The organism is Vibrio sp. SCSIO 43140, from assembly GCF_023716585.1.
Classification (GTDB): domain Bacteria; phylum Pseudomonadota; class Gammaproteobacteria; order Enterobacterales; family Vibrionaceae; genus Vibrio; species Vibrio maritimus_B.
The window spans coordinates 1495608-1553278 of sequence record NZ_CP071850.1 but is presented as its reverse complement, the minus strand read 5'-3'; the positions used below and the strand labels follow the sequence as shown (position 1 = coordinate 1553278).

Sequence of the window (57671 nt, the reverse complement as noted above, 5' to 3'; positions counted from 1 at the left end):
TTACCCAAAACGTGCCCAAGATCTCTCACCCCTTTATCTCATCCTAAATGATTTCATTTAAGGATGATTTATAAGCAGTCATTCCGTTAAATAATCCAAGATGCTCTACTTATAATCATAAAAAGGACATCTTGTGACATTCGTTAAATCCCTTATTTCTATTTCTGTCGGAGCCGCGATGCTGTGGGGCTGCTCTGGCGAATCAACACCGCCTGCTGACCAAGGTGGTACAACAAGTTATGCGTGCAGTGCTGACGTTGCAACAGCCTCTGATGACCTTCGCATCTATCAAGTGATGGTTGAAAGTTTTGTCGATGGTGACCCTGCTGTAGGGCATGGCACAGGCTATGGACCGAGTGATCATAAAGGTGATATCCAAGGCATTATTAACTCTTTGGAATATATTCATGGCCTCGGTATGAACGCCATCTGGCTGACTCCAATCTTTGATTCAGTGCCAATTGATGGCCAAAATGAGTGGGCTGATCGTCTCGATGCAACGGGTTACTTTGCGACCAACTATTTCGCCATAGACCCACGATTTGGAACCATGGACGACGCTAAAAGGCTAGTCGAGAAAGCTCATGAGCTTGGACTATATGTTTTCTTTGACGGCGTATTCGGACATCACAAGGACAACGTAGTCGCCTCCCCTTCTGGTAATCTACCAGTAGGCAGTAGTAACCCAGTCAGTTATCCAGAGAGCCTTCCTTTCTATAAAGAAGTGGCTGAATACTGGATTAAAGAACTCAAAATTGACGGCTGGCGCTTAGACCAGGCGTATCAAGTTCCTACCGATGCATGGGCCGAAATCCGTAAAGCGGTGGATGAAACCTCTAAAACCGTCACCTATACAAATTCTGACGGCGATTTAGTTAACCCGCTTGGCTACATGGTTGCCGAAATTTGGGATGGTGAAAGCAATATCGCCAAAAACGGTTACGGCTCAGCGGAGAGTCCGGCCCTTTGCTCTGCGTTTGATTTCCCGATGCGCTATCGCTTGGTGCAAACCTTCGCAGTTGAGGAATCTGGTTATGGTTCAAACCAAGGCGGTATTAAGCTCGCTGAGGGCATGCAAACCCATAGCGCGTACCCGTCACATGCTAAACCTAACCTAATGCTAGGTAACCACGACTTAGTACGCTTCGGGGATCTTATCCAACGCGGAAACCTCGCAGAGCCAACTGATGCTGGCTACTGGCAACGACACAAAGCCGCCATTTCGTTTTTAGCTGCCTATACGGGTCCAATTACGCTTTATTATGGTGAGGAGATCGGTGATGAACTACCGGGCTTTGCGGATAGAGTAACGACGGATTGCGCGATTAACGGCGTTTGTGATGATCACGTAGCTCGTATGAACGGAATCATCGAGGGTGTAACTGGCGACAATATTCTCACCGCTAACCAAACGGATCTCAAAGACTATGTGAAAACGCTAATGACACTAAGATCTCAGCACTCATCGCTTTCACAAGGTGAACGTACTAACGTTGTCGCAACCACATCGGCTTACGCCGATCTTAAAACAAGTTCGGATGAATCTGTACTCTATGTGGTCAACACCACTGATAGCAATCAGACGATTGCGGTTCCAGAGAGCAGTATTAGCTTTAGCGGCGAACTAAAAGACTTACAGTCCAATGAGGCCGTGGCGTTAACGTCTGGTCACTTTAATATTGACCTAGCGCCTTTTGAAGCTCGCTTCTTACTGCTAAGCCAATAATCACTGGTATACGCCCATTAAAAAAGCCGCCTTCGAAATACAAGGCGGCTTTTCAATTTGTTTAACTGGTATTAAGCAAGTGCTGGGTAAGTCTTATACTTCACACCCATCATCTGCTCCATACAGTGCACAACTTGGCAGCTGTAACCAAACTCGTTGTCGTACCATATATAAAGTACACAGCGGTTATCTTGAGCAATCGTTGCTTCACCATCGACGATTCCTGGGTGGCGAGCGCCAACCAAATCAGTCGAGACAATCTCAGTGGAATCTGTGTAGTCGATTTGAGCTGACAATGATGACGTCAATGAAACCTCACGAAGATAAGCATTTAACTCTTCTTTTGTCGTGTTGTTTTCAAGGTTCAGATTCGCAACCGCCATAGATACGTTTGGCGTTGGAACACGAATCGCGTTACCACTTAGTTTGCCAGCAAGTTCTGGAAGCGCTTTAGCCACCGCTTTTGCCGCGCCTGTTGACGTCAGTACCATATTCAACGATGCTGAACGACCACGACGGTCACCTTTGTGGTAGTTGTCGATTAAGTTTTGGTCGTTGGTGTAAGAGTGAACGGTCTCAATATGACCAGAGATGATGCCATACTTATCGTTCACTGCTTTTAGTGTTGGCGTAATAGCATTCGTTGTACAGCTGGCTGCTGAAACAATAGTGTCGTCTGCCAAAATCGTATCGTGGTTAACACCAAACACGATGTTCTTGATATCGCCTTTACCCGGTGCAGTAAGCAGTACTTTTGAAGCGCCGTTACATGCTACATGCTGACCTAGACCTTCAGCATCACGCCACACACCCGTGTTATCAACAACAAGCGCGTTGTTAATGCCGTACTGAGTGTAATCGACATCTTGTGGGCTGTTCGCATAGATGATTTGGATGTAGTTGCCGTTAACGATCAGCGCTTTATGATCTTCATCAACAAGAATGCTGCCATTAAACTGACCGTGTACCGAGTCACGGCGCAGTAAGCTCGCACGTTTTTGAAGATCGCCGTCACGACCTCCACGAACAACAATTGCGCGTAGTCGTAGCGGGTAACCAGGACCACTCTTTTCTACCAAGATACGCGTCAACAAACGGCCGATTCGACCAAAGCCGTAAAGCACAACATCACGGGCTTCCACAGACTCTGAGCTATCGATGCTCTCAGTAAGCGCCGTCATCAAAAAATCACCAATGTTATGGTGAGTTTCATTCGTTGCCCAATATTGGCTCGCAAGTTGGCCAACATCGATACAGCATGGCGACAGCTCTAGCTCGATCAGTTTCTCGATGATTGGGGCAGTTTGAGTGATGTTGACAGTGGTTGTGCCGTGGTGACGTGATAGTCGGTGAGTTTTGATGATGTCGATTGTGGTAGCGTTGACGAGCGTCTTACCAAACAGAAGAACTTCGACGCCCTTCTCTCTGTACAATCGGCCAAGAAGCGGCATGATTGACTCAGCGAGTGTTTGATTTAATTGCCATTGATTTTGATGGATTTCAGTTTGCGAGATGTTGCTATTACTCATAGTAACCTGGGGGCCTCTCTAGATTAAAGGCTCGCTATTTCTCGTATGTAGGGTACAAGATATATTGAGCAGAACGGGGATGTAATCGTGTTGTTATTTTTTATGCGACGCAGTGTAACAAACAGGCACTTAATCTGCTAGTAAAAATAAATCAGAGGAAATGAATAAAAAAGTGTGACTTGGATAGAATATTTAGCGGCGAGAGACTCGACCTTAGTCGTAAAAAATAGTGACCAAGGCCGAGGTTATTTTATGAAACCAATCAAGAAACAGCAGCAGTTAATTGGCAAACAATATTCATTAATAATGGTTAAGCGGATTCAAACTCGTCATTATCTTGTTTCTTGATGGCTTTATGACCATCTTCAGATACCCCACGTTTCCAGTAGCTGCTGATGTAGATATCTTGCCGCGGGATCTCTTTTTCATTTCTGAAATATTGACGTAATGCGCGCATCTCGTCGAACTCGCTGGCACACCAAACAAAAGGTTCGCCCTCAAGCCAAGATAGAGTTTTGGCTTTATCCGACAGCGACCCTGTTGTCCAAATGACATCGATTCCCTTTGGCACCTCGATATCCTGCTTGTCCGCCATATCTTCAAGCTGAACGACCGCATAACCTTTCGCACTGGACGGTAACAGAGAGAGTTTTACTGTTAAGGCTGGCAAAGCCGTCATATCGGCATTAAAGAAGAACCAATCTTTTTTAGTATCGACTTCTTGCAATGTACCCGGACCGACAATGGAAATCGTGTCACCAACTTGAGCTGCCATTGCCCAACGTGCACCAAATCCACAAAGCTTGTCTTCCGTCACGTGAGTTACAAAGTCTACATCCACTTCACCCGCTTGCTGATCAAGACGACGAATAGTGTAGGTGCGCATCTTAGGGCGGTTATCCATCGATAAACCTGCCACGTCAGTACCACCTTCTTCATTAAATAGCAGCTTAATATACCCCCCAATGCTTTCACTTGGGAACGCGGTAAACGCATCAGACTGTAATGTGATACGAAGCATGTTAGGTGTCAGTGTTTCGACACGAGACACTGAGGCAGTTTTCGGCGACGGCTTTTTCATGTTGTTCTCTTAATGATTATTGTTTTCATTAAGTCTAACACATACTCAAGGAGTAAGAGTTATGATTTTGAGTAGTTTAGTCCTGAATTTACAGACTTTTACCTTTGTCAGTCTGGGTAAAACGTACCTTTTATGGCACCTATATTGGGGTGCAAACTTTGTAACACGCAGATTCCGCATACCACTCTTAAGTTTATTTTTCTACAAAGCATTGTTCATAATTTGACCAGCATCAGATTAACTCCTATGTTTGATAAACCGCTCACAACAATGGAGGTAAAACATGAAAAAAATGAGCAAGGCGTATCGCATGCAAATCATCAAAGAAGTTGCTGAGAGAAAACGTCGAGATCAGTTCGACGACCCGATGGCGGTGTACATCAATCATCTATTAGATGAGCGTCCACAAGCCGACAATGTCGTAGAGTACAAACAAGAATTTAGCGGAAGCTACTTTGATGAAAGTATTGGGGGATGGATCAGCAAGACTTGGCAGAGCAAATAACAATTACAGATTATATGACCACCTATAAGACACCCGTCTAGATAACTGGGAAAGAGCTACGAGCTCACGATAAGGCGCCGAATTTAAGGCGCCCCCATAACAAACACTACCCTCTTACCGCTATCACCTCTATCTCAACTTTTGCATCCATCGGTAGCCTCGCTACTTCAACACAAGAGCGCGCAGGAAATGACGCCTCGTTATCAATAAAGAACTGCTCGTAGGCTTGGTTGACTCGACCAAAATCATTGAGATCTTTTACAAACACTGTTGTTTTAACAATATTACTTGCTACTAGACCATCAGCTTTAAGAATAGCCAACGCGTTATTCAAAGACTGTGTCGCTTGCTCGGCAACATCATCCGGCATCGCTTTCGTCTCTGGGTTAATGGGTAGCTGTCCGGACGTGATAACCATGTTTCCGAAAGTGACACCTTGTACATAAGGTCCAATAGCCAGTGGAGCATTTTCAGTAGAAATGGATTTCATTGCATTATTCCTAATAAATCGTTTTTATCCTGATATTCGAGATGCTGACTGCGCACTAAAGCGCGAGTCAGCGGTATGTTTTTGATGATTATTGAGTGAGGTCTATCCTGAAAAACTTGGCAACATGCCCATCATTGAAAGGACATGGAAGATAGCGGTAAGCACACCAAAGCCAATCACAATCGTGATCATGGCGTTACCGCCAGGTGCTTTGAAACCCTCGCCACCTGCATGTACAACACGCGTTCTACGCGCGAGAAGCGCTGGAATAATACATGCCCATACAGTGGCAGCCGCACCGGCATAACCAATGGCGATAACGAACCCAAATGGGAACAGTAGTGACAAAATTAATGGTGGGAAGAAGGTCACTAACCACGTTTTGGTGCGTCCCGCTTTATCGTCGCCGAACTTAAAAAAGTCCGCTAAGAAATCAAAAACGCCTAACCCTACGCCGATAAAAGAAGAAAGAATGGCGGCCATAGAGAACGTATTAATTGCATTCGCGACCTGCTCTGATTCAATCACAGAGCCCAGCGCTTTTAAAAGTGCATCCACATTGCCACCCTGCTCTATCACAGGTCCGAAGTTGGCGCGGGGTAAGTTTCCGAAGATGCTAAACAACCAAAGAAAATACAGGCTAAGGGCGATCACTGTACCGCCAAGAATGGCATACTTGGCTTTAGTTTCATCGCCGTAATAAGCTCGCATCGATGATACTGAGTGGTGATAACCAAAAGAGGTAAGCGCAACAGGCAGCATCGCCATGGCATACGGTGCATAAGCGTTCTCTTCACTAATGGTATCGAATAGTACTGCCATATCGACCTTGACCGCCAAACCTGAAACCCCAAAGACAAAGCTGAGGATCATAAAGGCGATTAGCACCACTGAAATTCGGTCAACCGCGCGAGTCGAGTGCCAAACAAAGGCAGAAAAGACCAATACGAACAGCGCTGAAGCGATCTTCGCATTCAATCCCAACACATCCTGTAAAATAAGGCCTGAAGAAGTGATATAGGCGTAAAGTAAAATCCCGCCGACGAAATAAACAGTAATATTGTTCAACAGGTTGACCTTGCTGCCGAGAAGATCTTTGGTCACCGTATCGAACGATACTTTTAGTTCATAATGTTTGAATGCCTCAAGTAACATCCATCCTGATATAGTCATCACAACCATGGTAATCGCGATTGCCAACATAGACCAAACTGTCCATGCTCCTGCGCCCGCACTGGGTAGTCCAAGCATCCCTGCGCCCACACAGACGCTGGCGATGATGCATGCGCCACCAATTAGCGACGGATTCTTTTTCATCATACTGCTCTCTTTGATTCACGTTATTGGATTAGGGTGATGCACCCTTAACTATTATTTTTATTGTTTTAAAGGAAAAGAACGCAACCAAATGGCTGCGTTCCTAAGAGGCGATTATGCTTCTTCGAGCACTTTAGCTTCTGCTTTTGGGGTAACGACTTCGACTTCTTCTAGTCTTGCCGTAAAGTGACGAAGCACTTCTGGTTCATAGGTGAAATCGAGACCTTTCACCTTGTGTGCGTTCTCTTTCACTTTTTCGAACGCTTCAATAACGTAGTCCATATGCGTTTGCGTATAAGTCGCACGAGGAATCGTTAAACGAAGCAGCTCAGCTGGACAAGGATGCTGTTTACCTGTTGCTGGATCGCGGCCTAATAACAAAGAGCCAATCTCTACTGCACGAATACCCGCCACTTTATACAGCTCACAAGCTAAGGCATGCGCAGGGAACTGATCTGCTGGAATATGAGGAAGCAGTTTACCCGCATCAACAAACGCAGCGTGTCCACCAGCCTGCTGACAAACCACACCAATCGCTTCTAAGCCATCAACTAAGTATTGAACTTGCTTGATGCGGTACTCTAGCCAGTCTTGGCGCATACCATCATAAAGACCGACAGCCAAACGCTCCATCGCACCGCCTTCAAGGCCTCCGTAGGTTGGGAAGCCTTCTTGGACTACACATAACGTGCGGCACTCAGTGTAGACATCCATCATGGAGTCATCTTTAAAGCAAAGCAGGCCGCCCATTTGCACCATAGCATCTTTCTTCGCAGACATAGCAAGTCCATCAGCATACTTATACGACTCGCGAGTGATTTGCTCAATGGTCCAATCTTGATAACCAGGTTCACGCTGTTGGACGAAATACGCGTTTTCTGCGTAACGAGCTGAGTCCATAATCACAGGGATGTCGTATTTCTGCGCAATTTCATATACCGCTTTCAGGTTCGCGATAGAAACTGGCTGACCACCGGCTGAGTTACAGGTAATCGTGCTCACGATATAAGGAACGTTTGCTGGACCTGCTTCAATAATTGCAGCCTCTAGCTTCTCGAGGTCAAAGTTACCTTTGAAATCTGAATTTACCGCGGTATCAAACGCGTCCTTGGTGTAGACGTTTTTCGCAACACAGCAGTTAACCTGAGTGTGACCTTGGGTCGTATCGAAGAAGTAGTTAGACAACGCCACCATCTTGGTGCGGTCTAGCCCCTTCTCTTTCTCACGCTTTTTAATCAGCACAGGAATATAGATCTGCTCAGCGCCACGACCTTGGTGAGTTGGGATTGTCAGTTCATAACCAAAGATGTCTTTTACGGCATTAGACAGAGCGTAATAACTGCGACTGCCACTGTATGCTTCATCACCACGAAGCATCGCTGCTTGCATCTCTTGCGTGATAGAGCCGGTACCACTATCGGTTAGAAGATCAATAAATACATCTTCACTGTCCAACAAGAATGGGTTCATACCCGCTTTAATGATAGCTTGCTCACGGTATTCACGAGTCGTACGTTTTACTGGCTCAACAACACGAATGCGGAATGGTTCTGGTAGATGCTTGAAGTTTTCCATTTTAATTCACCTAATATTTAACTCACCTTGCCAAGCGTTATTAATTATTAATCGACAAGATAAATTTTATTTACAGATAACCCTATCTAGAAATATATCCAGATACGATTTGATTTTTATTTTGAGTTGTACTGAAATGCCGAATTCGAAAACACCTAAAACTAGGATTGCAACACGTAAAGCATACGCTTTGATTGCAAGCTAGAGTCAAAACAGGATTGCCGACGGTAGCAGTTCAGCTAGACGCACTGGATTGTGCGAGAGAAAGGGTTATCTCGAAGGAAAGAAGAAAGCGATTTTGTAGTCTAGTGTGAACCAGCTACTGATTGAGTTGAACTTATTCATAGTTTTACCTACTTACAATATTCGAAGCTTTGATATTAAGCTTTTCGAAGTAACTGTGTGTATTATCTATAACTTACCGTACAAGTCATTACTATAGGATATAATTTGAGAAGTCGCTAACAAAAAAGTTGATTATCTCGAATGCACTAAATATAAACCAAGAAATAATTTGAAGCAGATCAATATAGCGTACTAGTTAATAAGAGCAGCGATAACACCTAACACTTTAATTATAAAATGGGTTTCGATTTTAACTCCTGCAATCTATTGAAGAAATGTCCGAATTAAAACTAACACTGTTATTTTACTACCCCATCATTTTGCATAAATTTAATCACTCTCGACATCATAGCATCGAAGTAAGGGTTCCAACTCAAACGGGCACTTACTTTATCTTGTTCAAATAACCCCCACGCAGTGTAGGTGAGTGTTGGCATTCCAACGCAATCAACGGTGTATACCTCCCCCTCTGCCTCTCCTCCACATTGACGCATTAAGCCTCGTTCGCCATAAAGGGGATTATCTCTTCGATAAAGTACAGAAATATGGGAGCCACTCTCTATGCTCATCTCTGGGAGCTTCATTGAGCTTTGAATCACACGCGCATCTGGGTAGGACCTTTCCCCATACCACACCAATCGGCTATTGGGGTGCACGAACTCAGTCCGAAATAGTGAATAAACAGACTCGGTGTCGATGAGCTCGTCGTTTTCAGTCACCATTAACAGTGCGGGTATGGTCAGTTGATTGGACTCAAGCGTGTCTTTTACTTCTTTTGTAGTTTGGTAGTAAAGCGATGCACCATGCATCGCCAGAGAGTCGTATCGAGTATAGTTTTGCTCTTTTGCAATATTGACCCAGTCTACAAACACACTGGCGGCACCAGCGAACCTAACAATAAAATCGTCTGGACTGTAAGCAGGAGAAAACAACACAAGCCCTTCAATATCTTCTGGGTTGTTTGCCGCATAGGTGGTCGCTAAGTTAGTGCCGGTAGAGAATCCACCTAACCAAACTTTGTCGACATCGTTTTGAAGTATGGCGATCTGATTCGCAACCGACTTTTGCCAATCTTCCAGCGTTGGTGACATGAGATCGGCGGGTCTAGAACCATGCCCAGGGAGCAGCATCACATGTACTAGATAACCTTCCTCAGCCAATACGGGTGCAATATCAATGAAAGAGTAAGGAGAGTCCCCCAGCCCATGTACCAGCAAGATACCTTTACCATTGGGACTTTCAGGCTCAAGACGATAAGGACTTACCGCCGCCATTTCTGCGTCATATCCCGCGCCGTGAAAGACACGTGTTTTATCGAGCCATTGATAAGTATCATCAACATAGGCGTCGAAAGTAGATTGTGAGTAAGGAGCAATGGAGCCAGAAACGGTGTACATTTCTGGCTCTTGCTTGATGATGGGATTGGTACAGCCAGCGAGTGCTAAGACTAAAGCTCCTAAAAGGACTTTACTCCAACTCGTTGTTTCTAAGACTTTATTCAGATTAGCCACCAGCACCGGTCATTTGATGATCTCGGAAATACTCCTCTGCATCCATAACTTTACCGTCAGGTAGTGCACACTCTTTGGTGTCCGGCATATAGCCGCCACCCATTGCCTCACAAAATCGAGCTGCGCTATCGGGGCCTTTTTTATGATGCTCACGAAAGTACTCCCAAGCATCCACTTCTTCGCCCGAAGAGAGTTTGCACATCCCTGTATCTAGGTTGTACATACCATGCTTTTCACAGTAAACCGCCGCAGGATTTGCCATACCAACAGGCTCTGGTTTTGGTTCAGATTTTGCGCAGCCAATCAGCATTGCAGGTCCTAACGCTAGCACACCGATACAACGAATTAGTGTACGACTATTCATAGTTGTTCTCCTTGTTCGCCCTACATTCATAAACTTAGATGAACTTGGGCAAACTTCAACCACGTTTATGATTGCGCCTCCACTAATAGCTTAAAAGCTGTTCAAGTTCGAATTCCGAATCGAAGCAGGTAACACATGTTCGATTGTGAGAGGGTAACGCGGAGTATGTTACTTGTATCTTTGGGCGGATACTTGAAAATTCATGAGTAAATTATTAGTAAAAAGGTCGCAGATATGAACGGTGTTCGTTTATGGCATTTCGCTCAAGCTTCACTTGGTATCGTACAATGGGTTGGGATCGCCATCCTTATCAACCCAATCATAATTGAAAGAACCGCAAGTGGCGCACTGCTTGGGCAAGTAATGGCGCTCATTGGGGGCGCTGGTTTACTCGCCCCGCTAATTGGCGGTATCGCGGATAAGTACTCTTGTCACCGAATGATGCAACGCATGGCTCTTTTTACTCACTTTATCGCCCTGCTTATTCTCTATTTTGCTGAGACCTCAACCACTATTTACTGGACAGTCGGTGCCCTAATCGGTATTGGCAGTGTAGCTCTACTGGTACTCAATCCAACCTTTGTCATAGCATCGAGCAAAAATCAACAAGAGGAAGGACGCGGACTCGCCAATCTGTATCAATGCCAATTTTTCGGGATCGTCGTGACAGGGTTATTGGTCGCCCTAGCTGACTATCTGTCTGTCAGCACTGATAACCAATTGTTGATCCTTATGGGTCTCGTGCTAATTGTATTAACCATGGTGACAATCACCCCTCCACCTAAAGTAGAGATTGCTTCAGGTGCAGAGCACACGAGTAGCGAGCTCGAGCACAAGTCAACATCAGCAAAGAAAGCTCTCCCATGGTTTCTGTTTCTGCTTGCGGTTTTCTTCTCTATGTTCCTGTCATCCAATCTTATGGAGCTAGGTCCCCTTCTTATCAAGGAAGTATATAAAGTTGAAATTGGTAACTCGGCACTAGGCATGGCTGTCTCAGCCGTTATCAGTATATTCATGCTTGAATCCGCTGGTCGCTGGATGCAGAAAAGCGGTCCATTCAAGGTCTGGTACGCAGCACAGGCTGCCTACCTTGTCGTAGGTTCTCTATTCTGGGTGACATCAGGCCACGATGTTGGCGCAGTATTACCCATCGCTCTTCTGGTTGTTCTAATGCAGGCGATGTCTTGGAATGACATGATCATTCCAGCGATAGCGGGGCGATTAAGTCCGAATTCCCCTGCGCTTACTCAAGGTCTTTTGATGCTTTGTATGGCAGGAGGTTTCGGTGTCGGCGCTATGTTGGCTGGACTATCCATCGACAAATTTGGCTATGCGTCGGTATTTACCTTATCGCTAATTGGTATCTTGATTGCTCTCACTTGTGTTGCTGGTTTGGTCATGGTGTCTAGACCAAAAACAACCAGCGTTGCTTCTGCCTAACATTACGAGAGTAGACGATGGAGCATCACCGCGGTTTTATTGGACCGTTGCTTTATCGTCTTCCATTCGTGAAGAAAAAAGCAGCATTTGTTGTCGTATATGATACCTCTCTCCAATCAATCTATTAAATTTCCGTCAGTTATGTCATTTTTCTTACTGGATGGACCATTCAACTCTTTTCCTAATATATAATCCCGAACAATTGAGTTAAATCTAAGAGTATTATGTTTTTAGCGCCATACGTATCAAGTAACAACGAACAGTTTGAATTCACTCGCCAACAAGCAAGCCATTTTGCTAAAAAAGTCGCGGGCGACTTCAACCCAATCCATGATGAAGACAACAAGCGCTTCTGTGTGCCTGGCGATCTGCTTTTCGCAGTTCTACTTCAAAAAGAAGGCATCAGTCAAAAAATGCGTTTTGACTTCTCTGGCATGGTTGGTGACGGTGTTGCGCTTAATGTTGTTGAGAAAGGCGAGCATGAGAGTGCGGTTGTCGATGCGTCTGGCAAAGAATACCTTCAAATGACTCACACAGGTGAAGTAAGCCAAAACCAAGAGTTTATTGAGCATGTCGTAACGAACTACGTTCAGTTCTCTGGGATGAACTTCCCTCACATCATGGTTCCTCTTATGCAGGAGCAACAAATGATGATCAACTGCCAACGTCCTCTAGTGATTTACGAGAGCATGGAAGTAGAATTCGACCGTCTTGACCTATCCCACCCTGAAGTGGAGTTCACAGGCGCGACATTTGACGTTGATGGTAAACGTGGTGTCGTAACTCTCAACTTCGCATTCAAAGAAGACGGTGCGGTTGTTGGTAAAGGCATTAAGCGTATGGTAGCGAGTGGTCTAAAGCCTTATGACAATGACGCGGTAGACGATCTTGTGGCGCGTTTCAATGAGCGTAAAACTCAGTTTCTAGAGCTACTCAATAACGCAGCATAATTTAAAAAGCCCCGTCATCTGACGCAATGTAGATCAGATAAGAATCGATTGACCGATCCTTCTGATGAGAGACAATCGGAAACCTGTTTATAGGTTTCCGATTTTTTATGTCTATTCAAAACTTCTTTGCCGACTTCCTCGAAGAAAACCCTGTCGATGTAGCTCAACTCACTACATTCTCTGAACACATTCCTGATGAGTGGGTCGCTAAAGCAGCCTCTCTGTCTGATAAAGCGACAATCCGTCGACGCCGATTACCGAGTGATATGGTTTTGTGGTTAATTGTTGGTATGGCTTTTTTCCGTAATGAACCCATTGCCGAAGTCGCACGGAGAATGAACGTCTGTGCAGACGGTTTGGCTGATGAAGAACTGTTGGCAAAGAGTGCTTTAACCCAAGCAAGGCAACGCTTGGGTAAAGCAGCACCTGAATGGCTATTTAGGCAATGTGGGAGAACGTGGGGGCTTGAGCGATACCCTGATGATACTTGGCAGGGCCTACAGGTTTTTGCTGTAGATGGTGCTCTTTTTAGAACAGCTGACACACCCGAACTAAGAGAACATTTTGGCTCTGGTAATACGTCTAGCAATAGACAAACCCCTCATCCAGTATTGAGGGTTGTGACCATGATGAACGTTCGCTCTCATGTCATCGTTGATGCTGCGATAAGCCCTTATCGCCGAGGTGAAATCCCTCTAGCGATGCCCTTTATCAACGCTTTACCAGACAACTCTGTGACATTACTGGACAAAGGTTTCTATGGAGCAGATTTACTCCTTTCTCTCCAAAGCAGTGGAATAAATAGACACTGGCTTCTCCCTGCAAAGAAAGGAGTCAAATATACCCTATTAGACGATAAAGAAAGCAGTGACATGCTTGTGGAAATGAAGACCTCACCGCAGGCTCGTAAGAAAAACCCTAATCTTCCTGAGAAATGGACTGTCAGGGCGGTCACTTACGAGGTCCAAGGTAAATCCAAGACGGTGTTTACCTCTCTTCCTAGAGATAAGTACGATGCTCAATCCGTGGCAGAGCTTTATCATGAAAGGTGGGAGATCGAATTAGGTTATCGTGACATCAAGAGTTCGATGCAACATAACGCTTTAGTGTTGAGAAGCAAAACAGTCGAGCTTGTCTATCAAGAGTTATGGGGACTGCTACTCGGTTATAACTTGGTGAGACGAGAAGCTAGTCAAGCCGCCGTTGAACACGGACGCTTACCTAATGAAATAAGTTTTAAGTATGCTTGCCAATTTATAGCCAGCCAGCTCAAAGTGATGAGTAAAGCGGTATCTTTAGGTAACACGCCGAAACGCCTAAAGAGCCTTCGAGGTGATTTGTCTATCCTCTTCATAGACAAACGCCCTAAGCCAAATCGGCCTAGGGCGGTAAAAATATCAAAAACCCGATACCCTGTTAATCGCAACGCAGCTCCTCTTAAGTGAACTACGTTGCGTCATCTGACGGGGCTTTTACTTTGAATATCAATTAAATCCAGCGTCGCACCTTAACCTTATAGGTACGGTAGTCTTCTCCAAACATAGCTTCTAGTGCTCGCTCCTCAGGGCGTATCTGGAAACGATTCATGTACGGCACAAAAAGACAAGCCAATGCAATTGCCAGTCCATCCTCGAGCCAAAACCCCCAACTAAGCAAAAGCGCAAACAGCGCCACATACATAGGATTACGAGTTTTAGAGAAGATCCCGCTATCTACGATACAACTCGCTTTATCTGGCTTGGTAGGATCGACTGTTGTCTTGGCTCGTTTGAATTCAAGAACTCCCGAAATACCCACATAACCGCTTAGTGAGAATAGCCCAAACACCCAAATGCTTTTTAGTGGGATATGCATATAGAGCCAACCATTGTCGAACTTAGCAAGTAGGTACATAACAGCAGCTAAAATAAGAAAAACCAAGACAGGTGGAACCTTAAGCTCTAGCGCTTTCACTATTAACTCCTTTATCAAGATCAAAAAAAGCGCCCAGTGGGCGCTCTTTGATGTTACTGACTCAGTAACTGCAATACCGCTTGCAGCGGATGCTTGGTAGCGGTTTGTTCAAATCGTTTTACCTGGCTTCGGCATGAATAACCTGTCACCAAGCAACGCTCTTTTGGCAGTTGGTCTAGTTTCGGAGCCCAGCTCAAGCCGTAGATATCTTTTGACATCTGTAGCTTATCCGACTCGTGACCAAAGGTACCCGCCATGCCGCAGCAGCCAACGGGTACTGTCGTCAAACAGCCGCCAAAGTGACTAAATATGGCGCCCCACTCTTTCTCTGCGTTTGGCATCTTAGTTTTCTCTGTACAGTGCGCAAACAGATACCATTCTTCTGCATCAGCTATAGCTTTTGGCTCAGATTCGGCGAGAAGTGGAGTCATCCACTCGTGCACGGTTAGTACATCGAAATCGCCACGTTCTGAACCGAGAATTTCGTCATATTCGTCACGATAACAAAGAACCAACGCAGGATCGACGCCGACTAGAGGCATGCCCAAAGCAGCAACTTGCTCTAAGAACTCTGCGGTGCTCTTCGCTGATTTGGCAAACTTCGCCAAGAAACCCTTGATGTGTGTTGCCTTACCATTGGGCTTAAACGGCAACATCACAGGCTTTTTACCAAGCTTGAGAATCAATTTAGCGAAATCTTCCACCACCTGCGCATCATAAAAGCTGGTAAACGGGTCTTGAACAATACACACGTAGTCTTGACGTTGCCCTTGCGGAATGGCTTGTAGCTGTTCCAAGTTAAACTCGGAAATCGGCTGCTGCTTAATACGAGATTTCAGTGTTGGTACCGACAATAACGGCGCATCCACATAACCGACCGTTTTTGCTGTTAAGCTTTGTACTAGGTTTTGCTTGAGAGCAAAGTTGACCACTTTTGGCACCTTTGCCATGTACGGCAACATAGTCTCTATATTGGCAACCAAATAGTCTTTCGCTGGGCGCTGATAGCGCGTGTAATACAAGTTGAGGAACCGCGCTCTAAAGCTTGGTACATCGACTTTGATAGGACACTGGCTCGCACACGCTTTACACGCTAGGCAACCATTCATCGCTTCGTAGACCTCATGTGAGAAGTCATACTCATGACGCTTATTGAAGGTATTTCGCCACTTTTCTATCAGACCTTTGGCGCTAGAGTTTTGTTTAGTCTCATTTTCTAAATCCAGAACATCAAAGCCTTGCTCGGACAACTGTCTTAACCATTCACGAACTAAGCCTGCACGTCCTTTCGGTGAGTGTCGGCGATCAGCGGTCACTTTCATCGACGGGCACATAGGCGACGCGGTGTCATAGTTAAAGCACAGACCGTTGCCATTGCATTCCATCGCCTGCGAAAAGCTGTCACGAATTTGAACCGGGATTTGACGATCATATGTGCCGCGCTTAACATCCGACACCTTCACGAGCTCATCTTCACTCTCAAGCGGTGTACAAATCTTACCGGGGTTCATCTTATTGAGAGGGTCACATGCGGACTTGATACGACGAAGCTCACCAAACAACGCTTCACCGAAAAACTCTGGTCCATATTCAGAGCGGAAACCTTTACCGTGTTCGCCCCACATCAAGCCGCCATACTTAGCGACTAATGCCACCACCTCGTCTGAGATTTGGTGCATCAAAGATTCTTGTTCAGGGTCGCACATATCCAGTGCCGGACGCACATGCAGTACACCTGCGTCAACGTGTCCAAACATGCCGTAATTGAGTTTGTGACCATCAAGCAATGTGCGAAACTCAGCGATAAAATCAGCAAGGTTTTCTGGTGGAACACAGGTATCTTCTGCAAAGGCAATTGGCTTCGCACTACCTTTCACTGCGCCTAGCAAGCCCACCGCTTTCTTGCGCATGTTGTAGATACGACCGATACTGCCAACATCATTGGTCACCTGATAGCCGATGATTCCGTCTTGTTCTGTTTTAAGCCTTTCATCAAGGCTGTCAGTCAAGGCTTTAACCGCTTGCGCTACTTCTTCTTCGTCTTGTCCAGCGTATTCCACCATGTTAAGACCAAGCATCTCTTTGCCTGGAACATCACTGATTAGGTCACTAACGGTATGCCAAACGATGTCTTGCTTCGCAAAATTTAATACGCGAGAGTCAACGGTCTCAACAGATAGCGCGTTCGCCTCGACCATAAACGGGGCATTACGCAGCGCAGAGTCAAAACTGTTGTATTTCACATTGATAAGCGTTCGAGCTTTTGGAATTGGAGTAAGGTTGAGTTTAGCTTCAGTAATGAATGCTAAAGAGCCCTCAGCGCCACATAGAATGCGCGTGAAGTCGAACGAATCGTCGTCCGCTTGGTAGGCATTTTTTAGATCGTAGCCGGTTAGAAAGCGGTTTAATGGTGGAAACTTTTCGTTAATAAGTGCTTGTTGCGAAGCACAGACCTGTCTTGCAATTTCAACGGCCTGCTTGGCAAACGTACCTTCATTCAACACATCAACAGATTCACTACTTTCAAGCAGTGAGCCATCGGCAAAAACCGCTTGAAGGGACAAAACGTGATCTGAGGTTTTACCGTATTTAAGCGAGCCCTGTCCGGATGCATCGGTATTTACCATTCCACCTAACGTTGCGCGATTACTGGTTGATAGGTCTGGCGAAAAGAAATAACCAAACGGGCGAACGGCATCATTTAGGGCATCTTTAACGATACCAGTTTGCACTCTTACCCAACCTTCATCTTCGTTGATTTCAAGCACCTTGTTCATATGGCGTGACAAGTCGACGACCACACCAGATGTTAGCGATTGGCCGTTAGTACCTGTACCACCTCCACGAGGAGAAAATGTGACGTTGCTGAACTTATCTTGGTTCGCAAGCTGACCAATCAACTGAACATCGTGCGTTGATTTCGGATGGACAACAGCTTGTGGCAGCTTTTGGTAGACACTGTTATCGGTCGCGACCGCTAATCGGCTTGAATATTGAGTTTCGATATCCCCCGTAAAGCCGTCGGCTTCAAGTTGCTGTAAAAAGACCAGCACAGTGGGATGAATATCAGATTGTGAGTGTAATCTTGGTAACATTAGCTTCCTGCCCCCTAAGTCTGCCGATCCACTCGGCAAAGGAGTAAATTGTGAGAATTGCCCTGCATCGCTGACGTTTTAGAGTTGCATACCCAAGTACTGAAAATCCCGCTTCTTGAGTTCGCTTGATTATATACGTCGCTGAAAGCACATCGATTTTACTTATCCCGTCACTTTACAACAATTAAAAATGTGATCAAATCGGAAACTCAGTGTCATTCGCTATGTTTTATGCCTTTTCAACACCATTGCTTCATGACACACTCCTAAGACTAAGGAAGACACCATAAGATCAAGCGGTCCGCAATGAAGAAAACAAAAGTAATCACTACAGAAGATATTCTATTAAAACTTTGCCAATCGGTTTCTACCGTCCTGACTTCTGCAACAGAATCCAGCGTCACCTATTCGGCCATGGTTCAGAAGATAACAAAAACGACACTTAAGCCGGACTACGGTTGTTTTGTTTTATTCGATGGCGGATTTTCGGGATTGGTGGTGATTAACTTTACGTCCAAAGCCGCCCTTGAGCTTTATACCAACTACATGCGTAACATGGGCATGCCTGAAGAAGAGCTGGCCATTCACCACAACTCTGACGAAGTAGGCGATGTACTTGGTGAATTGATGAACCAACTGGTTGGCGATTTCACGAATAAAGTGCGTAAAGAGCTGCAAACCAACATTACTCAAAACCAGCCAAAGATGCTGTCCATCAACAAGCAAGTGGTGCTCTCTGTAGACACTAACTTAGAGCGCCCACAAGCAAGACGCGTTACCTTCTCGACAGAAAACAACAATATCTTCTATCTTGAGTTTGCGATGGATAAGACGGAATTTATTCAAATGGAAGAGTTTGAAGTTCAGCCAGACGAGTGTCCGGACGCTATTATTGAGAAAGCGCGAACGGCTCAATCTGAGAAAGCCAAACCCAAAGCGGAAGCGGTCGACGACAACCAAGACCTCCTCGATCAACTCGGGCTATGATACGCACCTTCTTTGAATTTCTGTATGGCTGTGTGAAGTTTCATAGCCATACACACCTATTGTGACACCCTTCCACTTTTGCATAAAAGTCGCTAAAATATCCCCCCTTTTTCTTCCACGGTTGAGAAACTTCAGGTTGTCGATGGATAAACAAAAAGCCCTCAAAAAGATCGCTAAATGTCTAGAGCTAGGCAACTCAGCGAACGTCAATGAAGCCGCAAACGCCATCAAAATGGCGCACAGGCTTATGTTGAAATATGGTCTCGATAAAGATGATATCGAGTTCATCAAGATGGGTAAGACGCAATCCACTCACCTGCTTCCGACCAACATCAGCTCAACCTTGCTGCGTGTTATTCGTGGTATCAACACCAAGTTTGGTGTTGAAGCTGTCCTTCTTAATCACAAAGGGCTAAAACGCGTCGAGTTCATTGGTGAAGCGGATCGCGCTATCTTTGCGGCCTTTGCGTTTGACATCATTTACCGTGAAATGAACGAGCAGACAGGCCAGTTTAGAAATAGTTTTGCCGGCTCTGGCACGTCTACAACCGAAGTGACGCGCCGTGTTAACTCTTTTGTCTCGGGTTGGATTGAGGGAGCACTTGAAAAGCTGCCAGTCATCACTCCAGATGACGAATCCGCGAACAAGATCAATAACTACATAGATAAAGAGTTTAAAAACATCGACCGTGAAACCTTCAAACAGCAATTAAAAGAAGCGATGAAGAACATTACTGCGGACTATGAAGTCGGTCTTAAAAAAGGTCGAAAGGTGTCAGTTAACCGACCTATTGACGGTGCACAGGCTCCAAAACTACTGAAATAGACACCTATCTAACTTGCCAATGGAGTGCAGAATAGATGCTTAAAAGCTTGGCGACTCACCCACGTAGCATGCTGCTTTTACTCGTATTATTCTGCCTATCCTACTCCGCCCTGGCGTCTACGGAGGCGCTCGAAAAACAAGCTCTACTTAACAATGCCGATGCCCAATATCAACTAGGTCTCGCCTACGAGACGGGTGAAGGTGTTAAACGAGACCTGACAAAAGCGGCACACTGGTATCAACAAGCCAGTGAGAATGAACATCCCGCCGCCACTTTTAACTACGCTCAAGCGCTAGAGTTTGGTCGAGGTGTCCAAGCCAATCCATCAAAAGCCGCACTACTCTATACTAAGCTCGCGGTTCAAGGGGATGTTTCAGCACTCGGAAAAATCGCAAAACTCTATCAACAAGCTGCGGTAGACATTCCTAACGAAGACCAAGCGGTTTTGTGGTACTCCCTTGCGAAAGATGCTTCACCTAGCTATCAAGAAGCTTATGACGCCGCACTTCAAGCACAGTTCAATGCTCAGCAGTTGCGCCAGATAGAGGCACTGAAACAGCAAGAGCAAGCAAACAAACCTCAAGCGGTTACTCACATACCCTCTCCGGAGTCGACCTCTTCAGATTGGCGTTGGTTAATCCACGCGAGCTACCTTGTCTTGATCGGAGCAATCATAGCTATTGGAGTTTATCTACAAAGACAAACAATGCGCGCGTCCAATGATCATGAATTGGACCTCGGACAGCTAAAGCAAAACCTCGCTAAACAGCAGCAGATCATCAAAACACTGCAAAAACAGCTTAAGTCGGCAACCGAACAACTGCGAAGTCGCTCGACTGATTCCCAAAACTCAAGCTCCCAAAGCCCGCATTCAACGGTAAGAGATGCCTACCTTCGCTTCGGGCTCAACATAAATGAACAACCTACTGCAAGACAGATCAAGGCGCGCTACAAGCAGTTGAGCCGCATTTATCACCCAGATGCCCAGGGTAGTGAAGAAGAGATGAAGCAGCTTAACCTTGCGCTGAACACGCTTACCAACCATCTAAAGAGTCGATAATCGCTATTTAAACTGGCGGTTTTATAACCAAACCTGCACAACACCGCTTTTTTGAAACATATATTTAACATTCCCATTGGTTTTGTGTCATAATACTCCGCGAAAATAACACCCAGACAGATAAGGGTGGGGAGTAATAATGTACGTATTCACTAAAGAAGGTATCTGTGACTGGTGCCACACACCAAGTTATGTCACTAAACATGAGTATATTGACGGCAAGTGCCATCACTCTTGCGAGCAATGTTTAAGTTTTGCCGTTATGGATGTCAGGCAATTTAATCTCGCAGAAATCGAGCTTCGAAACAAAATGACCGCTCAACCATAAATGAAATGCAATGCGCCTCTGTTAACAGAGGCGTTTTAGTCTCTACCTTCAAACGCCCTACACACCGCTCATCTCATCGCTAGCTAATAGACGTACTATACAGTGGTTGTACAGTACTTTTATTCAAAACTACTATTGTTCCCTTATTTCCTCACAATAATTCGCGATAACTTCAATTTAAAACTCATTAAATATTAATGATTTAAATGAAATTGAGTTTTTAATGAACAAAAAATGCTTGATCTTTCCCCGGCAAAAAACTACTGTATAACCATACAGCTTGTATAAAGGAACAGGGTTATGTTACTCAACAATCAAATTCGCTCTCAATACAATGTTTCACGTACTTACAACGCATTCGGTAGCAGCATCGCGCCACAAGGAATTCAGGATGAAGTTCTTGAAAAGTTATCGAAGCTAACGTCTAGACCACAGTGGATTTTGATGACAGCGGAATGCCCTCGCCCTTCTGCAGGACAAGCTCTTCATTTTCATAAGTTGGGTAAGCATATGGTTCAAATGAAACCTTCTGCTAGCTTGACGCAATATCAAGTTGTCGAAAAAGCAATCCGCTCTGGAAACGCATGCGCCATTATTGCCAACGGTCAGTTTAGTACCCAAGAGCAAGCAACGCTGAACGCACTCGCTTTAAGCCAGCAGTGTGAAGTTGTCTTTTTATCTGGCGAACGTTACCTGCATTAATACGCCTCTTTTCAGCCTCGAGGCAGCGAACCTGCCTCGAGACGTACTTACATTTCCGCTCACACAACCACCCTTTACACGAACCTAAAGCCGCCTTTTTAAACAATTGACTCTATAACATAAACAAATTGCGCAAACGTTTGCTTTTTCTCTGGCAGGATCAACCAGTTCTGGTATGATGCGTGGCAATAATGAGTGTTACCACTCTTCCACTTGTTGTCGCTGTTGTCGCGACCTTACATTAGATAGGAATGTCTCCATGAGTCTTGCTGATCAAGTTCTTGCCGTAAACGACGATCTCCCAATTCGCACTAACAAACCAGTTCATAGCGGTAAAGTGCGTTCTGTATATTGGCTGACTGAAGAAGATAGCCGCCGCCTTATCAAAGAGAAAGGCTACGACGTAGCAGAAGACGCACCACTTGCGATTATGGTTATCAGTGACCGAATTTCAGCATTTGATTGTATTTGGCACGGCGAAGGTGATCTTCGAGGTGTTCCTGGTAAAGGCGCAGCACTTAATGCGATTTCAAATCACTGGTTCCAACTTTTCAAAGATAACGGTTTAGCGGATAGCCATATTCTAGACATCCCTCACCCATTTGTTTGGATCGTTCAAAAAGCTAAACCAGTCATGATTGAAGCTATTTGTCGTCAATACATCACTGGCTCAATGTGGCGTGCCTATGAGAAAGGCGAGCGAGAGTTTTGCGGTATTACGCTACCAGAGGGTCTAGAAAAAGACTCTAAGCTGGAAGACATTCTTATTACACCTTCTACGAAAGGTATCTTGCGCGGTATTCCTGGGGTTCCTGAGGCAGACGATGTCAACATCACTCGCCAGAACATTGTCGACAACTTCGAAGCATTCAACTTTACCAATGCAGCTGACATTGATGGCTACGAGAAGTTGCTTAAAGAAGGTTTTGGCGTTATCAGCAATGCACTTGAAGCCATTGATCAAACGTTTGTTGATACCAAATTTGAATTCGGCTACGTAACGGATTCAAAGGGTAAAGAAAAGCTAATCTATATGGATGAAGTGGGCACACCTGATTCATCGCGCATCTGGGATACGAAAGCCTACGAAACAGGAAGCATTGTTGAAAACTCAAAAGAAGGCTTCCGCCAGTTCCTGCTAAACCACTTCCCAGATCCTGATATCCTACTAAACAAAGAGCGCATGCCAGAGCGCGAAGCACTTGCGAAAGACAATGCATTGCCGCTAGAAGCACTAATGGACGTATCACGTACTTATACTGGTATCGCAGAAAAGATTACGGGCCGTGAAATCAAGCTAAGCGAAAATCCAAAACAAGAGATCATCGATATCTTGCGTGCCGAATACGACTTGATTGCAGACTAATTCTGGCTAACTTTGAAGACATACAGTACCAAAAAGGGGGAGCATGGCGCTCCCCCTTTTCATTGGTTCGAACATTGCTAACTACGCGCATATTGGGGTATGTACATGGCCAACTAAGTCTCTATTTAACATCGACGAAGCTAATGCTAAGCGTGGATCACTGCGATCAGTAGGTCTTCATCAGGGACTGCCGTAATACTCGCGTTTCCCTTTGCTTGTATCGTCTCGATTTGATCGGCATCGAGTGAATAAGGCATTATCACTTGTAGGCAATCAATATGCTCATCTCGAGCAAGTCTTATTAACGACACTAGGTTGGATTCATCACTACGACTGGTTGATAAAGACTGAAGCGCCATCTCCCATAAGCGGCTGTCTGGGTCACTTTCTTGTTTGGTGGTCTCTTTCCAAGCCTCACCAAACACTGGAGCCACAGAAGCCAACGCCTCTAGGAAAGTCCATTTTTTACTGCACGATTCGCCGAGAAAACTGGTGTAATCAAACTCCACTGGCGATTTTTTATCATCACACATCTTCACTCCCGATTGCAGAATGCTACTTGATTACTATCATTCAAGCTTGCTTATATAGCAATAGGATATATAAAAACGGTCTTTTATAGCCCTTTTACGATGTGAAAAGTGATATAAAAACCCAATACGCAACATCTTCTGAACATTCGCTCAGCAATAGGCAAATTGTTGTGTAACCTGCCTTGACACCTCACTAACGGACACTACCTCAAGTCTAGCACTCTGCTTGCTTTTCGGTACTTCACTCGCCATCCCGACCAAGCAGGCAGCTCTTTGCGTTTAGGGTCATCTTTTCTTGATCCCGAATGATGACTGATTTCAACTAGTTTACCTTTACCGAAGTACTCAACCGTCAGTGTCAAACCACTCAATTGAATAACAAGCGGATACTTAGCGGCGAAGTCGGCATACTCCCATTCAGGAATGCCTTCAAACTCAAAGTCATTCTCATCGATAAGTTCAAGATCGTCGAAGCTTTCAACGCCAAGTTCGTCAAGACTACTTTGTAACCATAGAGACAGTTCTCCAGTCTCATAGCTCTGCCCTCGCCCCAATCCTAGTTCAAGATACAGTTTCCAATGCGCCATTTTTGTTGATAAGTCTTGTGCTAACCCAGGAAATAGTTGACCACTCATTATCGCATTAGCAATAACCGCAAGTGCGGCTTCTCCCTGAGGTTCACTTTCTCGTTTGGCAATTGTTCTTCCTGCATAAACTAGGGTTTCAGTGTTAATGAGGCCTGCTTCCGTCTCAACGGTCTCTCCAGCAACCCACTCACCTATCGAAAGCTCACGTAGCAAGGAGAGTTCAACCGGAACTAGCAAGGTTCCCAAGGTCATCGTCTGTTTCACACCGCGCCCTGGTAGGGAGTGCGTTGATAACACCAACGCAGATTCTGCATTGCTCTTGAGTCGACTAGAGCGACCCAACAAGACCTCAATCAACCCATTGCCTAGCGCCTCGCGTCGTCTCTCTCGACGCACAAACAGCAACGTTGGATTCGCATTGATCATCTGCTTGATCCATTCACTTCGATCGTATCGCGATGCGACTTCTAGACTCGGCAGCTCAAATACCGATCGCATTTGCTCAGACAAACCTTGCGCTTCGCGCAAAGCATCTTGATCTGCGCTGACGCCAGAGAAGCTCTCGCCACGCAGTAAACCAACCATGATTTGCGCATCGCATCCAAACGGCTCTTCGATATCCAAGCGTTCAAGTGCTTCTTCATTAGATGTCAGTTGATACAGCTTGCCCGTAGTACAGATTGCTGCGGTCAAATCAATCATGACCTCTTTCAGCGCTTTGGTTGGCATCTTAGTGACAAGATCGGCATAGATAGCATCAACTGGCAGTGGAGCAAGATTTCGCCCATGCTCGGTAATGCCATTATCATCAATCGCCCCTAGCTCTTTGAGCTGCATTTTTGCCGAGGCTAAAGATTTATCCGGTATAGTATCGATAAAACTCAGAGTCTCTAACTCGTGCCCACAAACCGCGGAAGCCAACATTGGCTCCACGATAGACTCGCGTTGCAACTCCGGTGGCGTTACCGACTCTAATGCTGCATGCTCTCCATACAAACGTACACAAATACCATTCATCACGCGCCCTGCGCGGCCCGATCGCTGCGACGCGCTCGCTTTTGAAATGTGAGTGAGCATGAGCGTCGTTTGACCATTTCGCTGGACATTACGACGCTCTAACCCTGAATCTATCACTAGCCCGATATTGGGAATGGTCAGCGACGTCTCAGCAACATTAGTAGCCAGTACCACTTTGCGCTTGTCTTGTGTGGTCATGGCTAAGCTCCGCTCATGATCCGTCACTGAGGCATGCAGCGGCGCAACAAGGATATCGTCAGTATCACAGAGAGGAGCCAATGCAGTTCTAACTTGTTGTATCTCTTTTCTGCCAGGTAGAAACACCAAGATATCACCCGATGTTTCACCAAGTTGCTCTATCACTTCTTGTTTAATTCGCGTTTCTAGATGACGACTATCAGGTAGTTGTCGACTGTCATCGCGTCGATGTTGAATATCCACGTCATAAACACGACCACTTGCCACCAGCCGCTCGGCATTGAAGTAACGCGCTAACTTCTCCCCCTCGATTGTCGCAGAGGTAATAATGGTTCGGTGTGACTGCTTCTGTTTGAGTAATGCCACCAATAAATCGGTATCCCAGCGACGCTCATGAAACTCATCCACGATAACAACCGAATATTCAGCTAACTCGTTCTCCGCGTACCAACGTAGTGCCACCCCAGGCGTTACGAATACTACCTGAGATTCCGCGGTAAAACGGTTTTCTAGCTTGATGGCGTACCCTATTTTTTCTCCGACTTTCTCTCCTAGAGATCCAGCTAAAAATTCGGCAAGAGAGGTGCAAGCGATTCGACGCGGCTCAACAACGAGGACTTTACCCTGCTCCATTGCCCAAAGCGGAAGTCTTGTAGACTTGCCCGACCCTGTCTCTGCTTCAACAATAAGGTGGGAATGTGCCAGCGTTTGCTTCACGTCTTGTTCAATAGAATCAATAGGTAAGGTCATTGTACTTTCTGAAATCTCGGTCGGATGTCGAGAGTATACCTGTTGCTGCCGCAAGGTGCAGTACAACCTCAGTCAGCGATAGGATTTTTACGTGATATTTTCTACAATTAGTTAACATTTGCACTTCGCTTAATCTCTTAATTTGTGTTAAATTAGCGCGCTAATTGTTCCTATTTCCCGAATGACTGTTCCCATATCAGGTAACCTAATGAACAACAACAAACGACCGCTTTACATCCCTTACGCAGGTCCTGCGCTTCTTAGTACTCCATTACTCAATAAAGGCAGTGCTTTCACTTCAGAAGAGAGAATGTCTTTTAACCTAGAAGGTCTTCTTCCAGAAACGACAGAGACCATTCAAGAGCAAGTAGACCGTGCTTACAAGCAGTACACTAGCTTTGAAAATGACATGGATAAGCACATCTATCTGCGCAATATCCAAGACACGAACGAAACCCTTTTCTACCGTTTAGTCCAGAATCACATCTCGGAAATGATGCCAATCATTTACACCCCAACTGTAGGTGCAGCATGTGAGAACTTCTCGAACATTTATCGTCGTGGTCGTGGCCTGTTCATCTCTTATCCAAATCGTGATCGCATCGATGACCTACTCAACAACGCACGTAACCACAATGTTAAAGTCATTGTTGTAACCGACGGTGAACGTATCCTCGGTCTTGGTGACCAAGGTATCGGAGGTATGGGGATTCCAATTGGTAAGTTGGCACTGTACACCGCATGTGGTGGTATCAGCCCAGCTTATACACTGCCAATCGTTCTTGATGTGGGTACGAACAACCCGCAACGCTTAGCAGACCCAATGTACATGGGCTGGCGTCATCCTCGTATCACGGGTGATGAATATCGCGCGTTCGTTGAAGATTTCATCCAAGCTGTACAACGTCGCTGGCCAGATGCACTGGTTCAATTCGAAGACTTTGCTCAGAAAAATGCAATGCCACTTCTTGAGCGCTACAAAGATCGAATCTGCTGCTTTAACGATGACATTCAAGGTACCGCTGCTGTCACTGTGGGTTCGCTATTAGCAGCTTGTAAAGCGGCTGGCAGTAAACTGTCAGAGCAACGTGTAACTTTCCTTGGTGCAGGCTCAGCTGGTTGCGGTATTGCAGAAGCAATCGTGGCTCAAATGGTGTCTGAAGGCATTAGTGACGAGCAAGCTCGCTCACAGGTCTTCATGGTTGACCGCTGGGGTCTATTACAAGAAGGCATGCCGAACCTGTTGGACTTCCAGCAGCGTCTGGTACAAAAACATGAGCACACGCAAAACTGGGAATCAGAGAGCTCTGGTTTCTCGCTTCATGACGTAATCAAAAATGCTAAGCCAACTGTGCTTATCGGTGTATCAGGTGCACCTGGCCTATTTAGCAAAGAGATCATTCAAGAGATGCATCAGCATTGTGAGCGTCCGATTGTTTTCCCACTGTCGAACCCAACAAGCCGTGTTGAAGCGACGCCGAACGACATCCTTCGTTGGACGAACGGCCAAGCACTTGTAGCAACAGGTAGCCCATTTGACCCTGTTGTCGTTGAAGGTAAAACCTACCCAATCGCACAGTGCAACAACAGCTACATTTTCCCTGGCATTGGCTTAGGTGTCCTTGCTGCTCAAGCATCTCGCGTAACCGACGAAATGCTAATGGAGTCTAGCCGTGCATTGGCTGAGTGCTCTCCGCTGGCACAAAAAGGCTCTGGTCAGTTACTTCCGCCTCTAGAAGAGATTCATCTGGTCTCTAAGCGCATCGCTTTCGCTGTCGCTAAAAAAGCTATCGAACAAGGTGTGGCGAAAGAGTGTTCAGATGAAACCTTACTCAAAGCCATCGAAGAAAACTTCTGGCAGCCTGTTTATCGAAAATATAAGCGTTCAGCGTTCTAACCTGAATCAATGTCACACGAAGGCTCTTGTTATCAAGAGCCTTTTTTTTGTTTAATGAGCCGCTAATTATGAAAAAGGAACCCTTCAATGTTGGATCTATTCGCTCCAGGTGGCAAGTTACTCTCTCCTTACCTTCTTGAAATCTCTACCGCGCTAGTAGCCTGTGCGCTGGTTGTCCTCGGTGCTGACATTAATCGTTTGATGCGCAACGTATTACGTGATACTAATTTCGTTATTCGAACAGGCTGTTTTATACTTCTTAACGCGTTTGGTTATGGATTGATCATCATAAAAGCCACGCCAGTATTAAAGAGTACTCTCAATAATATCGAACCCGGTTTGATGTTTTCCATCGTGGTTCTAAGCTTTGTAGGTATCGGCATTTGGGCTCAAAGGAATCGACAGATTTAGTGACCTTAAGATTTAACAAGGAACCTTGGCAATTAGGCAATGCTCTCCCGTTTTTGAAACGGTGCGTTCGCGTGCTTGCCATCACCTTGGTGTTATTTGTTGTTTTGGTTGTCACAGTCGATCGCTGGGTGAGCTGGCAAGCCGAAGATCACTTGGTGACATCAATTGAAGAAGTGGACAACGTGCAGGTCGCTGTCGTGCTTGGGACCAGTAAATACTTAGGGCGCACACTCAACGAATACTACTCACACAGGATAGATGCCGCGATCAATCTGTATAACGAAGGCAAGGTGTCTCACTTTTTGTTGAGTGGAGATAACGCCCACCGTTCTTATAATGAGCCATGGACCATGAAGAGAGACCTCCTCAGGGCAAATGTGCCAGAGCCTGCCATTCACCTAGACTACGCCGGTTTCAGAACCCTAGACTCTATTGTTCGTGCCAAAAAGATCTTCGACACCGATAACTTTCTTATCATTACTCAGAAATTTCACTGTGAGCGTGCATTGGTGATTGCGCAGCACTATGACATTAATGCCAAGTGTTTAGCGGTCTCAGGTCCTGTTTCAAAAACAGGCTACTCTGTGCGACTTCGAGAGGTTTTTGCTCGCACGAAGGCGATGCTTGATCTGTATATCATGAACACTCAGCCTAAGTTTCTTGGTCCCAAAGAGCCTATTGTTACGAGCGATGAGTTTATTGGACCGCTGCTTCCTAGTGAGCAAAACGAAGCCAACTAGTTTCTATACCCCGTTGATATAAGGATTTTTTAGCTTGAATTTGCTAGCATGACAGTACAATCAAAATAAAGAGTAATGTCATGTCACTACTAGCTTCAGGGACGCTGTCTAAAATGCGCGCTTCCCTAGAATCCACTGTTCAATACCGACTTCCGGTTGGTGATGAAGAGGTTGACCTTTCACCATTGATCGGTAAGACCATCACCCTAAACCACACGGGCAATATCTTTTGCGCCTCTTGCGGCAAAAAAACCAAAAAGAGTTATTCACAAGGGCATTGTTTTGTCTGTATGAAGAAGCTGGCGAGCTGCGATATGTGCATCATGAAGCCAGAAACCTGCCACTACGATGAAGGGACCTGCCGTGAACCTGAATGGGGCGAAGCCAATTGCATGGTTGACCATTTTGTATACCTTTCAAACACGTCGAGTCTTAAGGTTGGTATTACACGTCACACTCAAATCCCAACGCGTTGGATTGATCAAGGGGCGACACAAGGTCTACCTATCCTAAAGGTCAAAACGCGCCAAATCTCTGGCTTAATTGAAGTAGAGCTGGCGAAGCACATCGCAGACAAAACAAACTGGCGTACACTGCTTAAACAAGATGGTGAGCCATTAGAGTTAGTTGACCAGGCGAAAGCACTTTTGCCACTTGTTGCGAATAAAATTGAAGAGATTCGTGCAAAATACGGTGAAGACGCTGTAGTTGTGCTCGATGAGTGTATTACTCCACTGAGCTATCCGGTAAACACCTATCCGACCAAAATCACATCACACAACTTTGATAAGCAGCCGTTAGTGACGGGCTTGCTACAAGGTATCAAGGGGCAATACCTGATCCTTGATACCGGCGTGATTAACATTCGTAAATTCACGTCTTACGAAGTGGAAGTCAGCGCTGAGTAACACTTATCACTCGTAACGCATAAAAACAGCCCGCATTACGCGGGCTGTTTTTTCTAATTAAAGGCTTTCTAGCGTATCGAAGAACCGGTCTACTTCTTCAAGCGTGTTGTAGTGCATAAATCCAACACGAAGTACGCCACCTTTATCTTCCAGTCCTAACTGCCTCACCAAACCCAGAGCATAGAAATGCCCATTCCAGACGCAGAGGTTATGCTCACCTAGTGCTTTGGCAAGCAGCTCTGGTGAGTGCGTAGAAGATCGCAGAGCAAAGGTTGGAGTGCGCTTAAGATGATCGCAATTCTCTGTTCCATAAAGCGAGAGTGATTCAACCTTTTGTAATCGCTGTAGGAAATAGCGGCTTAATTGCTCTTCATGAGCGCCAATATCCTTCATAGCACTAGCTAGCTTCTTTCGAAGTGAATCCCCTTCCCCCCAAGATGCCAGATAGTCCACAGCGGCAATAAATCCTGCGAGTGCTTCAAAGTTCTGAGTACCCGTTTCAAACCTTCCCGGACCAATATCTGTCGCTGGTTCAACCTTGTATGGACGAAGAGATTGCAACCAATCCGAGGCTACAAACGCCACGCCCAAGTGAGGACCAAAGAACTTATATGCCGAGCAAACAAGAAAGTCGCAACCTAGTGCCTCGACATCCACATGACCATGCGGTGTATAGTGAACGGCATCAACATAAACAGCAGCGCCATAGCGCTTTGCCATCTTAACGACGCGACGAATATCCGTGATAGTGCCTGTCGCGTTTGAGGCATAAGTAATGGCAATCAAGCGCGTCTTTTCATTGAGTAGTGATTCAAGGTGAGCTAAGTCCACTGAGCAGTCTCTTGGATCCACTTTCGCTTGCTTAACTGTTGCCCCTTTATCTTCTGCCGCTTGCTCCCAACTGGACACATTAGAGTAGTGATCAAGTGCGGTTACGATCACTTCATCTCCAGCTTGCCAATCACGAGAAATAGCGCGGCTCAACTGGAATGTTAGTGACGTCATATTGGCGCCGAACACAATATTGTCCGCCGTCGGTGCATTGAGAAGCGAACGAGCGTGTTCTCTCGCATCAGCAACCAACTCAACGGTACGTTTGCTCGAGAAGTAATGACCACCGAGGTTCGAATTATAGAACCCTAAGTACTCGTTCATGGCCGTCAGCACGCTTTGAGGAACCTGCGAGCCTCCTGGACCATCAAGAAAAACCACAGGCTTATTGTTATGAGTTTGACTCAGAGCGGTAAACTGAGCGCGAGCAGTATTAGGAGTGAAGCGCATTTTTCGGACCTTTTGCAGTAAGAACGAAGACATCCATGTAGCCTTCATGTTGCTCATCAACACAGCGAATTGGCGTCGCGTTATGCCATAGACGAGAATCATCCAAAATAGCGACTTCACCAGCGGCCAGCACTTTCTTAAAGAATGGCGCTTCCTTGTGACCGCTATAAAGCATGATGTCGCCACCAATAATGTTTTGGCGCCCGACTCCAACTAAAGCAATATGGTCAAAACCGTCTTGGTGCACGCCCTCTGGCGCTACCTCTGTTTCGTCATAAACCGCTGCGATTCGAATCTGATGGATTTCAATTTCCTGCCCATTCGGCAGGTCATTAGTGCGCACAAATAGAGACACAAGCTCCTTCATCGCATCGCTTTGCAATGTCGATGCTAGAATGGGCTCAAACTGCCTGACGACATCGCCTTGAAAGTGATTGTAGTGCTCTGATTGCACAAAGCTGCTATCTCCCGTATCTAGGATCTCACCATCGCGGTAGTTAATCACAGAGTATCGACGCAAGCGATATTGACCATCTGCATGTTGAGTATTAGGTAAGGTTGCAAAAGTCGGTGCTAACTGTTCGATTGCTCGTCCACTAAGACTAGTGAGATGTAAGGTACTTTCGCTTGAGTGCAGCATCATTAACTCCATTTAATGTTATGTTGAATTTCATTATTTCACATTTCATTTACATATCATTAAATAGCACTAATCCTGCAAGATCAACTTTTGGCAGCACCAAATTCCACTAAAACCTACATTTAAGATGATATAACCGAAATTTTGGTCTTATGTAGAATTACCCTCCAATTGCAGTTCTGGCTGCACTCGAAATCTAGAACAGTTCACTAGCATAATAACCACCTATATTTTATCGGGTTATTCAAAACCCAACGCAAAATAGCGTCAAGATCACAAAACCAGCAACAACCACTATATCTTTACTATATGGTAGTGATTACGACTTTCGCTATTGGATTATTGAACAACAGAAATGAATCAACTGTGGCAGCTCTGCTTTTGTTTGTGACCAATCGACCAAAATATCACCGTTCATTGCAAATCTAGTATTGATTCTTAACCCTCAACCCCAATATATTAGGTAGCAAAGCCTCACCCAACCGTGGTGTTGATAAGAATAGAGAAAGTGAGAAAAACTATGGCTGACACAAAACACTGTAAATTGCTGATCTTAGGATCTGGTCCTGCGGGTTATACAGCCGCTGTCTACGCAGCGCGAGCGAATCTTGAACCTGTACTAGTGACTGGGATGCAGCAAGGTGGCCAGCTAACCACCACCACGGAAGTTGAGAACTGGCCAGGCGATGCCGAAGGTCTAACCGGTCCACTGTTGATGGAGCGCATGCAAGCTCACGCAGAAAAGTTCGAAACTGAGATCATTTTTGATCACATTAATGAAGTCGATTTTAGCGAGCGTCCATTTAAGTTAACTGGCGATAGCCAGAGTTATACTGCGGATGCTGTCATTATCTCAACAGGCGCGTCTGCAAAGTACCTTGGTCTTGACTCAGAAGAGGCATTTAAAGGTCGCGGTGTTTCAGCATGTGCGACTTGTGACGGCTTCTTCTACCGTAACCAAAAAGTAGCGGTTGTGGGTGGTGGTAACACTGCTGTTGAAGAGGCACTGTACCTTTCAAATATCGCCTCTGAAGTACACCTTGTTCACCGTCGTGACAGTTTCCGTGCCGAAAAGATCCTAATTAAGCGTCTAATGGACAAAGTCGAGAACGGCAATATTGTCTTACACACGGATCGCACTCTAGAAGAGGTTGTCGGCGACGACATGGGTGTTACTGGTATTCGCATTAAAGACACACAGTCCGATCTCGTTGAGCAAGTCGACGTCATGGGTGCCTTCATTGCCATTGGTCACCAGCCAAACACCTCTCTATTTGAAGGTCAGCTAGAGATGAACAATGGTTATATCGTTGTACAATCGGGCTTAGAGGGCAATGCAACCCAAACTAGCATTCCTGGTGTTTATGCCGCTGGTGATGTTATGGATCACAACTATCGTCAAGCCATCACCTCAGCAGGTACTGGTTGTATGGCAGCGCTGGATGCAGAACGCTTCCTTGACGCCCAAGACTCTTAAGAGACTTGCTCTTTTCACCAGCAGCTCATCAATATTGAAAATTGAAAACCCATAGGTATAACCTCTGGGTTTTCTTTTGTATAATCGCTGGTTCTATTAATAATAATACTCATTAAGCCTTCTACATGGATAAGAAAAAACAACGGAGCTTGAATAAGTGGCTCAAAGAGCAAAGTAAGCTAGCAAAACGCTGGCTTATGATTGCGATAGGGCTCGGCGTTCTTTCAAGTCTGTTCCTTCTCGCGCAAGCCGCGCTTATCGCCACCATTCTTCATCAACTGATTATCGAACATGTCGATAAACATGAACTGATCCCCCACTTTGCTGGACTTGTTGTCGCCGTCGCAGGACGTGCTGCCTGCGCTTGGGGTCGTGAGATTGCGGGCTTCAAATGCGGCGAACAAGTTCGTATTTACATAAGGCAGCTAATACTCGACAAGCTTAGAGAACTCGGTCCAACATACATCAAGGGCAAACCTGCCGGTACTTGGGCGACTCTAGTACTTGAGCAAGTCGAAGAGATGCAAGAGTTCTTCTCCAAGTATCTTCCTCAAATGTCACTTGCTGTTGCCGTTCCTGTTATTATCTTGGTGGTTGTGTTTCCAATCAACTGGGCAGCGGGTCTTATCTTCCTTGTGACCGCTCCTCTAGTTCCTATCTTTATGGCTTTGGTGGGAATGAAGGCGGCTGATGCCAACCGTAAGAACTTCAAAGCGCTACAGCGCCTTTCTGGTCACTTTTATGACCGATTGCAATCAATGACGACCATACGTCTTTTCAATCGCACCAACGCAGAAACGGAAGTGCTACACGGCGCATCTGAAGTATTTCGTAAGCGTACTATGGATGTCCTGAGACTGGCCTTCTTGTCTTCCGCTGTGCTTGAGTTTTTCACCTCTATCTCGATTGCAATCACCGCTGTTTACTTCGGCTTTAGTTACATTGGCGAACTTAACTTCGGTCACTACGGCGTCGGCGTTACCCTCTTCGCTGGTCTATTTATTCTTATTTTGGCACCAGAGTTCTATCAACCACTGAGAGACTTGGGAACCTTCTATCATGCCAAAGCACAAGCGGTAGGTGCTGCGGAGAGTATCGTAGAGTTTCTTGATCTTGAAGTTGCAGACCTACCCAATGGTCAAAAGCCATTAAGTAAGGACGCAATAACTATCAGTGCAGATAACCTCGAAGTCTACAGTCCTGATGGAACGAAGCTCGTAGGGCCTGTGAGCTTTGATCTTGATGCCAACAAAGCCACCGCATTAGTCGGCCCTAGCGGCGCTGGCAAAACCAGTTTAATCAACGCTATTCTCGGCTTCATGCCATACGAAGGCTCGCTCAAGATAAATGGTGTTGAGCTCAAATCTTTAGACCAGCATTCATGGCGTCAAGCTATCAGCTGGGTGGGACAGAACCCATTGCTTCTGCACGGCACCATTTGGGATAACGTGACTCTTGGCAACCCTGACGTGAGCGAAGCCCGAGTTAATGACGCCCTGCTCGCTTCGTTTTCAGCTGAGTTTGTCGAAAAGCATGGCCTCAACTATCAAATTACCGACCGCTCTGGTGGCTTGTCTGTTGGCCAAGCTCAGCGCCTGGCACTGGCTCGAGCTATGGTCCAAAACGGCCAATTCTGGTTACTCGATGAACCAACGGCGAGTTTAGATGCTAAGAGTGAACGCTTGGTTACTCAAGGACTACACACCTCAACAGCGGGCAAAACGACCTTAATGGTGACGCACCAGCTTTCACAGCTTAAAGAGGTCAACAATATCCTTGTGATGAACAAAGGCCAAATTGAGCAGCACGGTGACTACACATTGCTAGCTTCTAATGATGGTCTATTCAAAACCATGCTTTCCGCACAACAGTCTGCAAAAGCCCAAGATAAGGGGAACCTAGATGCGTGAACTTCTCCCTTACCTGAAACTGTATAAGAAGCATTGGTTTGGTCTCTCTCTCGGTATGGTACTCGCGTTCTGTACCCTGTTTGCTTCTATTGGTTTGCTGACGCTTTCCGGTTGGTTCATCTCGGCTTCGGCTGTCGCTGGTCTGACGATTGCTCGCGAAACGTTTAACTACATGCTTCCCGGTGCAGGCGTGCGTGGCGCCGCTATGGCGAGAACCGCTGGCCGCTGGGGTGAGCGTGTTGTCAGCCACAATGCGACATTCAAACTACTGACTGACCTGCGCATTTTCTTCTTTAGGAAGCTGGCACCGCTTATTCCAGGTAAAGCGGTTAACATTCGCGATGCAGATATGCTTAACCGACTGGTTGCCGACGTCGATGCCATGGACCATGTCTATCTAAGACTAGTGAGCCCTATCATAGTTGGTGCTTTTGGCATCCTGTGTTTGACGGCCGTACTTTGTTGGTTTGATATGACACTGGGCTTAACACTGGGCGCTATCTTGATGCTGCTTCTCGTGCTTTGGCCAGTTATCTTCTACCGCCTTGGTAAAAGCAATGGTGAAGCACTGACTCTGAACAAAGCCGATCTCAGGATCAAAACGCTAGACTGGCTGCAAGGTTATAGCGAGTTAACTCTGTTTGGCGCTGAGTCGCACTATCGTCAATCCATCATAGATGCTCAAAACAAGCTGTTATCGAACCAGTTTGTGCACGCTAAGATTTCTGGTATGGCGCAAGGTCTATTGATTCTGGCAAACGGCTGGTTGCTGATTCTTATGCTGTGGCTAGCGGCCGATGGTGTGGGCGGTAATCAACCTGATCCACTTATTGCGCTTATGGCATTTGCCACCATGGCGAGCTTTGAACTGCTCATGCCTATCGCAGGCGCATTCCAATACCTAGGCCAAACGCTGACATCAGCGAAGCGTCTGAACGAAGTTATTTTGGCAGAGCCTGATGTCACCTTCCCTTCGGAGTCTGTCTCTCACGATAATGCGTTCTCAATTAAGGTGAACAACGCAACATTTCGCTATCCAGATGCGAATCAACCCGCACTAAGAGAGTTGAATCTCGATATTCCTGCTGGTCACAAGCTTGCTGTCGTTGGTCAAACGGGCTCTGGTAAATCAACATTACTGCAGCTGATTACCCGCTACTGGGACGTTAATGAGGGTTCTGTCGAGCTCGCAGGTCACGATATTCGCTCATGGAGTGAAGCTCAGCTTCGTCAATCCACCAGCATTGTGAGCCAGAAAGTCGATATCTTGAACGGAACACTACGCGACAACTTGTCGATGGCAAAACCTGATGCATCCGATGAGGAGCTCGCACAAGTGCTTGCTCAAGTTGGCTTAGAGCACCTCAACCAAGACTCCGGCTTAGATGCATGGCTTGGCGAAGGTGGTCGACAGCTTTCCGGAGGCGAGAAGCGTCGAGTTGGGATTGCCCGAGCGCTGCTTCATGATGCACCGATATTGCTTCTTGATGAACCTACTGAAGGCTTAGATAAGAAGACAGAGCAGCAAATCATGTCGTTGTTTGAATCGAAGTTTGCGGGCAAAACGGTGATCTTCATTACGCACCGTCTAGTGAACCTCGATACCTTTGATAAGGTCTGCCTGTTAGAAGATGGCGAGGTGCTCGAGCTTGGTCATCATGACGAGCTCTTAGCTGCGCACGGACGCTACTTCGAACTGCATCAAACGCTATAGCGCACTTACCTTCACCACCAATAAAAATCCCCGTTCAAATAGCGGGGATTTTTATTTTCGCTAGACCGACCATCAGTGATCGTTTGCTTGCTCAATCACTACTTCATGTACCCTGACCTGTGTAATTCGATTGCTCTTTACTGTAACAACCTCGAAGACAAATCGCTGGTAGTAAATTGCCTCGCCCTCTTCGGGCAAACGACCTGATAGCCAGGTAAGAAAGCCATTTAAGGTTTGAAAACCTTCCGTTTCTTCCCCTTCAAGGACGTCTAGGTTTAGCTTGGTCTTGAATACTGAAATAGGAATCAGGCCATCAAACTGCCAGCTGCCGTCTTTCCCCTTTCGTGCCGACATATGTTGTGTGGTCATGGCTAACTCACCCGCTATCGACGTTAACAGGTCATAATGAGTAACCAGACCTTGAATGTCACCATACTCATCGACCAAAAACGTCATCTCACTACTGGTCTGCTGCATATAGCTAAGTAGAGACAGCCCTTTCATCGATTCAGGAACAAACCTCGGCTTACGCAATAGCTTCACTAAGCGCTCAATGGATAGCTCGCTATATTCATCCAGTAATACCTTAGAGGAGATGGTACCGATAAGGTTATCTAACCCGCCACGACAAACCGGCCACACCGAGTGCTTAGTTTGACGAAGGTTTTTCAGTATCTCGGCTAATGGCTGCTCTATATCTAGATATTGGATCTCACATCTTGGTGTCATCAAGGACGTTGCCATTCTATCGTTGAGCTGCAATAAGTTGGCGATCATCTCTTGCTCTTGAAGTTCAATAACCCCAGTTTCTGAGCCTTCCTTTACCAAAGCGACGATGTCTTCTTCAGTGACAGCGTCACCATTAGTGTCCTTTTGTCCCAACAGTTTCAACATGAGATTGGTGGAGAATGTCAGTAGAAGGACAAAAGGCTTAGTGGCGATTGAGAGCCAATAGATCGGATAGGCAACCACCACGGCAATGCGCTCAGCATTGTTCTGAGCGATTCGTTTCGGTACTAACTCGCCCACCACTATCGCAAAATAGGTGATCACCAAAACCACCCCAGTCGTTGCTAACACCGTTGCCAACTCGCGTTCCATGCCCATACAAACAAGCCATTGCAAAATTGGCGCTGACAGAACCGCTTCACCCCAGATACCACTTAAGATACCAATAGCGGTAATGCCAATTTGAATCGTTGAAAGAAACAAAGTGGGATCATCTTTCAGTTTCAGTGCAGTCTGCGCAGAACCGAACTGCTCTGCGAGTTTTCTGAGTCGACCACCTTTGGCCGCCACCAGCGCAATCTCAGACATTGCAAACAAGCCGTTAAGAGCAATCAAACCAAATAAAATCAATATGTCCATAATGCCATCCGATCATCAACACACTCTCAGCATAACGAGGAACGCGAGAGAAGAGTGTGAATAATCGCATGTTCACCAGATTCTTTGATATCGAGTTTACTATGGTGACGATAAGCTCTGTTTGTTCAGACATAAAAAAGCCGCGAATAATCGCGGCTTCGAGCAAAATCGAGAGTTGAGTTTATGCGTGCTCAGCTTCAAATTCTTTCATGAAGGAAACAAGTGCTTGAACGCCTTCTACTGGCATCGCATTGTAAATTGATGCGCGCATACCACCGACAGCACGGTGACCTTTCAACGCGCGAAGACCGCGTTCATCCGCAAGCTCTAAGAACTTAGCATCAAGCTCTGGCTTCGCTAGCTGGAATGGTACATTCATAAGAGAACGGTTGTCCGCATGAACATTGTTGTTGTAGAAAGGCGACGCATCAATATAGTCGTAAAGGATAGCCGCCTTCTCGCGGTTGATACGCTCAATCGCTTGTACGCCACCTAGCTCTTTTAGCCATTTGAATACTAGGCCTGAGAGATACCAAGCAAACGTTGGTGGCGTATTGTACATCGACTCTTTTTCTGCCAACACTTTGTAGTTTAGAAACGTTGGTAGTACATCGCTTGCAAGCTCCAGTAAGTCGTCACGTACAATCGCGATACAGATACCTGCAGGACCGATATTCTTCTGAGCACCAGCGTAGATCACGCCGTATTTCGACACGTCAATTTGACGAGAAAGAATGGTAGAAGACATATCTGCCACGATTGGCAAATCAGTGTCTGGAAGCTCATTAATTTCGATACCGTCAATTGTCTCATTCGGGCAGAAGTGCACGTAAGCAGAGTCAGGGTCAATGAACCATTCACTTGCCGGCTGTACTGCTACTTTACCCTCGATTTCCGTCTTTGCTTGATAGACAACTGGCGTACAGTATTTTTCCGCTTCATCTACTGCGCTTTGTGCCCAGTAACCAGCATCAATGTATGTCGCTTTATCTTTACCGCCAAGTAGATTTAATGGCACTGCTGAGAACTGAGCTCGCGCGCCACCTTGGCAAAATAGGACCTTGTAATTTGAAGGGATGTTCAGAAGATCTCTTAGATCTTGTTCAGCCTCGTCCGCAACCTGAATGAACTGCTTGCTTCGATGACTGATCTCCATAACCGACGTACCCAAGTCATTCCAATCGAGTAGCTCGGATTGTGCTTTTTTTAGCACATCTCTTGGCAACCCAGCTGGACCTGCACTGAAATTAAATACGTTATCTGACATCGGCTCCATGACCCTACTACTCCTAACAAAATACTTAAAGAAGCCATCAGTAATATCACGTTTTCAAAGAGATAAAAAGCAAGAAAAGAGGCTGGGAGCCTCTTTTCTATTAGGGGATGAAAATTTGATCAATCTAGGCGCTATTGCCCCATTGATTGTCCCATCAGTAACGGGAGAAACAGCGCAATCAAAGGGATTTGTTGACCGTTTTCAAATACCAATTGTCCGCCCTCAATATTGGCATCCAACTCGTACCCAGCATCTTTCTCTTTGATCATATCCATCACAACCAGCTCATCGACACCCTGCGCGAGCATTGGGTGGGCAAGCGCCATACCTTGAGACATATACGCATTCATGTTTCCTTGCAGCGCCGGCAATACAACACTTGGATCACGAGATACGTTTTCAGTCCCTTCCGGCACTTCAACTAGCCACTTTGACTTGAACTCTTCTTCAGCAATTTTGAAGTGCATGTCATTCATCGACACTTGGAAGCCACGAGCAAACAAGTTTTCGATAAGTGGAGCAATCTCGTTAATATCGGCATGCGCTAAAGATGGATTAGAGCGGTACAGAGAGACTAAACCCTCAAACGCCGAACGATCGAGTGAGTTCATCGCAAAATCAACGTTTAGGTCGCTCAACTGAGCGCCCTCTGGATAAGTCAGTTGAGTCATATCGAAGATATGTTGAGTATCGATACGATCACTCTCAGCATTCAGAGACGACTTGAAGGTATATCCGATCGTGTCGATATCAAACAAACTATCATGGTTTTGATCAAGGATACTGAACTGCTTCATCGATGCGCTCTGTTCACCGAGCCAGAAACCATTTTCTTGTTTACCTTCGCCTTTAGCAGAGACTTGGTTAATCACTAATTGCTCGCCATTCTCGAAATCGAGCTGAACAGAAGGCACGTTTAATTGGAATGATACCTGACCAAGCACGGTTGCTGTGCCGGTCGCGACCGACGGCGAAATCGACATACTCACGGTTTGGTCATCACTGCCTTGATAGCTCCAGCTATCCAATGACAACTCAAATTCTGTGTTGCCATTGAGTTGAGTGACGGTTTTCAGAAGTAACGGAAAGTCCGGGAAGTTCTTTAGAACCGAGTTCGCGGTCAAACTCATCAAACCGTGGCTGATATCGCTTTTGACTACTAACTCAGTTGGCAAACCATCGACTTCAAGCTGCTCTTTAAGGATTGGGTCTTGGACTTGATAGCGGGTTTCTACTACCGATGAGAGATAGCTGCGATCATAAGAAACAATTTCTGCCGTCACGCCTTCATTGTTGAGCTGCGCCACGCCATCTTCAATAACTTTCTGACCAATGTGGCCAACTGCTAGGGGCCAACACAGCACAAGAGCGACTGCGCCACCAATTGCGCCATACTTCTTAAGTTGATTCATAGAGATAATTAAAACGTTTTGTGAGGTGTATTTCATTCAGTCTAACTCAAGTCGTTAGGATCTCCAATCTCATACCTACTTCTCATAACCCTCTGCTTTTTATTGATATATTAAATTCACGTACGTCACGAGAGACTCATGTATCAATGACCCAAAATAACCGTTATGCCGTGCTCTGTTTAGATAGTGATTTAGCGAGCTTAGATAAGCTCGATACTGAGCTTTCTTTGTACCAATCGCATTTCGATATTCATTTGGCGACTTCCATTCTCGAAGGGCATGAGTTGATTCAACAGATCGGTCGACAAGGACAACATCTCGCACTAGTGATCGCGAGACATAGCAGACTGTTTGATGGTGGAGAGTTCTTAGTTCAGCTTGAGCAAATGGCTCACGCTCAATCCGCTAGAAAAGTGCTCATCAGTAAAACAGATGCCCATGACATCACTGCGATTCTCAATGCGGTAAATGAAGGACGACTTGACCACTGCCTGACCTACCCAATAGAACAAAGTAGCCTGCATAAAACGGTGGTGAAAGAGCTCACGCAATATGTGGTACAACATGAAACAGAACATCTACTGCATTTTGGAAAAGTACTCGATCAGCAAAAGATACTCAGAGCACATATAGAAAACAAAATGCATTCCTATCGTGCGAGCTTTATTCATGATTTTCATGAAATTTCAGACAATCAACTCGCAGTACAAGTCATAGAAGCCTTGCTCGCCTTCTTTGCAGAAAAAGATGAGACTCGAGCCGTTCGAGCCTACTCTGCAGAGCACCTACTCACGGCCGAAGGGCAGCCTAATCAGTTCTTATGGTTTATCGTTGAGGGGCACGTTGCACTTTATAAGAAAGATGACATTGGCCAACAGCGAGAAGTAGTAAGACATGGTAGAGGCGGTATTGTTGGTGGTATGTCGTTTGTGACGGGCGAGCAGTCGTTCTCCACAGCAATGACTCTTACTCCTACCCAGGTCATCAAGCTTGACCGAACAGTATTTACCCAGGTGATGCATTCGAACACAGATTTGCTGCCACTATTTACCAACCTATTGCTCCGTCACTTTAACCGGCGATTGCAGCGAAGCATCAATACCAAGCTCGAACTACAGAAAACCCTCGAATCACTCGAGTCCGCACATCAGCAGTTAATCGAGCAAGAAAAAATGGCCATGTTAGGTCAACTCGTGGCTGGTGTCGCCCATGAATTGAACAACCCCGTTTCGGCCATTCTGCGTGGTTCAGAAACCGTTTCTGAGAAGATTGACTCGATTTTAAATGCCAACCATGACGCTAACACCTTTCAATTGGGTTTAGATGTTCTGCAAAAATCTCGACTCTCTTCGCCACTATCAACCTCAGAGCTGAGAGAGCGCACCAAGCAACTTCAAGAAAGAATCAAAGACCGCCGATTGTCTAAGCGTTTGGTGAGCCTGGACCTTCATAATCACTCCACATTAGTTGAGCAAGCCTTAAAACAGCCAGAGCTGCTTGCCGACACGCTCTCAAAACTGGAGAGCTTCCAAGTGACGGGGGCAACACTGCGCTCGATTCAAGTTTGCGCCCAGCGCATTGCGGACATGGTAAAAAGTCTTAAAGGTTATTCGAGACAGGATAATGAATCTTATGAACTCGTTGACCTTCATGAAGGCATTGAAGACACCTTGGTGATATTTGAAAATCGCTTAAAGCGACATAAGCTCATCAAGGAATACGGCGCCCTTCCCGCTATTTTCTGCAAACCTATCGCCCTGCAGCAAGTTTGGACTAACCTCGTGTCCAACGCTTTAGACGCCTTGCCTGAAAAAGGCACCCTAACGATTCGAAGCAGCCAAGTTAATCGAGATGGCGACACTTACAACCTATATGAGTTTATCGACAACGGTTGTGGTATACCTGCTGAACAATTAGAGAGTATTTTTGAGCTTAACTACACCACCAAAAAAGAAGGCAATTTTGGCCTAGGCATTGGCTTGTCGATTTGCCAACAGATACTGGCTCAGCACAAGGGCTGGATTGAAGCCCATTCTGAGTGTGGACAGTACACCAATATGGCAGTGTTTATTCCTGTCACCCAAGAAGAACTGATAAAGGAGCACAACCATGACTGAATATCTAATTTTGTGTGTGGATGACGAAAGAGAAGTCCTTGATAGTGTCTTGCAAGATTTGGATGATTTCGAGGAGCACTTTATCGTCGAAGGTGCGGAGTCGGTTGATGAAGCTCGCTCTGTGATTGCTGACCATACTCGAGAAGGGGCAAAGCTGGCACTCATTCTCTGTGACCATATTATGCCAGAGCAAACTGGCGTTAGCTTTCTTATCGAACTCAGCGAAGACGAAGAACTAAAGGCATGTAGAAAGGTTCTACTTACTGGACAAGCGGGTCACGAAGACACTATCGAGGCGGTTAATCACGCCTGTCTGGATTTCTATATTAGTAAGCCTTGGAAAGGTGATGAGCTTCGTTCCATCGTTAAGCAACAGCTCACGGATTACATGATAAACAATGTCAAAGATTTAATGCCCTGGGGACGAGTGCTTGATACTGAACGCATCTTCAACGCCATTGCCGACAATAGAATAAACTTTGGTGACTAGTGAATTATGTGTCTTAACGCCTATTCCTGACAACTTGGCTTAGAAAACTCACACTTCCTAGGGCGTTAGTGTGCTACACCTCTCACTTTTGATTACGATTTTCTTACACAAAGCGTCCATATTGCTTGAATTATGTATGGCATTGTAAATTTTTGGGAATTTGCACCCGATAAAGGCACTTTTTGTTGGAGAACCAAGGACAAATTGATTTATCATAGCGAGATACTTTAAGTCACCATAAGCATCTTGCTACGCGCACTCTTATGGTCAAGGAATTGAGTTCAAACAAAAAGGTTTAGAGACACTATGCGCAAAACTCTATTAGCTGCTCTGATGGTTATCACTTCGCAGCAGGCATTTGCCAACCAGGACGAGCAACGAGCGACGATGAGTAACTTCAATTACGATTATGCTGAAGCTCGTATTGGTGCAAGCCCAATGACCTTCGGTGCTGCTATCAGCAAATCAATCCACCCAAATGCTCACATCGTAGGTAGCATCGACTCTAAATTTGAGGGTGACTACGACTTCTCTGGTGGTGTTGGCTTCCACGCACCGGTGAACAACTGGGCGGATTTCACAGGTGAAATGCTAGCTCACATTCACGACAGTGGCGATCATCACAAAACTGACACTGGTATGGAAGTAAACCTAGGTGTGCGTCAATGGCTTGGTCCACAACTTGAGATTGGTGGTAAAGCAGGTTACCTAAACGTTGGTGATAAAGACCGCTGGATGGGTTCTGTATATGGTCGCTTCCACTCAACAGAGCTTTTCTCTCTGGGTCTTGAAGGTCGTATCAACCATATCTACGGTGACCAGTTGATGTTCACTGCTCGCTTTGCATTCTAATCTAACACCTATTTATAGATTACGCTGATTAGCAAACGAATGAAAACACAAAGACCGTGCTTAGCACGGTCTTTTTCAATTCTGAACTACTGTTTTAACTTCGAATCTACTGTTCTATCTTCGAGCAATGCTCCAAAAGTCTCTGTTTCATTGGATCTTGAATCAGTTTCCAATGCACGCCATCAACGGCACCCGCAAACTTCCATAACAGCTTTAGGTCAACGTCGTTGCCGTACGTGCGTTTCACTCTATTGAAAACACGTGGTGCTCCTAACTCTAAGAACGTCTTAACATCTTGAATCCCCGACTTTTTCACCATGCGCTCTAATGTAAGTTGCATGTTAGGCAAGTCCCTCAATCGTCTATTCTCAACTGAATTCTTACTACAATGTTGATCGACTGAGTTTTCAATGGACTGTCTAACCAAGCCTTTGAGCACAGGAGCTTGCTGGTTGTAAAGATTCGTTATGTCGTAGTAGTTTACCGTCGCTGTTGATTGTTTTTTTACATGACGAAATTTCTCGCATTGCAGCTCGTGCAACTGAGCATCCAGTCCTTTTCCACCGCGGATGAACACTTTGTCGTTACTGATCAGTGCGTACATGGCGCCTTCCTTGAAGAGCCCAGTGCCACCAAACATCGAACGTTTTTGCGATTCGCCAAATTGAGTCGTGTAGTCGTAAAAAGATTGCTCTATCATTTCCTTTGATCCTTAATCTTTACCCCGATTAATCGATCACCAGAAATAGCAGCTAAAAAAATGAAAAATGTTATTAGCAGGGTCAATTTATAGCAGTATAAAATGCCTCGCTTTTTTATATGTTTTTATAATAGTTCACTATGCAAATTAAGTCTGGCTCAATGTCACAGTTGTGCGAGTTGGTCACAATTCATTTGCGAGTCACTTCACAATAACGCTCATACACAACCAGTTTCAAAACTAGTTACAATTGAATGATGTTCTAAACGCCATTTAGGCGACATTCGCCAATTTTAATCACTAATGTTATTGTCAATGACTGACCCACAAAGGTACACTTGCGCAATCGCTTCACCTGTCGAATGTTTATGAATCACTTATCATTTTATTGGCTTCCAGAGAATCAACAGCTCTTCATCAAAAGCCTCGAAACGGAATTTGCAGACTTAGTCGAGCAATCAATCAACACCGGAAAGATTTCCCTTCCTCCTATTTCTGAAGTTGTACTAAAAATACAAGCCTTATGTAATGATGAAGCTACAGGTATTTCTGACATCGCAGACTGTCTATTAGAAGATCCCGGTCTTGCTGCTACCGTCCTTAAAGTCGCAAACTCTGTAATATTCAATCGCAGAAATATTACATGTAACGATCTGAACACCGCGGTCTCCCGTCTTGGTATTTTCCGTGTTCGCGACATAGTCACAGCTCAATCCATCGAACTGCTCAAACACTCAGTCAATTTATCGAAAGAGTGCCATGAAGTACTGGTAAACAGTGCCACAGTATCTCGAGAGCTAGCTGCTGTTATGGTCATGGTTACCCGCAGCTTCCAAGACCTTTCTGTTGAAGATTACACCCATCTCGAACAAGAAAAGTCACTTTTGGTTGGCTTTCTAGCAGATATCGGTCTTTTCTGTTTGGTCAACGAGTACCACCTTTATTTAGAGAAAGGAAACTACCTAGACCCTGATCTGGCGATGCAAATATTCCAGTCTCGCTGCGCACTCACCAGTGAGCAAGTTCTAAATACTTGGGGATTCGATAAAGACTTTATCGAAGTCGCATCAAACCAAGTTAAACAGATTGAGCGACCTGAGGTTTCTTATCTAGACATTGCCCGTATCGCTAACCACATTCTTCTGTTCCGCAAACAAGATCATGAAGCGCTTGAGGAACACGAAGTGGAAATCAACGTTGATGGCGCAGAGGTCATGTATCAACTTACCTCACTGAGCGAGGTTGAATTCCAGGAAAAAATCAAAGACGTTCTTCGCTCTGCTGGCATGTAATTAGCCGCTCATTGCTCAACTAATACTTTTACGAGGCACACGGAAATGTTTTCAGGGATGTTGTTCATTTTTACTCCGCTGGTTATCGGGTATCTATTCCCAGTTTCCAACGCGGCGTACCTCAACACCATTAACCGAGCAACCTCCTGGTTAATATACGTCATCCTGTTCTTGATGGGTTTAAGTTTGGCGGCTCTCGACAATTTCGGGAGTCACCTCAAGACCATTATTACAATGACCGCGACGTTTTTTGTCGTCATTGGTGGATGCAACCTATTGTGCCTCCCGATGATTGATAAACTGATGCCTCTTCAAACAGAGCAGCTCAAGAACCAATTGCCGTTATCGTCGATGGCGCTTGAATCACTCAAGCTCATCGGTGTTGTAGGCTCTGGTCTCATCTTGGGCTTAATGCTGCCAATCGATCTTGGCTGGGTTGAAGCAGCCAGCGAATGGATTCTGTTTGCCCTCCTCTTCTTTATTGGTATCCAACTGAGAAACAGTGGACTGACACTCAAGCAAATACTGGTCAACAAACAAGGCATGACCATAGCGACTGTCATTGTGGCAAGTTCTCTGATTGGCGGCATCATCGCAGCACTTATTCTCGACATCTCTATTTATAAGGGACTGGCCATCGCTTCGGGTTTTGGTTGGTATTCATTAGCAGGTATTTTGATAGGTGATGCGTTCGGACCCGTTTTCGGCGGTACCTCCTTTATGATAGAGCTACTAAGAGAGCTAGTTGCTTTGGTCATAATACCGATGCTCATTGCCAAACGACCATGCACCGCAATCGGTTATGCCGGCGCGACTGCAATGGACTTTACGCTGCCAATAATTCAAAGCAGCGGCGGTGTTAGATGTGTACCCGTAGCGATAGTTAGTGGCTTTATCCTGAGCTTGCTGGTACCGGTTTTAATGCTGTTTTTTGTTTCTCTTGCTGCGTAGATCTCAGGAATGATTTTCTCATTCCTGTATTCTTGCCCCTCAAACATTACAATAAAGAAAAACGCTCGTTAGCCCATGAAAGGATACAATAATGAAAAAATGGCTCGCCGCTGCGGCAATTTTAAGCACCTCTTTTTCCGCAATGTCTGCAGACTCTACTCAATGTTTCGAGAACAAGTACGATGCGTACATTGATGCGTCGATTCATTGGTATGAAGATTTGGTTCAAATGACGACCAGCGAATACCCGGAATTGAATGAAGTCAGTAACTGGTTTTTGGAAGGCCGCAAACACCACTTCGAACTAAACCGTGAAGCCGTTCGCTATTACTTGAAAAATGAACCGCAGAAAGTAGCGACTGAGCAATCTATCGAGACCTGGCTGCAACTTGAGCAACAAGACGTAAAAACCTTGGCTCAAAGAGACGATGAGCTTGGAAAAATCGCTGCAAAAAGCTTTGCTGACCGTCAAGCTAAGCCGCACCCTCAAAACTACGAACTACGCAGCGCGTTTGCAGATCTATTGAGTCACCCTAAGAAAATCGAGACGGCATTAAATAGATACAATGAATCAATTCAGGAAGTTGAGGCAACCACTTGTAATTAGTGTATTGACTCTTCTCGTTCCGAAAGACGTAACTTAAACAAAAGCTGGCTTATACGCCAGCTTTTGCATTTTTCGTAACCAAATACGGTAACAATACGTTGTGGCACGGCAAAAAATCGGCGCTGTGCTACATTTTTGCGAGACATTCGGACTCAATTGGTTTAGATTGTGCCGCTTGCAGTAACGGAATAATAGTAGATAACGATATGGTATCTGAGCAAAAAATTGCTGATGTCAGCTTTGAGAGCCTCCTTCGAATATTCACTATCCCTGAAGGACCTGACTCGACACTAACGCAAATTGAAGAGAGTTTATCCAAAAACTTGAACCAGTTTTTGCGAGAGCATATTGTTGCGGAAGAAAAACCACTTCACGAAATCGAAAAAGACTTCTCTAGTGCCGCAATTCCAGAGCAGCCTGAGTTCGTCTCTGCTCATACAGAACATCTGTTAGATACTTTAGTTTCGCACTCCGTTCACACCTCATCGCCAAGCTTTATTGGTCATATGACATCGGCACTTCCCTACTTTTTAATGCCTCTGTCTAAGATCATGATCGCTCTTAACCAAAATTTGGTGAAGATTGAGACTTCAAAGGCATTCACACCACTAGAACGCCAAGTTCTAGGCATGCTTCATAAACTGATTTATACCGAGCAAGACAGCTTCTACCAAAAATGGATGCACAGCGCAGAGCATTCTTTGGGCGCGTTTTGCTCTGGTGGCACCATTGCCAACATTACCGCTTTATGGGTCGCAAGAAACCGTGCGTTGAAAGCGCAAGGCGATTTTCTTGGCGTAGAAAAGGAAGGACTTTTCAAAGCGATGAAGCACTATGGCTATGAAGGTTTAGCTATATTGGTATCTGAGCGAGGTCACTACTCACTTAAGAAAGCCGCTGATTTGCTCGGCATTGGTCAACAAGGTCTTGTCGCTGTTAAAACAGACGAGAACAATCGAATCTGCCCTCTAGATCTTGAACGAAAGTTCAAAGAGCTGAAGCAACAAAAAATCCACCCATTCGCGGTTATTGGTGTTGCTGGTACCACGGAAACCGGTAACGTTGACCCTCTTCGCGAGATTGCTGCTATCTGTGAGCGAGAAGCCTGCCACTTCCACGTTGATGCAGCTTGGGGCGGCGCGACATTGATGTCCGACAAGTATCGAGCCATCCTTGATGGTATTGAGCTTGCTGACTCTGTCACGATTGATGCTCACAAACAGCTCTACATTCCTATGGGTGCGGGTATGGTACTGTTTAAAGATCCCGATGCCATGAAAAGCATCAAACATCATGCACAGTATATTCTTCGCAAAGGCTCAAAAGACTTGGGCCGCCACACGTTAGAAGGCTCTCGCTCAGGGATGGCCATGCTTGTGTATGCGGCAATGCATATCATCAGTCGACCAGGGTATGAGCTACTGATTAACCAAAGTATTGAGAAAGCCCGTTATTTCGCTGATCTAATTGAACAGCAAAATGATTTCGAGCTGGTCAGTAAGCCTGAGCTTTGTCTGCTTACCTATCGCTACGTACCAGAGAATGTGAAACAAGCACTAGAGCTTGCATCTGAAAGCCAAAAGGATGAGCTGCATGAGTTGCTCAATCAATTGACCAAGCTCATCCAGAAGAAACAGCGTGAGACTGGTTTGTCATTTGTATCTCGTACCCAACTTAATCCGACAATTTGGTCTGGTCGTGATACGATTGTTTTTCGCGTAGTGCTAGCAAATCCACTGACTTCAACAGAAGTATTAAGCAATGTGCTAGAGGAACAGCGACAAATCGCGAACGCTTCACCTGAAATACTGACCAAACTAAACAGCTTGGCCGACCAAATTCAGGCGTAACGATACCTCATTATTCGAGAATGAAATCAATTTCACTTCCCCAGTTATGAAACTTTCTTTCTGTTTTGTGGGAGTGATACGGTAAAACTGCGCTAGAAAGAAGCAAAAAGCGAGCAATTTTCGCTCTATTGTTTTTTTCTTCCAGTTTTTTGTTTGATGCCTGTCATATTCTAAAGATTTCATGTGAGCTTTTGTTACAGATGACAAGAAGCATCGTTTATACTGAGGTTATGGAGTTGGCGTTAATCGACCTATTATAAAAACTCGACATCACGGACTCCGATTATAACAAACCCTTTTTTACTATCGTGTTGGTTATTTGTCGGACCTGATTAATTACGCCAACAAGTTGTTCTCTTTACCCTGTGAACACTATGAATACACTAGAGAAAGTCCAAAAAAATTTAGAGAACTTCAGTAAATCTGAACGTAAGGTTGCTGAAGTTATTATGGCGTCCCCCCAAACCGCCATTCATTCCAGTATTGCTACGCTAGCTAAAATGGCTGACGTTAGCGAACCGACTGTGAATCGCTTCTGCCGCAGACTCGACACCAAAGGCTTCCCTGACTTTAAACTGCACTTAGCGCAAAGTCTTGCTAACGGCACACCTTATGTGAACCGCAACGTTGAAGAAGACGATGGCCCTGATGCTTACACCCATAAGATTTTCGAATCGACGATGGCGTGTTTAGACGTGGCGAAAAACAGCTTAGATTCAATGCAGATCAACCGTGCCGTTGACTTGTTGACTCAGGCGAAGCGTATCTCATTCTTCGGTTTGGGTGCATCTTCGTCCGTTGCTCGCGATGCTCAAAACAAGTTTATCCGATTTAACATCCCTATCTCTTGCTACGAAGACGTCGTAATGCAACGAATGAGCTGTATTAATTGCTCAGATAACGATGTTATCGTGCTTATCTCTCATACGGGTCGTACTAAGAGCCAAGTAGAGGTCGCTCACCTTGCTCGTGAAAACGGCGCAACGGTTATCGCCATTACTGCAAAAGACTCGCCGCTTGATAAAGCAAGTTCACTGTCTATTACTGTCGACGTTCCAGAAGACACTGACGTTTACATGCCAATGGCAAGTCGTGTAGTGCAGATGACTATCATCGACGTACTGGCAACAGGCTTTACTCTGCGTCGTGGAAGCGGCTTCCGCGATAACCTTAAGCGTGTGAAAGAAGCACTTAAGGACTCTCGCTACAACAAAGTGCCGAATTACTAATCGAGCCATTTGTATAGCGCTAGATATTTAAAGGAGGTCAATATTGACCTCCTTTTTGATTTTTACGAACCTACCTCAATAAGGCATTAGTCAGTCTCGATAGGATTGTTGCGATACTCTACCTGCATACTGTCATCCCTGCTTTCCGCGCTGCCATCGCAATTACACTGACAGACTTGGTTGAGGATGTAGATGAGGCGGTCCTCGGTTAATGGAATTGGGTTGCCTTTTATTGCCATTGACTTCATCGCATCAGCAGCGACTTGCTCAAACGACGTTCCGCACACACCAAATTCCGACAGTTGTGGAAGGGCTAAGCGCTCTAATATCATGTTTACCCACTGAATGCTGTCTTCGATAGACGCATCATTTCGTCCGGTCAATATTTGAGCCATAGTGCGATAACGGTTTAGTACGTCACTGCGGCCAGCCCTTTTCGCGGCTTTGATGTTTTCCATCATTACATGTGGAGCCAGCCTTGCAGTGATCACGCTATGAGGTGCTGAGATCTTACCGCCAAGCGCAGAGGCTAAGCCGTGTGCTGCTCCCAATTTAGCATTAGTAATCGCCATGCCGCCCAGCATGGCAGCAAAAGACAGATCCGCACGGGACTTGGGGTTGTCTTGCTTACACCCAGGAATGATGGAATAGCTCAGCCGTCTTAACCCCTCCTCACACACCATGTCAGTCAATGGGTTGGGTTCACCACAAACGTACGCTTCCATAAGGTGAGTGAAAGCATCCATGGCACCACGCCCGGAAGTGTATACATCGGTACCGTAAGTTAAGACGGGATCGACAATAGCAACATCAGGAAGCATATCAGGGTTTCGTAGACTGACTTTTACCTTATCCTGCCCAGATTTAAGCACCGCGTTCTTGGTGACTTCGGCCCCGGTGCTTGCGGTGGTTGGAATTGCAATCATTGGAATGGGTTTGGTTTTTAACGGAACATTTCGACCAACAACTTCTACGTAATCATAGACATCGCCTTGATTAGGAATGATAGCGGCAAGTGCCTTACCCATATCCAACACACTGCCACCGCCAATCGCCACCACCATGTCGGGTTTAAATCGACGCCCCATGATGGCGGTTTCTTCCACCATGGTAATATTTGGCTCGCCACGGATCGCTACGTGTTGATAACGCATTTTTTGATTATGGAGATAGTGAATAACGGGCTCTGCTCGTTGTCGATCTTGCCCGGTTACTAAGAGAACGCTGTAACCAAATTGATTGATGATAGAAAGAGAAGACTGAAGCGCCCCCTCACCAAAGATAATGCGACTCGACGTCATAAACTGAAACATACCAGATTCCTTTAGGTATACCGTAGACTCACCAGTCAAAACATTGCCAAGACCGCCAGCAATACGAAAAACAAACCATCAGTGAGTGTTATCGGTAGAGCAAACATACAAAGCTGTACTCAGCATGCTATCTCAAAGGACGACAGTTTTTGATTTAAGCCAAGCAATTAGCGCATGTCGCCCGTTTAAATTCGTAACTTTTGCACATCATCACACACTAGATAGGGTCATTGTTACGACGATTTGCCCAACTTCTGCGCTGATAGGTTTTACCTATCGCACCAAGAGACAAATGACACTTTATTTCCTCTTCATCTTAAGGCATAGTGGATTTCAACAAGATGAAAGAACCACAACCATTATTACTCGTGGTTCAAAGAAAAGTTTAGTCTTCAAGGAGAAATTGAATGTTCGTTGTTATTTTTGGTCGCCCTGGTTGTCCTTATTGTGTTCGTGCAAAAGAGCATGCTGAAACGCTAAAAGCAAAACGCGACGATTTTAACTATCGTTACGTTGACATCCATGCAGAAGGCATTTCAAAAGCTGACCTAGAAAAAACTGTTGGTAAGCCGGTTGAAACTGTTCCTCAGATCTTCATCGACCAAGAGCACATTGGCGGCTGTACTGAGTTTGAAGCTTACGCGAAAGAGAACCTAGGTCTATTCGACTAATTAGCCTCTGCAATCAACTCAAGTATAGTTGACGATAGAATTGAATAAGCCAGCGTTTTACGTTGGCTTTGTTTTTTGCGAGGTAACCCACCTTCAGTACATACTTTCACCAACGGCATAAATAACCCTCTGTTTTTCCTAAGCTAAGGCACTCAAGCTGAACTAATGCAAAAAGGGAAAAAAATTCACTTATCTTTTTGAAAATTTCCGCTACAATCGCCACACTTTATTTATTCTCCACTACTGTCTGTTTGAGTCGTACTAGTGAACATCGACGTCGTCAATTTGCTTGACCAAAACCCTATTCTCCTCATCTTTGTCGTTCTCGCGATCGGCCTTGCCTTTGGCAAAATTCGCTTCGGAAATCTGCAATTAGGCAATTCGATTGGTGTGCTGATCACCTCATTGATCATGGGTCACCTCGGCTTCACATTTAACGCTGAAGCGCTGACGATCGGGTTCATGCTGTTTATCTACTGTGTAGGTATCGAAGCAGGTCCTAACTTCTTTGGTATTTTCTTCAGAGACGGTAAGCACTATTTAATTCTTAGTCTGACGGTGCTGGTCACCGCTTTGATGGTGACCTATTTCGCCAGTCACTACCTTGGGTTGGACTACGGCTTATCGGCTGGTGTCATGGCAGGTGCTCTAACCGCTACACCAGTACTCGTTGGCGCGCAAGATGCACTGAACTCCGGACTCGCGACCATACCGCGCGGTATGGATTTCTCATTAGTTATTGAGAACCTGTCCGTCGGTTACGCGATGGCCTACCTCATTGGCCTCATTAGTATGATTATGCTCGCCAAGCTACTACCTAAGCTTCAAAAGCAAAATCTTCACGACTCTGCGCAGCAGATAGCCCAAGAGCGTGGATTGGGTGGCAGTGGTCAGCGTAAGGTCTATCTGCCTATTATTCGTGCCTACCGTGTCGGACAGGAGCTTATAGACTGGACTGATGGTAAAAACCTGCGCGAGCTAGGTATCTACAGACAAACCGGCTGCTACATTGAACGAATTCGACGCAACGGCATTCTAGCCCACCCTGATGGTGACGCTATCTTGCAAGAAGGTGATGAAATTGCACTAGTAGGTTTCCCTGATAGCCACGCTCGACTCGATCCAAGCTTTCGTAATGGTAAAGAGGTATTCGACCGCAACCTTCTTGACCTTCGGATCGTTGAAGAAGAGATCGTTGTCAAGAGTGACAATATCGCAGGAAAAAGCCTGTCCGATTTAAACTTGTCTGAATATGGCTGTTTCTTGAACCGCGTGGTTCGAGCTCAAATTGAGATGCCAATGGACGCCAACATCGTACTGGCTAAAGGTGATATCTTGCAGGTCAGTGGTGAAAAGAGTCGCGTTCATGGTCTTGCTGAAAAAATCGGTTTCATCTCGATTCACAGTCAAATGGCAGACCTGTTGGCTTTCTGTAGCTTCTTTATTCTGGGCATCATGTTTGGTCTGATTACCATGTCATTCGGTCAAGTCTCATTCGGTCTTGGTAACGCGGTAGGCTTACTTTTGTCAGGTATCACGCTTGGCTTCCTGCGTGCTAACCACCCCACGTTTGGCTATGTGCCTCAGGGTGCGCTGAATATGGTCAAAGACCTAGGGCTAATGTTCTTCATGGTGGGTATCGGACTGAGTGCCGGTGGCAAGATGTTCGAGCACCTAACGCAAGTTGGTCCTCAAGTAATATTGATTGCCTTTTTGGTCAGTGTGCTGCCTGTGGTGCTGGCTTACTTAGTTGGCAACTATGTTTTGAAGATGAACCGAGCACTCCTTATCGGTGCAATCGTCGGTGCTAGAACATGTGCACCTGCGATGGACGTTATCAACGAACATGCACGCTCAACTATCCCTGCTCTGGGGTATGCGGGCACCTATGCGATAGCCAATATATTGATGACGTTGGCTGGTACGATTCTGATTATCCTCTCTTAACAGACGAGGTTAAACGCAGACAAAAAAAGGGGCGCTTACATAGCGCCCCTTTACTTTGTTACTCAGTTTTTTGTTACTCAAATAGTTAGTAACTAAAAGACTGTATCGATTTATAGGTCGATAACGTCAAACTCAACTAGTGGAGAAACATCCGCTTCGTAGTCCACGCCTTCAACACCAAAGCCGAACAGCTTCAAGAACTCTTCTTTGTACTCAACGTAGTCAGTCAGTTCTTTTAGGTTTTCAGTCGTGATTTGTGGCCAAAGCTCAGCACAGTGCTTCTGGATATCGTCACGAAGCTCCCAGTCATCAAGACGTAGACGATTCTTATCATCGACTTCTGCTACGCTGCCGTCTGCTTTGTATAGACGTTGAGAGAACATACGGAAGATCTGCTCCATACAGCCTTCGTGAATACCTTCTTCACGCATCTTCTTAAATACCATTGCGATGTACAGTGGCATAACTGGGATTGCTGAACTCGCCTGTGTCACTACAGACTTAAGCACTGCAACGTTCGCGCTACCGCCAGTTTCAGACAGTTTAGCGTTTAGCTCAGTTGCTGCGCGGTCTAGGTCCATTTTCGCTTTACCTAACGCACCTTCCCAGTAGATTGGCCACGTTAGTTCTGTACCGATGTACGAGTAAGCAACAGTCTTACAGCCATCAGCAAGCACACCAGCTTCAGATAGCGCGTTGATCCACAGCTCCCAATCTTGACCGCCCATAACAGTCACTGTATCTGCAATTTCTTCTTCAGTTGCAGGCTCTACGCTTGCTTCAATGATCTTGTCAGAGTTAGTGTCGACTGCCGTCGATGTGTAGGTTTCACCGATTGGCTTAAGAGAAGAACGTACAAGCTCACCAGTTTCAGGAAGCTTACGTACTGGAGACGCCAGTGAGTAAACAACCATATCGATCTGACCTAGATCTTCTTTGATTAGGTCGATAACTTTCTGCTTCGCTTCGTTAGAGAACGCATCGCCGTTAATGCTCTTAGAGTACAAGCCTTCTTCTTTCGCTAGCTTGTCAAATGCAGCTGAGTTGTAAAAACCTGCTGTACCAGGTTTTCTTTCTGTCCCTGGTTTTTCGAAAAATACGCCGATTGTTGCTGCACCACCACCGAACGCCGCAGCGATACGAGAAGAAAGGCCGTAACCGCTAGAAGAACCAACCACAAGTACGCGTTTTGGTGCGTTTGCGATTGGACCCTGAGCTTTGGTGTAAGCGATTTGTTCTTTTACGTTAGCTTCACAACCGACTGGGTGTGTAGTAGTACAAATAAATCCACGAATTCTTGGTTTGATGATCATATTCAGTTCCTCAAAAAATCCCTAGTAGGATAAGAGTTTCACACCCAGTTCGCATCCTATTTCTGTCAATTTCTCTGATTTTTATAAGTGGTTGGAGCACTTTCATTCTCCATGAACACAAAAAAAGCGCTCTAGAAACTAGAGCGCTTAAACCTATCTAATTCTTATTAAGCGACGCTGTTTAGCTTCGGCTTATCAACTTCGTCCGTTCTTACTTCAGAGAAGTCATGACTGAAGTGGTCAACCTGAATCGCTTTGTAGCGTAGAGCATCAGCCGCAAGAATCTTATCTACCTCTTGCTCTGTTAGCACGTTAGCTTCAATCGCTTGCTGTAGGCGCTCTTGAAGAAGACCTTTTCTAGCAATCTTGCCCTCTTTGACGCCAATGAACAGCTTCTTCTCGAGGTCACGGATGTCATACATCGCCAAGAACGCGTTTTCCATCAAACCAATCTTGTCATTTGGGGCATCACCGATGTAGCAAAGATGCGTCAATCGATCACGATGTGCACCCGGTACCATCATGCTCTTCGCTAGGTTTAGCGTTAAATTGTCAGACGGTTTTTCGAAGTGATTACCTAGTGGGAATAACAGCCCTTTAAGCGTTACACCGGCCCAGCGCGCTGGGAAGTTCTTATAGGCTTCGTTTAACGACTTAGCAGCATTATGGAAACAGTGTTGAACTGCGTAATGCACGTAATCAAGGTCAGAAGCTTGGCGACCATCGTCTTCGTACTTCTTAAGTGCTGCTGAAGCCATAAACAGATACGCCAAACCATCACCCAATCGAGCTGAGATCATCTCTTTACGCTTAAGATCACCACCTAGAGTTAGCATTGCAAAGTCTGCACTTACCGCAAGCGCTTTACTCAAACGCGTAAGGTCTTTGTAGTAAACTTTTGTCGGACCACTCATATGCGCTCCAACAAACTTAGAACCTGTTAGCGCTGCAGTGAACGCGCCTAGCGTGTTCTTCGTCGCATGACCAATGTGCTTAAATAGAAGCTTGTCAAAATCAGCCGCACCTTGTTTTGCGTCAGGGTTCGCTGCCGCTTCCATCTCTTGGAGTA

General features: G+C 45.6%; 49 protein-coding genes (1 of these 49 only partly in view). 28 read left to right on the top strand and 21 right to left on the bottom strand.

The annotated features are described in order from the left end of the window. Positions 1 to 178: 178 nt before the first annotated feature. The gene (locus tag J4N45_RS07275; protein WP_252014664.1) at positions 179 to 1726 is read left to right on the top strand and encodes an alpha-amylase family protein; all 1548 of its coding nucleotides are present in this window, start codon (positions 179 to 181) and stop codon (positions 1724 to 1726) included. 71 nt (positions 1727 to 1797) lie between these two features. Here the strand turns inward: J4N45_RS07275 and J4N45_RS07270 are convergent, their stop codons facing one another. Both J4N45_RS07270 and J4N45_RS07265 read right to left on the bottom strand, forming a co-directional pair. Then, positions 1798 to 3255 carry a glyceraldehyde-3-phosphate dehydrogenase gene (locus J4N45_RS07270; RefSeq protein WP_252014300.1) on the bottom strand — a complete coding sequence of 486 codons (1458 nt, stop codon included), beginning with the start codon at positions 3253 to 3255 and terminating at the stop codon, positions 1798 to 1800. A 310-nt stretch (positions 3256 to 3565) separates the two neighbouring features. Next, the gene (locus J4N45_RS07265) at positions 3566 to 4336 is read right to left on the bottom strand and encodes a siderophore-interacting protein (protein ID WP_252014299.1); all 771 of its coding nucleotides are present in this window, start codon (positions 4334 to 4336) and stop codon (positions 3566 to 3568) included. Positions 4337 to 4619: 283 nt separating this feature from the next. Between J4N45_RS07265 and J4N45_RS07260 the strand changes: the two genes are divergently transcribed. Beyond that, complete coding sequence (locus tag J4N45_RS07260; RefSeq protein ID WP_128649681.1) at positions 4620 to 4841, top strand: hypothetical protein; 222 nt, start codon at positions 4620 to 4622, stop codon at positions 4839 to 4841. Between the two features lie 106 nt (positions 4842 to 4947). On the opposite strand, the gene J4N45_RS07255 is transcribed toward J4N45_RS07260, so the two are convergent. The 6 genes from J4N45_RS07255 to J4N45_RS07235 all read right to left on the bottom strand — a co-directional run bounded on the left by J4N45_RS07255 (position 4948) and on the right by J4N45_RS07235 (position 10443). Next, positions 4948 to 5331: a Rid family detoxifying hydrolase gene (locus tag J4N45_RS07255; protein WP_252014298.1), complete on the bottom strand. Its 384-nt coding sequence runs from the start codon at positions 5329 to 5331 to the stop codon at positions 4948 to 4950. Between the two features lie 102 nt (positions 5332 to 5433). Then, positions 5434 to 6648, bottom strand: a complete 1215-nt coding sequence (locus J4N45_RS07250) for an aromatic amino acid transporter (RefSeq protein ID WP_252014663.1) — start codon at positions 6646 to 6648, stop codon at positions 5434 to 5436. A gap of 114 nt (positions 6649 to 6762) precedes the next feature. Then, positions 6763 to 8223 carry a tryptophanase gene (tnaA, locus tag J4N45_RS07245; protein ID WP_252014297.1) on the bottom strand — a complete coding sequence of 487 codons (1461 nt, stop codon included), beginning with the start codon at positions 8221 to 8223 and terminating at the stop codon, positions 6763 to 6765. A 270-nt stretch (positions 8224 to 8493) separates the two neighbouring features. Next, positions 8494 to 8568, bottom strand: a complete 75-nt coding sequence (tnaC, locus tag J4N45_RS27260) for a tryptophanase leader peptide (protein WP_081936086.1) — start codon at positions 8566 to 8568, stop codon at positions 8494 to 8496. A gap of 299 nt (positions 8569 to 8867) precedes the next feature. Then, positions 8868 to 10079 carry an alpha/beta hydrolase gene (locus tag J4N45_RS07240; RefSeq protein WP_252014296.1) on the bottom strand — a complete coding sequence of 404 codons (1212 nt, stop codon included), beginning with the start codon at positions 10077 to 10079 and terminating at the stop codon, positions 8868 to 8870. Continuing rightward, on the bottom strand, positions 10072 to 10443 hold the full coding sequence (locus tag J4N45_RS07235; protein WP_052412952.1) for a DUF333 domain-containing protein: 372 nt from the start codon (positions 10441 to 10443) through the stop codon (positions 10072 to 10074). Before J4N45_RS07235 ends, J4N45_RS07240 begins: the two co-directional genes overlap by 8 nt. Before the next feature lie 234 nt (positions 10444 to 10677). On the opposite strand from J4N45_RS07235, the gene J4N45_RS07230 reads away from it, so the two are divergent. The 3 genes from J4N45_RS07230 to J4N45_RS07220 all read left to right on the top strand — a co-directional run bounded on the left by J4N45_RS07230 (position 10678) and on the right by J4N45_RS07220 (position 14278). After that, positions 10678 to 11883 carry an MFS transporter gene (locus J4N45_RS07230; RefSeq protein WP_252014295.1) on the top strand — a complete coding sequence of 402 codons (1206 nt, stop codon included), beginning with the start codon at positions 10678 to 10680 and terminating at the stop codon, positions 11881 to 11883. Positions 11884 to 12107: 224 nt separating this feature from the next. Continuing rightward, entirely contained in the window at positions 12108 to 12833 is a 726-nt protein-coding gene (locus tag J4N45_RS07225) for a DUF3581 domain-containing protein (protein ID WP_234493872.1), read from the top strand. Positions 12834 to 12940: 107 nt separating this feature from the next. Further along, the gene (locus J4N45_RS07220; RefSeq protein ID WP_252012245.1) at positions 12941 to 14278 is read left to right on the top strand and encodes an IS4 family transposase; all 1338 of its coding nucleotides are present in this window, start codon (positions 12941 to 12943) and stop codon (positions 14276 to 14278) included. Positions 14279 to 14321: 43 nt separating this feature from the next. Here the strand turns inward: J4N45_RS07220 and J4N45_RS07215 are convergent, their stop codons facing one another. After that, entirely contained in the window at positions 14322 to 14786 is a 465-nt protein-coding gene (locus J4N45_RS07215; RefSeq protein ID WP_252014294.1) for a methyltransferase family protein, read from the bottom strand. A 53-nt stretch (positions 14787 to 14839) separates the two neighbouring features. Next, positions 14840 to 17881, bottom strand: coding sequence for a D-2-hydroxyglutarate dehydrogenase YdiJ (gene ydiJ / locus J4N45_RS07210; protein WP_252014293.1), 3042 nt, complete (start codon positions 17879 to 17881; stop codon positions 14840 to 14842). Between the two features lie 306 nt (positions 17882 to 18187). Here ydiJ and J4N45_RS07205 point away from each other — a divergent pair, with 306 nt between their 5' ends. The 6 genes from J4N45_RS07205 (at position 18188) to J4N45_RS07180 (ending at position 23151) form a co-directional block, all read left to right on the top strand. Beyond that, positions 18188 to 18868, top strand: a complete 681-nt coding sequence (locus J4N45_RS07205; protein ID WP_042475468.1) for a DUF3334 family protein — start codon at positions 18188 to 18190, stop codon at positions 18866 to 18868. Positions 18869 to 19010: 142 nt separating this feature from the next. Beyond that, the gene (locus J4N45_RS07200) at positions 19011 to 19694 is read left to right on the top strand and encodes a DUF2786 domain-containing protein (RefSeq protein WP_042475466.1); all 684 of its coding nucleotides are present in this window, start codon (positions 19011 to 19013) and stop codon (positions 19692 to 19694) included. 35 nt (positions 19695 to 19729) lie between these two features. Next, positions 19730 to 20755 (top strand): DnaJ domain-containing protein, encoded by a 1026-nt coding sequence (locus J4N45_RS07195; protein ID WP_252014292.1) that lies wholly within the window; start codon positions 19730 to 19732, stop codon positions 20753 to 20755. A 139-nt stretch (positions 20756 to 20894) separates the two neighbouring features. Continuing rightward, complete coding sequence (locus tag J4N45_RS07190) at positions 20895 to 21083, top strand: hypothetical protein (RefSeq protein ID WP_234493877.1); 189 nt, start codon at positions 20895 to 20897, stop codon at positions 21081 to 21083. A 300-nt stretch (positions 21084 to 21383) separates the two neighbouring features. Further along, positions 21384 to 21785 (top strand): hypothetical protein, encoded by a 402-nt coding sequence (locus J4N45_RS07185; RefSeq protein ID WP_252014291.1) that lies wholly within the window; start codon positions 21384 to 21386, stop codon positions 21783 to 21785. A 259-nt stretch (positions 21786 to 22044) separates the two neighbouring features. Then, positions 22045 to 23151 (top strand): phosphoribosylaminoimidazolesuccinocarboxamide synthase, encoded by a 1107-nt coding sequence (locus J4N45_RS07180; RefSeq protein ID WP_252014290.1) that lies wholly within the window; start codon positions 22045 to 22047, stop codon positions 23149 to 23151. Between the two features lie 146 nt (positions 23152 to 23297). On the opposite strand, the gene J4N45_RS07175 is transcribed toward J4N45_RS07180, so the two are convergent. After that, on the bottom strand, positions 23298 to 23684 hold the full coding sequence (locus tag J4N45_RS07175; protein ID WP_252014289.1) for a transporter: 387 nt from the start codon (positions 23682 to 23684) through the stop codon (positions 23298 to 23300). Positions 23685 to 23887: 203 nt separating this feature from the next. After that, entirely contained in the window at positions 23888 to 26236 is a 2349-nt protein-coding gene (locus J4N45_RS07170; RefSeq protein WP_252014288.1) for a helicase-related protein, read from the bottom strand. 208 nt (positions 26237 to 26444) lie between these two features. Between J4N45_RS07170 and J4N45_RS07165 the strand changes: the two genes are divergently transcribed. From J4N45_RS07165 to J4N45_RS07150, 4 genes are all read left to right on the top strand, one after another. Beyond that, positions 26445 to 28133: an NAD-dependent malic enzyme gene (locus tag J4N45_RS07165; RefSeq protein WP_252014287.1), complete on the top strand. Its 1689-nt coding sequence runs from the start codon at positions 26445 to 26447 to the stop codon at positions 28131 to 28133. Positions 28134 to 28220: 87 nt separating this feature from the next. Beyond that, entirely contained in the window at positions 28221 to 28544 is a 324-nt protein-coding gene (locus tag J4N45_RS07160) for a DUF3392 domain-containing protein (protein WP_042475457.1), read from the top strand. 80 nt (positions 28545 to 28624) lie between these two features. Further along, complete coding sequence (locus J4N45_RS07155; RefSeq protein WP_503056854.1) at positions 28625 to 29284, top strand: SanA/YdcF family protein; 660 nt, start codon at positions 28625 to 28627, stop codon at positions 29282 to 29284. Positions 29285 to 29364: 80 nt separating this feature from the next. Continuing rightward, entirely contained in the window at positions 29365 to 30192 is an 828-nt protein-coding gene (locus tag J4N45_RS07150) for a DUF2797 domain-containing protein (RefSeq protein WP_252014285.1), read from the top strand. A 57-nt stretch (positions 30193 to 30249) separates the two neighbouring features. Here the strand turns inward: J4N45_RS07150 and J4N45_RS07145 are convergent, their stop codons facing one another. Beyond that, positions 30250 to 31473, bottom strand: coding sequence for a cysteine desulfurase-like protein (locus J4N45_RS07145; RefSeq protein WP_252014284.1), 1224 nt, complete (start codon positions 31471 to 31473; stop codon positions 30250 to 30252). Further along, entirely contained in the window at positions 31457 to 32113 is a 657-nt protein-coding gene (locus tag J4N45_RS07140; RefSeq protein ID WP_252014283.1) for a 2OG-Fe dioxygenase family protein, read from the bottom strand. Before J4N45_RS07140 ends, J4N45_RS07145 begins: the two co-directional genes overlap by 17 nt. A 520-nt stretch (positions 32114 to 32633) precedes the next feature. On the opposite strand from J4N45_RS07140, the gene trxB reads away from it, so the two are divergent. The 3 genes from trxB (at position 32634) to cydC (ending at position 37214) form a co-directional block, all read left to right on the top strand. Continuing rightward, positions 32634 to 33590, top strand: coding sequence for a thioredoxin-disulfide reductase (gene trxB / locus J4N45_RS07135; RefSeq protein ID WP_252014282.1), 957 nt, complete (start codon positions 32634 to 32636; stop codon positions 33588 to 33590). 125 nt (positions 33591 to 33715) lie between these two features. Continuing rightward, positions 33716 to 35500, top strand: a complete 1785-nt coding sequence (cydD, locus tag J4N45_RS07130; RefSeq protein WP_252014281.1) for a heme ABC transporter permease/ATP-binding protein CydD — start codon at positions 33716 to 33718, stop codon at positions 35498 to 35500. Next, complete coding sequence (gene cydC, locus J4N45_RS07125) at positions 35493 to 37214, top strand: heme ABC transporter ATP-binding protein/permease CydC (protein WP_252014280.1); 1722 nt, start codon at positions 35493 to 35495, stop codon at positions 37212 to 37214. The genes cydD and cydC overlap by 8 nt, the downstream gene beginning before the upstream one ends. Positions 37215 to 37286: 72 nt before the next feature. On the opposite strand, the gene J4N45_RS07120 is transcribed toward cydC, so the two are convergent. The 3 genes from J4N45_RS07120 to J4N45_RS07110 all read right to left on the bottom strand — a co-directional run bounded on the left by J4N45_RS07120 (position 37287) and on the right by J4N45_RS07110 (position 41306). Beyond that, positions 37287 to 38582 carry a hemolysin family protein gene (locus J4N45_RS07120; RefSeq protein ID WP_252014279.1) on the bottom strand — a complete coding sequence of 432 codons (1296 nt, stop codon included), beginning with the start codon at positions 38580 to 38582 and terminating at the stop codon, positions 37287 to 37289. Positions 38583 to 38763: 181 nt separating this feature from the next. After that, entirely contained in the window at positions 38764 to 39858 is a 1095-nt protein-coding gene (gene serC, locus J4N45_RS07115) for a 3-phosphoserine/phosphohydroxythreonine transaminase (RefSeq protein ID WP_042475444.1), read from the bottom strand. Positions 39859 to 39989: 131 nt separating this feature from the next. After that, a complete protein-coding gene (locus tag J4N45_RS07110; RefSeq protein ID WP_234493890.1) occupies positions 39990 to 41306 on the bottom strand; it encodes a DUF945 family protein in 1317 nt (438 codons plus the stop codon). A gap of 110 nt (positions 41307 to 41416) precedes the next feature. On the opposite strand from J4N45_RS07110, the gene J4N45_RS07105 reads away from it, so the two are divergent. From J4N45_RS07105 to J4N45_RS07095, 3 genes are all read left to right on the top strand, one after another. Continuing rightward, on the top strand, positions 41417 to 43387 hold the full coding sequence (locus J4N45_RS07105) for an ATP-binding protein (RefSeq protein WP_252014278.1): 1971 nt from the start codon (positions 41417 to 41419) through the stop codon (positions 43385 to 43387). Further along, entirely contained in the window at positions 43380 to 43877 is a 498-nt protein-coding gene (locus J4N45_RS07100) for a response regulator (RefSeq protein WP_252014277.1), read from the top strand. The genes J4N45_RS07105 and J4N45_RS07100 overlap by 8 nt, the downstream gene beginning before the upstream one ends. 306 nt (positions 43878 to 44183) lie before the next feature. Beyond that, entirely contained in the window at positions 44184 to 44729 is a 546-nt protein-coding gene (locus tag J4N45_RS07095; RefSeq protein WP_042475437.1) for a hypothetical protein, read from the top strand. Between the two features lie 106 nt (positions 44730 to 44835). Here J4N45_RS07095 and J4N45_RS07090 read toward each other — a convergent pair whose 3' ends face one another. Further along, on the bottom strand, positions 44836 to 45429 hold the full coding sequence (locus J4N45_RS07090) for a TfoX/Sxy family DNA transformation protein (RefSeq protein ID WP_252014276.1): 594 nt from the start codon (positions 45427 to 45429) through the stop codon (positions 44836 to 44838). A 368-nt stretch (positions 45430 to 45797) separates the two neighbouring features. Here J4N45_RS07090 and J4N45_RS07085 point away from each other — a divergent pair, with 368 nt between their 5' ends. The 5 genes from J4N45_RS07085 (at position 45798) to J4N45_RS07065 (ending at position 51358) form a co-directional block, all read left to right on the top strand. Further along, entirely contained in the window at positions 45798 to 46721 is a 924-nt protein-coding gene (locus tag J4N45_RS07085; protein ID WP_252014275.1) for an HDOD domain-containing protein, read from the top strand. A 45-nt stretch (positions 46722 to 46766) separates the two neighbouring features. Beyond that, positions 46767 to 47672 (top strand): LysO family transporter, encoded by a 906-nt coding sequence (locus J4N45_RS07080; RefSeq protein ID WP_252014274.1) that lies wholly within the window; start codon positions 46767 to 46769, stop codon positions 47670 to 47672. A 91-nt stretch (positions 47673 to 47763) separates the two neighbouring features. Next, positions 47764 to 48279 carry a hypothetical protein gene (locus J4N45_RS07075; protein WP_252014273.1) on the top strand — a complete coding sequence of 172 codons (516 nt, stop codon included), beginning with the start codon at positions 47764 to 47766 and terminating at the stop codon, positions 48277 to 48279. Between the two features lie 206 nt (positions 48280 to 48485). Then, positions 48486 to 50129 carry a pyridoxal-dependent aspartate 1-decarboxylase PanP gene (panP, locus tag J4N45_RS07070; protein ID WP_252014272.1) on the top strand — a complete coding sequence of 548 codons (1644 nt, stop codon included), beginning with the start codon at positions 48486 to 48488 and terminating at the stop codon, positions 50127 to 50129. 374 nt (positions 50130 to 50503) lie between these two features. Beyond that, on the top strand, positions 50504 to 51358 hold the full coding sequence (locus tag J4N45_RS07065; protein WP_042475430.1) for a MurR/RpiR family transcriptional regulator: 855 nt from the start codon (positions 50504 to 50506) through the stop codon (positions 51356 to 51358). 86 nt (positions 51359 to 51444) lie between these two features. Here J4N45_RS07065 and J4N45_RS07060 read toward each other — a convergent pair whose 3' ends face one another. Next, positions 51445 to 52671: an iron-containing alcohol dehydrogenase gene (locus tag J4N45_RS07060; RefSeq protein WP_252014271.1), complete on the bottom strand. Its 1227-nt coding sequence runs from the start codon at positions 52669 to 52671 to the stop codon at positions 51445 to 51447. 407 nt (positions 52672 to 53078) lie between these two features. On the opposite strand from J4N45_RS07060, the gene J4N45_RS07055 reads away from it, so the two are divergent. Next, positions 53079 to 53342, top strand: coding sequence for a GrxA family glutaredoxin (locus tag J4N45_RS07055; protein WP_042475426.1), 264 nt, complete (start codon positions 53079 to 53081; stop codon positions 53340 to 53342). Positions 53343 to 53606: 264 nt separating this feature from the next. Further along, the gene (locus J4N45_RS07050) at positions 53607 to 55289 is read left to right on the top strand and encodes an aspartate:alanine antiporter (RefSeq protein WP_234493900.1); all 1683 of its coding nucleotides are present in this window, start codon (positions 53607 to 53609) and stop codon (positions 55287 to 55289) included. 110 nt (positions 55290 to 55399) lie between these two features. Here the strand turns inward: J4N45_RS07050 and fabV are convergent, their stop codons facing one another. Beyond that, the gene (fabV, locus tag J4N45_RS07045; protein WP_252014270.1) at positions 55400 to 56602 is read right to left on the bottom strand and encodes an enoyl-ACP reductase FabV; all 1203 of its coding nucleotides are present in this window, start codon (positions 56600 to 56602) and stop codon (positions 55400 to 55402) included. Between the two features lie 167 nt (positions 56603 to 56769). Then, positions 56770 to 57671: the end of an acyl-CoA dehydrogenase gene (locus J4N45_RS07040; protein WP_252014269.1), read on the bottom strand. Its footprint extends 1381 nt past the window's final position; the window shows 902 of its 2283 coding nt (coding positions 1382–2283); its start codon lies beyond the right edge, outside the window; its stop codon occupies positions 56770 to 56772.

Excerpts from the sequence above, each read along its gene's own strand:
- J4N45_RS07080 (WP_252014274.1), top strand. The coding sequence starts at position 46,767 with ATGTTTTCAGGGATGTTGTTCATTTTTACTCCGCTGGTTATCGGGTAT.
- J4N45_RS07160 (WP_042475457.1), top strand. The coding sequence starts at position 28,221 with ATGTTGGATCTATTCGCTCCAGGTGGCAAGTTACTCTCTCCTTACCTT.
- J4N45_RS07195 (WP_252014292.1), top strand. The coding sequence starts at position 19,730 with ATGCTTAAAAGCTTGGCGACTCACCCACGTAGCATGCTGCTTTTACTC.
- J4N45_RS07085 (WP_252014275.1), top strand. The coding sequence starts at position 45,798 with ATGAATCACTTATCATTTTATTGGCTTCCAGAGAATCAACAGCTCTTC.
- panP (WP_252014272.1), top strand. The coding sequence starts at position 48,486 with ATGGTATCTGAGCAAAAAATTGCTGATGTCAGCTTTGAGAGCCTCCTT.
- J4N45_RS07165 (WP_252014287.1), top strand. The coding sequence starts at position 26,445 with ATGAACAACAACAAACGACCGCTTTACATCCCTTACGCAGGTCCTGCG.
- J4N45_RS07275 (WP_252014664.1), top strand. The coding sequence starts at position 179 with ATGCTGTGGGGCTGCTCTGGCGAATCAACACCGCCTGCTGACCAAGGT.
- J4N45_RS07140 (WP_252014283.1), bottom strand. The coding sequence starts at position 32,113 with ATGCTGCACTCAAGCGAAAGTACCTTACATCTCACTAGTCTTAGTGGA.
- J4N45_RS07200 (WP_042475466.1), top strand. The coding sequence starts at position 19,011 with ATGGATAAACAAAAAGCCCTCAAAAAGATCGCTAAATGTCTAGAGCTA.
- J4N45_RS07220 (WP_252012245.1), top strand. The coding sequence starts at position 12,941 with ATGTCTATTCAAAACTTCTTTGCCGACTTCCTCGAAGAAAACCCTGTC.
- J4N45_RS07270 (WP_252014300.1), bottom strand. The coding sequence starts at position 3,255 with ATGAGTAATAGCAACATCTCGCAAACTGAAATCCATCAAAATCAATGG.
- J4N45_RS07265 (WP_252014299.1), bottom strand. The coding sequence starts at position 4,336 with ATGAAAAAGCCGTCGCCGAAAACTGCCTCAGTGTCTCGTGTCGAAACA.
- J4N45_RS07095 (WP_042475437.1), top strand. The coding sequence starts at position 44,184 with ATGCGCAAAACTCTATTAGCTGCTCTGATGGTTATCACTTCGCAGCAG.
- ydiJ (WP_252014293.1), bottom strand. The coding sequence starts at position 17,881 with ATGTTACCAAGATTACACTCACAATCTGATATTCATCCCACTGTGCTG.
- J4N45_RS07230 (WP_252014295.1), top strand. The coding sequence starts at position 10,678 with ATGAACGGTGTTCGTTTATGGCATTTCGCTCAAGCTTCACTTGGTATC.
- J4N45_RS07060 (WP_252014271.1), bottom strand. The coding sequence starts at position 52,671 with ATGTTTCAGTTTATGACGTCGAGTCGCATTATCTTTGGTGAGGGGGCG.
- tnaA (WP_252014297.1), bottom strand. The coding sequence starts at position 8,223 with ATGGAAAACTTCAAGCATCTACCAGAACCATTCCGCATTCGTGTTGTT.
- cydD (WP_252014281.1), top strand. The coding sequence starts at position 33,716 with ATGGATAAGAAAAAACAACGGAGCTTGAATAAGTGGCTCAAAGAGCAA.
- J4N45_RS07185 (WP_252014291.1), top strand. The coding sequence starts at position 21,384 with ATGTTACTCAACAATCAAATTCGCTCTCAATACAATGTTTCACGTACT.
- J4N45_RS07105 (WP_252014278.1), top strand. The coding sequence starts at position 41,417 with ATGACCCAAAATAACCGTTATGCCGTGCTCTGTTTAGATAGTGATTTA.
- fabV (WP_252014270.1), bottom strand. The coding sequence starts at position 56,602 with ATGATCATCAAACCAAGAATTCGTGGATTTATTTGTACTACTACACAC.
- J4N45_RS07145 (WP_252014284.1), bottom strand. The coding sequence starts at position 31,473 with ATGCGCTTCACTCCTAATACTGCTCGCGCTCAGTTTACCGCTCTGAGT.
- J4N45_RS07120 (WP_252014279.1), bottom strand. The coding sequence starts at position 38,582 with ATGGACATATTGATTTTATTTGGTTTGATTGCTCTTAACGGCTTGTTT.
- cydC (WP_252014280.1), top strand. The coding sequence starts at position 35,493 with ATGCGTGAACTTCTCCCTTACCTGAAACTGTATAAGAAGCATTGGTTT.
- J4N45_RS07255 (WP_252014298.1), bottom strand. The coding sequence starts at position 5,331 with ATGAAATCCATTTCTACTGAAAATGCTCCACTGGCTATTGGACCTTAT.
- J4N45_RS07225 (WP_234493872.1), top strand. The coding sequence starts at position 12,108 with ATGTTTTTAGCGCCATACGTATCAAGTAACAACGAACAGTTTGAATTC.
- J4N45_RS07205 (WP_042475468.1), top strand. The coding sequence starts at position 18,188 with ATGAAGAAAACAAAAGTAATCACTACAGAAGATATTCTATTAAAACTT.
- J4N45_RS07175 (WP_252014289.1), bottom strand. The coding sequence starts at position 23,684 with ATGTGTGATGATAAAAAATCGCCAGTGGAGTTTGATTACACCAGTTTT.
- serC (WP_042475444.1), bottom strand. The coding sequence starts at position 39,858 with ATGGAGCCGATGTCAGATAACGTATTTAATTTCAGTGCAGGTCCAGCT.
- J4N45_RS07110 (WP_234493890.1), bottom strand. The coding sequence starts at position 41,306 with ATGAAATACACCTCACAAAACGTTTTAATTATCTCTATGAATCAACTT.
- J4N45_RS07180 (WP_252014290.1), top strand. The coding sequence starts at position 22,045 with ATGAGTCTTGCTGATCAAGTTCTTGCCGTAAACGACGATCTCCCAATT.
- J4N45_RS07065 (WP_042475430.1), top strand. The coding sequence starts at position 50,504 with ATGAATACACTAGAGAAAGTCCAAAAAAATTTAGAGAACTTCAGTAAA.
- J4N45_RS07170 (WP_252014288.1), bottom strand. The coding sequence starts at position 26,236 with ATGACCTTACCTATTGATTCTATTGAACAAGACGTGAAGCAAACGCTG.
- J4N45_RS07075 (WP_252014273.1), top strand. The coding sequence starts at position 47,764 with ATGAAAAAATGGCTCGCCGCTGCGGCAATTTTAAGCACCTCTTTTTCC.
- J4N45_RS07190 (WP_234493877.1), top strand. The coding sequence starts at position 20,895 with ATGTACGTATTCACTAAAGAAGGTATCTGTGACTGGTGCCACACACCA.
- J4N45_RS07150 (WP_252014285.1), top strand. The coding sequence starts at position 29,365 with ATGTCACTACTAGCTTCAGGGACGCTGTCTAAAATGCGCGCTTCCCTA.
- J4N45_RS07090 (WP_252014276.1), bottom strand. The coding sequence starts at position 45,429 with ATGATAGAGCAATCTTTTTACGACTACACGACTCAATTTGGCGAATCG.
- J4N45_RS07250 (WP_252014663.1), bottom strand. The coding sequence starts at position 6,648 with ATGAAAAAGAATCCGTCGCTAATTGGTGGCGCATGCATCATCGCCAGC.
- J4N45_RS07100 (WP_252014277.1), top strand. The coding sequence starts at position 43,380 with ATGACTGAATATCTAATTTTGTGTGTGGATGACGAAAGAGAAGTCCTT.
- trxB (WP_252014282.1), top strand. The coding sequence starts at position 32,634 with ATGGCTGACACAAAACACTGTAAATTGCTGATCTTAGGATCTGGTCCT.
- J4N45_RS07235 (WP_052412952.1), bottom strand. The coding sequence starts at position 10,443 with ATGAATAGTCGTACACTAATTCGTTGTATCGGTGTGCTAGCGTTAGGA.
- J4N45_RS07055 (WP_042475426.1), top strand. The coding sequence starts at position 53,079 with ATGTTCGTTGTTATTTTTGGTCGCCCTGGTTGTCCTTATTGTGTTCGT.
- J4N45_RS07260 (WP_128649681.1), top strand. The coding sequence starts at position 4,620 with ATGAAAAAAATGAGCAAGGCGTATCGCATGCAAATCATCAAAGAAGTT.